Here is a 56798-nt window from a genome sequence, read left to right as displayed (position 1 = left end):
GACCGCGCCGGCCCGCATCGGGCGCGTCGCGGACACCCAGGGCCGGCCGGTCGCCGTCGGCGAGCCGGCGAACCTCGTGCTGGTCGACCCGCGCGCCACCCGGGTGGTCGACGGCGAGGCGCAGGCCACGGCCGCCGCCAACACCCCGTTCCAGGGCCGCGAGCTGCCCGGCCGGGTCGTGGCCACGTTCCTGCGCGGGCGCGCCACGGTGCTCGACGGCACGCCCGTCGAGCCCGTGCCCGCCGGCCCGGGGGTTGCGGCGTGAACCTGCCGATGCCCGTCGCCGTCGGGATCTGGGTCCTGGTCGGCGTCCTGCTGCTGCTCGTCGTGATCGGCGGCCGGCGCCGCCTCGCACGGCGCACCCGCGGCGTCGTGCCGGTGCCGCCGGCCGTGCCCGCCGACCTCGGCGCCCGCCGCCTGGAGCCGCTCGAGGCCACCTACGTCACCACCACGCTGGGCGGCGACTGGCTCGCCCGCGTCGGCGCGCACGGGCTCGGCGACCGCTCGGTCGCCGCGGTGAGCGTGCACGACGCCGGCGTGCTCGTCGAGCGCACCGGCGCCGACCCGGTCTTCGTCCCGGCCGCCACCCTGCGCGGCGTGAGCCTGGCGCCCGGCATGGCCGGCAAGTTCGTCGGCACGGACAGCATCGTCGTGGTGTCCTGGCTCGCGCCGGCCGACGCCACCGCGCCGGCCGCCGCCCTGGACACCGGCGTGCGCCCCCGCCACCCCGCCGACCGCGCCCGGCTCGTCGACGCCGTCCGCGCCCTGGCCGCCGGCGCCGGCCCTCAGACCCCCGCAGCACCGCCGAAGGAGAACCAGTGACCACCACGACCGCTGCCGCGCACGACCGGGCCCTGCTCGTCCTCGAGGACGGCACCGTGGCCCGCGGCCGCGCGTACGGCGCACGGGGCACCACGCTCGGCGAGATCGTCTTCTCCACCGGCATGACCGGCTACCAGGAGACGCTCACCGACCCGTCGTACCACCGCCAGATCGTCGTCATGACCGCGCCGCACATCGGCAACACCGGCGTCAACGACGAGGACCCCGAGTCCGGCAAGATCTGGGTGTCCGGCTGGGTCGTGCGCGACCCCGCCCGCCGCGTCTCCTCCTGGCGTGCCGCGCGCACCCTCGACGAGGAGCTCGCCGAGCAGGGCGTCGTCGGCATCAGCGACGTCGACACCCGCTTCCTCACCCGTCACCTGCGCGAGCTCGGCGTCATGCGCGCCGGCATCTTCTCCGGCGACGCCCTGGTCACCACCAGCCCCAGCGGGCGCAGCGTGGAGCGGCCGGTGGAGGACCTGGTCGCCGAGGTGCAGGCCGCGCCGCTGATGGCCGGCGCCGACCTGGCCCGCGAGGTCACCACCGCCGAGCCGTACGTCGTCGAGCCCTGCGGGGACTGGGCGGGCAAGGACCCGATCGCCACCGTCGTCGCCGTCGACCTCGGCATCAAGGCCATGACGCCGCAGCGTCTCGCCGAGCGCGGCGTGCGCGTCCACGTCGTGCCGCAGTCGGCCACGGTCGAGGACGTCGAGCGCCTGCTGCCGGCGGACGCCCCGCACGGGGTGTTCTTCTCCAACGGCCCCGGCGACCCCGCGGCCGCCACCCACGAGATCGAGCTGCTGCGCGCCGTGCTCGACCGCGGCATCCCGTTCTTCGGCATCTGCTTCGGCAACCAGCTGCTGGGCCGCGCCCTGGGCTACGGCACCTACAAGCTGGGCTACGGCCACCGCGGCATCAACCAGCCCGTCCTGGACCGCACCACCGGCAAGGTCGAGGTCACCGCGCACAACCACGGCTTCGCCGTCGACGCGCCCGTCGACGCCGTGAGCACCGCGCCGCACGACGGCGGCCGCTACGGCCGCGTCGTCGTCGCCCACGTGGGCCTCAACGACCAGGTGGTCGAGGGCCTGACCGCCCTGGACATCCCCGCCTTCTCGGTCCAGTACCACCCCGAGGCGGCGGCCGGCCCGCACGACTCCGCCTACCTGTTCGACCGCTTCGTCGAGGTCATGAAGTCCCGCACGCCCGTCACCGTCCCCGACGAGGCGCTGGCCGCCCTCGCCGGCTCGAAGGAGAACTGATGCCCCGCCGTACCGACATCTCCTCCGTCCTCGTCATCGGGTCGGGCCCGATCGTCATCGGCCAGGCGGCCGAGTTCGACTACTCGGGCACCCAGGCGTGCCGCGTGCTGAAGGAGGAGGGCCTGCGGGTCATCCTCGTGAACTCCAACCCGGCCACGATCATGACGGACCCGGAGTTCGCCGACGCCACCTACGTCGAGCCCATCACCACCGAGGTGCTCACCTCGATCATCGCCAAGGAGCGCCCGGACGCGCTGCTGCCGACGCTCGGCGGGCAGACCGCCCTCAACGCGGCCATCGCCCTGGACGAGGCCGGCGTGCTGGCCGAGCACGGCGTCGAGCTCATCGGCGCCAACATCCCCGCCATCCAGAAGGGCGAGGACCGCCAGCAGTTCAAGGACGTCGTCGACAAGTGCGGCGGGGAGTCCGCGCGCTCCGAGATCGTGCACACGGTCGACGAGGCGCTGGCCGCCGCCGGGAGGCTCGGCTACCCGATGGTCGTGCGCCCGTCGTTCACCATGGGCGGCCTCGGCTCCGGCCTCGCCTACGACGAGGCGGACCTGCGCCGCATCGTCGGCCAGGGCCTGCACTACTCGCCGACCACCGAGGTGCTCCTGGAGGAGTCGATCCTCGGCTGGAAGGAGTACGAGCTCGAGCTGATGCGCGACAAGAACGACAACGTCGTGGTCGTGTGCTCGATCGAGAACGTCGACCCGGTCGGCGTGCACACCGGCGACTCGGTCACCGTCGCGCCGGCGCTCACGCTCACCGACCGCGAGTACCAGAAGCTGCGCGACATCGGCATCGCGGTCATCCGCGAGGTGGGCGTCGACACCGGCGGCTGCAACATCCAGTTCGCGGTGGACCCGGCCACCGGCCGCATCATCGTCATCGAGATGAACCCGCGCGTGTCGCGCTCCTCGGCCCTGGCCTCCAAGGCGACCGGCTTCCCGATCGCCAAGATCGCCGCCAAGCTCGCCGTCGGCTACACCCTCGACGAGATCCCCAACGACATCACCCAGGTCACCCCGGCCAGCTTCGAGCCCACGCTCGACTACGTCGTGGTCAAGGTGCCGCGGTTCGCCTTCGAGAAGTTCCCGGCGGCCGACCCGACGCTGACCACGACCATGAAGTCCGTGGGCGAGGCGATGGCGCTGGGCCGCAGCTTCACCGAGGCGCTCGGCAAGGCGCTGCGCTCCATCGACAAGCACGGCGTGCAGTTCCACTGGCAGGGCGAGCCGGTCGCCGGCGCCGACCTCGACGCGCTGCTGGCGGAGATCCGCACGCCCACCGAGCACCGCTTGGTCGGCGTGCAGCAGGCCCTGCGGGCGGGCGCGAGCATCGAGCAGGTCTTCGAGGCCACCAAGATCGACCCCTGGTTCCTCGACCAGATCCAGCTCGTCAACGAGGTGGCGGCCGAGGTCGCCGCCGCGCCGACCCTCACCGAGGACGTGCTGCGTCGCGCCAAGCGGCACGGCCTGTCCGACGGCCAGGTGGCGCAGCTGCGCGGCATGGGCCCGGCCGGCGAGGCCAGCGTGCGCGAGATCCGCCACGCCCTCGGCGTGCGCCCGGTCTACAAGACGGTGGACACCTGCGCCGCGGAGTTCGCCGCCCGCACGCCGTACCACTACTCCGCCTACGACGCGGAGACCGAGGTGGCGCCGCGCGAGCGCGAGGCCGTGATCATCCTCGGCTCGGGCCCCAACCGCATCGGCCAGGGCATCGAGTTCGACTACTCCTGCGTGCACGCGACCCTGACGCTCGCCGAGCGGTACGAGACCGTCATGGTCAACTGCAACCCGGAGACGGTCTCGACCGACTACGACACCTCCGACCGCCTGTACTTCGAGCCGCTGACGTTCGAGGACGTGCTCGAGGTCTACCAGGCCGAGCTCGCCGCCGGCCCGGTCAAGGGCATCATCGTCCAGCTCGGCGGCCAGACGCCGCTGTCGCTGGCGCAGCGCCTGGCCGACGCCGGCCTGCCGATCCTGGGCACCAGCCCCGAGGCCATCGACGCCGCGGAGGACCGCGGGCTGTTCGGCCAGGTGCTCGTCGACGCCGGCCTGCCGGCGCCCGCCTTCGGCACCGCCCGCACGCTCGGGCAGGCCGTGGAGGTGGCCGAGGGCATCGGCTACCCGGTGCTCGTGCGCCCGTCCTACGTGCTCGGCGGCCGCGGCATGGAGATCGTCTACGACCGCGAGCAGCTGACGCACTACGTCGAGCGCGCCCTCGACGCCGCCGCGGCGGCGTCGGGCGGCAGCACGCTGGCCGCGCCGCTGCTCATCGACCGCTTCCTCGACGACGCGATCGAGATCGACGTCGACGCGCTGTACGACGGCACCGAGCTGTTCCTCGGCGGCGTCATGGAGCACATCGAGGAGGCCGGCATCCACTCCGGCGACTCGGCGTGCGTGCTGCCGCCGGTGTCGCTGAGCGAGGCCGAGATCGAGCGCATCCGCCGCTCCACCGAGGCGATCGCCCGCGGCGTCGGCGTGCGCGGCCTGCTCAACGTGCAGTACGCGCTGGTCAGCGACGTGCTGTACGTCCTGGAGGCCAACCCGCGCGCCTCGCGCACCGTGCCGTTCGTGTCCAAGGCGACCGGCACGTCGCTGGCCAAGGCCGCCGCCCGCGTCATGGTCGGCGAGACCATCGCCGAGCTGCGCGCCGAGGGCGTGCTGCCGGCCACCGGCGACGGCGGCGACCTGGACCTCGGCGCGCCGCTGGCCGTCAAGGAGGCCGTGCTGCCGTTCAAGCGGTTCCGCACCGCCGACGGCCTGGTGGTCGACACCGTGCTCGGGCCGGAGATGCGCTCCACCGGCGAGGTCATGGGCTTCGACGTCGACTTCCCGCGCGCCTTCGCCAAGTCGCAGGCCGCGGCGTTCGGCGGGCTGCCCACCACCGGCACGGTGTTCGTCTCGGTGGCCGACCGGGACAAGCGCTCCATCGTGTTCCCGGTCAAGCGGCTGGCCGACCTCGGGTTCCAGGTGCTCGCCACGGCGGGCACGGCCCAGGTGCTCACCCGCAACGGAGTCCCCGCCAGCGTGGTGCGCAAGTTCTCCGAGGGCCAGGGTGCCGCGGGGGAGCCGACGATCGTCGACCTCATCACCGCCGGCAAGGTCGACCTCGTGGTCAACTCGCCGTCCGGCCAGGGCGCGCGCGCCGACGGCTACGAGATCCGGGCCGCCACGACGGCGGCGGACAAGCCGATCGCCACGACCGTCGACCAGCTCGCCGCCGCGGTGCAGGCCATCGAGGCGATCCTGGCGGGCCCCTTCGACGTGGCGAGCCTGCAGGAGCACACGGCGCGCACGCGCGAGCGGCTCGGCCTGGAGCGGATCGCCGGCGCGGCGCCCGTCCCCACGGCCGACGGCGTCGCCCGCCCCGCGGCGGAGGCGGGGGTCGTGGCGTGACGCGGCCGTTCGGCGCGCGCCTGGCCGCGGCGATGGACGACCACGGCCCGCTGTGCGTCGGCGTCGACCCCCACGCCGCCCTGCTGGCGGCGTGGGGGCTGCCCGACGACGCCGCCGGCGTGCGCGAGTTCTCCCTGCGCGTCGTCGAGGCCGTCGGCGGCCGCGTCGCGGCGCTCAAGCCGCAGGCGGCGTTCTACGAGCGCCACGGGTCGGCCGGTGTCGCCGTGCTGGAGGAGACCATCGCGGCCGCCCGCGCGGCCGGGACGCTGGTGGTCGTGGACGCCAAGCGGGGCGACATCGGCTCGACGATGGGCGGCTACGCCGACGCGTTCCTGCGCGACGGCTCGCCCCTGGCGGGCGACGCGCTGACCGTCTCGCCGTTCCTCGGCTTCGGGTCGCTCGCCCCGGCGGCCGAGGCCGCCGCGGCGACCGGGCGCGGGCTGTTCGTGCTGTGCCTGACCTCCAACCCGGAGGGCCCCGAGGTGCAGCACGCCACGACCGGCGGCGGCGCGAGCGTCGCGGCCACGGTCGCGGCCCACGCGGCGGCGCTGAACGCGGGCGCCGACCCGCTCGGCTCGGTGGGGCTCGTGGTGGGTGCCACGGTGGGCGACGCGGTCGCCGCCACGGGCACGGACCTCGCGGCCGTGAACGGGCCGCTGCTCGCTCCCGGCGTGGGCGCCCAGGGCGCCGGCGCCGCCGAGCTCGCCGCGGTGTTCGGCCCGGCGCGCCGGCAGGTGCTCGCGTCGTCCTCGCGCGGCGTCCTGCGGGCCGGGCCGGACGCCGGCGCGCTGCGCTCGGCCGCGGACGAGGGGACTCGCGAGGCCGCCGCGGCGCTGCGCGGCTGAGGCCCGCTCCCGCCCGTCCGCTCCACCTCGCGCACGGCGCGGGGCCCGGCTCAGCCGGGCCCCGCGCCGTGCGCCGTGAGCCACCGGACGGCGAGGGCGTCGACGAGCTGCGCGCCGAGGCTGCCGGGCAGGTCCACCACGTGCGCGGCCTGCGGCACCTCGACGAGCTCGACCTCGGCGCCGGCCGCGCGGGCGTCGTCGGCGAAGGCCCGGGCGCCGGCGGGCGGCACGATCTGGTCGTGCTGCGGGATCACCACCAGGGTGGGCGGCGCCGCGGGGGTCGCGTGCGTGGCCGGCGAGATCGCGCGGTAGCGGTCGGGGTGCTCCGCCGGGCTGCCGCCGGTGTAGGCGCGAGCCATCCACCGCGTGAGGGGCCCGAGGGCCAGGTCGGGGTTGTCGTGGAACCCGACCGGGTCGGCGATGGGGGAGGTCACGACGACGGCGTCGGGCACGGGCAGCCGCCCGCCGCAGGACGGCTCCAGCGTGCCGGCCGCGGCGCGGTAGGCGACGTCGAGGGCCAGGTTCCCGCCGGCGGACGCGCCCATGAGCGCGAGGCGCTCGGTGTCGCCGCCCAGGTCGCCCGCGTGCTCGGCCAGCCACGCCAGCGCGCACGCCACCTGCGGCTCCGCCGCGTCCCACCGGTGCACGGCCGCGTCGGAGAGGCTGTAGTCGACGTTCGCCACCACCCAGCCGCGCTCGCGCAGGTGGTCCAGGTGGGCGAGGCCCACCGGCGCCTGCCGGCTGCTCGACACCCAGCCGCCGCCGTGCAGCCACACGGCCACGGGGGCGTCGCCGTCGGCGCCGGGCGGCGCCCACACCGACAGCTCGACCGGCTCCCCGTCCTGCGTCGTGTACGCCACCGTGGTGTCGGGCGCCGGCACCGGGTCCGGCCGGGGCAGCGCCTCGACCGCGACGCCGGCGGCGCGCGCGGCGTCCAGCAGCCGGTCGAGCACCACGGCGCACCCCAGGAGCCCGGCGACGGCGGCCACGACGACGGCGGCGCGCAGGGCGGTGCGCCGCGCCCACCAGCGGGCGGTCGCGCCGGCGAGCCCCAGGGCCGCCACGAGGCAGAGCCCGCCCGCGTAGCCGGCGGCGTGCGCGGCCAGCGAGACCACCGGCAGGGCGGGGACGAGCGCCCCGAGCGCGACCAGGGCCGGCACGCCCGCGGCGAGCGCGGTGGCGCCGGCGGCGGCCGCCCCGGCGAGCCGGGCGCCGCGGGACGGGCGCACGTCCCTGAGAGCCATGGCGAGCCCCCTCGTCGTGGCCGAGACCTCTCGCGGCGGGCGCCCGCGCGGCCCCGCCGAGCGCCACGGTAGGGCTGTCGCGGCGGGCCCGCCCTCCGGGCGGCGCCGTTACGGGCCGGATGCCCGGAACGCACCGGCGGATCGCCGGTCGCGGTCGCGCCACGCCGCCCACCAGCGATTGCCCGCGCCGCAGGTCGTGGTTACTTTCGTTCGAGCAGTACCACCCCGTCGGCTCGACTGAGTAGGTGACTTGAGTGGCCCTTCCCCCTCTCACCCCGGAACAGCGTGCTGCGGCACTCGAGAAGGCCGCCGAGGCGCGCCGGGTGCGCGCGGAGATCAAGAACCGCCTGAAGTACTCCCAGGGCTCGCTCAAGGAGGTGATCGAGCAGGGCCAGTCCGACGACGTCGTCGGCAAGCTGAAGGTCGTCTCGTTGCTGGAGTCGCTGCCCGGTGTCGGTAAGGTGAAGGCCCGGGCGATCATGGAGGAGATCGGGATCGCCGAGACCCGCCGCGTCCGTGGCCTCGGACCGCACCAGACCGCGGCGCTCATCGAGAGGTTTGGCTGACATTTCCGCGACACCCGCCGGCACCCCGGCCCCCCAGGACCCGCTCGACCAGGAGCCCCGCTCCGCCCGCCTCACCGTCCTGGCCGGGCCCACCGCCGTCGGGAAGGGCACGGTGTCGGCGGACGTGCGCGCGCGCTACCCGCAGGTGTGGCTCTCCGTGTCGGCGACGACGCGGCCGCCGCGGCCCGGCGAGGTGGACGGCGTGCACTACCTCTTCGTGACGCCCGAGGAGTTCGACGCCATGGTCGCCGCCGGCGAGATGCTCGAGTGGGCGGTGGTGCACGGCCGCAACCGGTACGGCACGCCGCGCCGCCCGGTCGAGGAGCATCTCGCCGCCGGCGTGCCGACCCTGCTGGAGATCGACCTGCAGGGTGCCCGCCAGGTGCGCGAGACCATGCCGGAGGCCCGGTTCGTGTTCCTGGCGCCGCCGTCGTTCGAGGAGCTGGAGCGCCGGCTCGTGGGCCGCGGCACCGAGGACGCCGAGGAGCGCGAGCGGCGCCTCGCCACCGCCCGCGTGGAGCTGGCGGCCGAGAGCGAGTTCGACGTGACGATCGTCAACGACGACGTGCGCCGCGCCACCGACGAGCTGGTCGGCGCGATGGGCATCCAGCCGACGCCCGCGGTGCCCGCCGGGCCGCTCGCCCCGGGCGGCGCCCCGGTCGTGCGCTGACGTCCGGGTAGACTGGTCCGTCGACTCCCATCCCTCCCACCACTGGAGCGTGAACCGTGGCCGGAACCGTCGCGCAGCCCATCGGCATCACCGACCCGCCGATCGACGAGCTGCTCGAGAAGACCGACTCGAAGTACGGCCTGGTGCTGTACGCCGCCAAGCGTGCCCGCCAGATCAACGCGTACTACTCGCAGCTGAACGAGGGCCTGCTCGAGAACGTGGGCCCGCTGGTCGAGGCCCGTGCGCAGGAGAAGCCCCTGTCGATCGCCATGCGCGAGATCAACGGGGGCCTGCTCACCTCGACCCCCACCGAGGACCCGGACGACGCCAAGGACTCGAAGACCTCGCTCTGAGCGCACGCTCGAGCGACCGGTCCGACCCAGCGGAGGACGACAGGCCCGCATGAGGATCCTCCTGGGCGTCAGCGGGGGCATCGCCGCGTACAAGGCGGTGCTCCTGCTGCGTCTCCTGCGCGAGGCGGGGCACGCCGTGCGTGTCGTGCCCACCGCCGCCGCGCTGCGCTTCGTCGGCGCCCCCACGTGGGAGGCGCTCTCCGGCGAGCCCGTGAGCACCGAGGTGTTCGACGACGTCGAGAACGTGCAGCACGTCGCGCTCGGCAAGGGCGCCGACCTCGTGGTCGTGGCGCCCGCCACCGCCGACCTGCTGGCGCGGGCGGCGAGCGGGCGCGCCGACGACCTGCTCACCTCCACGCTGCTCACCGCGCGCTGCCCGGTGGTCATGGCCCCGGCCATGCACACCGAGATGTGGGACCACCCCGCCACGCGGGCCAACGTCGCCACCCTGCGCGAGCGCGGCGTGCACGTCATCGAGCCCGCCTCGGGCCGCCTCACCGGCAAGGACACCGGCCCCGGCCGGCTGCCCGAGCCGGAGGACATCGCCCGCGAGGCCCTCGCGGTGGTCGGGGCGCCGGGTGCGGGGGAGGCGCCGGCGGGCGACCTCGCCGGCCGGCGTGTCGTCGTCTCGGCCGGCGGCACGCGCGAGCCGATCGACCCCGTGCGCTACATCGGCAACCGCTCCACCGGGCGCCAGGGCGTGGCCCTGGCCCTCGCGGCGCGCGAGCGCGGCGCCCACGTGACGCTCGTGGCGGCCAACATCGCCGAGCCCCCGGCCGGCGTCGCCGACGTCGTGGTACCGGTGGAGACGACGGCCGAGCTGCGCGACGCCGTGCGCGCAGCCGCCGCGGCGGCCGACGCCGTGGTGATGGCCGCAGCCGTGGCCGACTTCCGGCCCGCCGCCATCCCCGCGGCCAAGATCAAGAAGGTGCCCGGGCAGGGCCCGGTGCCGATCGCGCTCGTCGAGAACCCGGACGTGCTGGCCGAGCTCGCGGCCGAGCGGCTGCGCCCCGGCCAGGTCGTCGTCGGCTTCGCGGCCGAGACGGGCGACGCCGACGGTGACGTGCTGCACCACGGCCGCGCCAAGGCGCGGCGCAAGGGCGCGGACCTGCTCGCGGTCAACGCCGTCGGCGGGGGGCGCGGCTTCGGCACGGCGGACAACGCCGTGACGCTGCTCGACGGCGCCGGCGAGACCGTCGCCGAGGCCGCCGGCACCAAGCGCGAGGTCGCCGACGCGCTCTGGGACGCGGTCGCCAAGCTGCTTGCCTGAGCCGATCGGCCGGCCTGCGCCGCGGCCCGTCGGCGCCTGCCGCACGTCCGGTGTCGCCTGTCCGTCATGCGAGAATGTCTCGTGTTCTGAGACGCGTGTGGTCCCGGAGGGGGGCGCGCGCCCCGTCGAGCCCTTAGGGTGGTGCGCCATGACCGATGCCCTGCGTCTGTTCACGTCCGAGTCCGTCACCGAGGGGCACCCGGACAAGGTCTGCGACCAGATCTCGGACGCGATCCTGGACTCCCTGCTCGAGCAGGACCCGCGCTCGCGCGTCGCCGTGGAGACCATGGTGACCACCGGCCTGGTGCACGTCGCCGGCGAGGTGACGACCGACGCCTACGTGGAGATCCCGCAGATCGTGCGCGACGTCGTGCGCGGCATCGGCTACACCTCCTCGGCGATCGGCTTCGACGGCGACTCGTGCGGCGTGTCGGTCTCGATCGGCCAGCAGTCGCCCGACATCGCCCAGGGCGTCGACAAGTCGGCCGAGCAGCGCGACGACGCCTCCGACGTCGACCCGCTCGACGCGCAGGGCGCGGGCGACCAGGGCCTGATGTTCGGCTACGCCTGCGACGACACCCCGCAGCTCATGCCGCTGCCGATCTGGCTGTCGCACCGCCTGGCCGAGCGTCTCGCCCAGGTGCGCAAGACGGGGGAGGTGCCCGGCCTGCGCCCCGACGGCAAGACGCAGGTGACCATCGCGTACGACGGCGACCGGCCGGTGCGCGTCGACACGGTCGTCGTGTCGACCCAGCACGACGGGGACGTCGCCCAGGACAAGCTGCACCGCGCGATCGCCGAGCGGGTCGTGGCGCCGGTGCTCGCCACGGTCGACCTCGAGTCGGCCGGCGCCCACCTGTACGTCAACCCCACGGGCAAGTTCGTCGTCGGCGGCCCGCAGGGCGACGCCGGCCTGACGGGCCGCAAGATCATCGTCGACACCTACGGCGGCATGTCGCGCCACGGCGGCGGCGCGTTCTCCGGCAAGGACCCGTCGAAGGTGGACCGCTCCGCGGCCTACGCGATGCGCTGGGTGGCCAAGAACGTCGTCGCCGCCGGCCTCGCGCGCCGGTGCGAGGTGCAGGTCGCGTACGCGATCGGCCGGGCGCACCCCGTGGGCCTGTACGTCGAGACCTTCGGCACGGAGACCGTCCCGGTGGAGCGCATCATCGGCGCGATCGACACCGTGTTCGACCTGCGCCCGGCGGCGATCATCCGCGACCTCGACCTGCTGCGGCCGATCTACTCCAAGACGTCGGCCTACGGGCACTTCGGGCGCGAGCTGCCCGAGTTCACGTGGGAGCGCACGGACCGCGTCGACGCGCTGCGCGCCGCCGTCTGACCCCCGCCCTGAGCCCGCCCGTCGTCCGGCCCGTCGTGCGGACCAGGCCCGCGGGCCCGCGCCGGGGCTGTGGGCGTCGCGTGGTGAGATGGTCCCCGTGAGCGACGTCGAGACCCCGGAGCAGCCCACGCTGCTGGGGCTCGACGCCGTCCCGTCCCCGTCCCGCGGGCGCGGCGCGCGGCGCCGCGCGCCGCTCGGGGCGCAGGAGATGGCCACCGAGCGGCCGGTCGCCCGCGTGGTGCTCGACCTGCAGCCCGCCCACCTGGACCGCGAGTACGACTACCTCGTGCCGGCGTCCATGGCGCAGCACGCCGTGCCCGGCGCCCGCGTGCGCGCGCGGTTCGGGCCCCAGGAGGTCGACGGGTACGTCGTCGACCGCGCCGACGCCTCCGACCACGCGGGACGCCTCGTGCCGCTGCGTCGCGTCGTCTCCGGCGACCCGGTCCTGGCGCCGCAGGTGCTGCGGCTGGCGCGGGCCGTGGCCGACCGGTGGGCCGGCACGCTGTCCGACGTGCTGCGGCTGGCGGTGCCACCGCGTCACGCCCGCGTCGAGAAGGAGGTGCTGGCGCAGGTCGCCGGCGGTGCCCCCGGCGCCGCGGCCGGTGCGGACGACGCCGGCACCCCCGACGACGCCGGCACCCCCGACGACGCCGGCACCCCCGACGACGCCGGCGTCGGAGCCCCGGCCGAGCAGGGCGCCCCGCCGGCGCTGCCGGCGTCCCCGGGGCCGCTGCCGGCCGCGTGGACCCACCTGTGGTCCCCGTACCGCGGCGGGGAGGCCTTCCTCGGCCACGTGCAGGCCGGCGAGGCCCCCAAGGCCGTGTGGACCCCGCTGCCGGGCCTGGCCCCCGCCGCGGACGACGGCGCGCCGCCGCGCGTGCCGCACTGGGCGGCCGCGGTGGCCGCGGCCGCCCGCAGCGCCGTGGCCGCGGGCCGCGGGGCGCTCGTCGTCGTGCCCGACGCCCGGGACGCCGAGCGGGTCGGCGCCGCCCTCGACGCCGCGGGCGTGGCCGACCACGTGCGGCTGCTCGCCGACGACGGCCCCGCGCCGCGGTACCGGGCGTTCCTCGCCGCGCGGCACGGCCTGGCGCGCGTCGTCGTGGGCACGCGGGCGGCCGCGTTCGCCCCGGTGGCCGACCTCGGCCTGGTCGTGCTCTGGGACGACGGCGAGGACACCCACGCCGAGCCGCACGCGCCGTACCCGCACGCCCGGGACGTCCTGGCGCTGCGCAGCGACCTCGAGGGTGCCGCGTTCCTGCTCGGCTCGCCGGGCCGCACGGTCGAGGCGCAGGCGCTGCTCGCGCAGGGCTGGGCCCGCGAGGTCGCGGCGCCGCGCGACGTCGTGCGCGCCCGCGCCCCGCGCGTGCGGGCGCTGACGTCCGTGGAGCTCGCGAAGGAGGGCCCGGGGGCGGCGGCGCGCGTGCCCACCACCGCGTGGCGCGCGGCCCGCGACGCGCTGGCCCACGGCCCGGTGCTGGTGCAGGTGCCGCGCACGGGCTACCTGCCCGTGGTGGCATGCTCGCGCTGCCGCACGCCGGCGCGGTGCGGGGCGTGCCACGGCCCGCTGGCGCTGGGCGGCGCGTCGTCGGCGCCGCAGTGCCGCTGGTGCGGCCGCCTGGCCGGCGGGTGGCGGTGCGACGAGTGCGGCAACGCCGGCCTGCGCGCCGTGCGCGTGGGCAGCGAGCGCACCGCCGAGGAGCTCGGGCGCGCGTTCCCCGGCGTCCCGGTGCGCCTGTCCACCTCGACCGCCCCGGGCGGCGTGCTGGGCGCGGTGCCCGGCACGCCCGCGGTGGTCGTGGCCACCCCCGGGGCCGAGCCGGTCGCCGAGGGCGGGTACGCCGCGGCGCTGCTGCTCGACGCCGCGGTCGCCACGGCCGGCGTCGGCCTGGCGAGCGCGACGCGCGCGCTGCACCGCTGGCTCGCCGCCGCGCACCTCGTGCGCCCGGCGGCCGCGGGCGGTCAGGTGCTGCTCGTGGGCGACGGTGCGCCCGGCCCGACCGGTGCGCTCGTCCGGTTCGACCCCGGCGGCTTCGCCGACCGCGAGCTGGCCGAGCGCGTGGAGCTCGCGCTGCCCCCGGCGGTGCGCGTCGCCGCGGTCACCGGGGACCGCGCCGGCGTCATGGCGGTCGTCGACCGGGTGCCGCTCGCCGGGCCCGAGACCGTCCTGGGGCCGGTGGAGACCGAGCCCGACCCCCGCGACGTCGTGGGCGACGGCAGCCTCTTCGACGCCGCCCCCGTCCGCGTCGTCGTGCGCGTGCCCGCGCGCGACGGCCTCGCCCTCGCCCAGCAGCTGCGCGCCTCGCTCGCCGTCCGGTCCGCCCGGCGCGAGCCCGGCAGCGTGCGCGTGCAGCTCGACCCCCCGGAGATGCTGTGACCGGCCAGCCCGCCATGATCGACACCGTCGTCTACGACTTCGGCAACGTGCTCGTGCACTGGGACCCGCGGGGCGCGTACGCCGACCACGACCCGGCGGCCGTGGAGGCGTTCTTCGCCGACTTCGACTTCGTCACGTTCAACCACGCCCAGGATGCCGGCCGCCCGTACGCCGAGGGTCGCGCGGCGGTGGCGGCCACCGCGCCGCAGCACCTGCCGATGCTCGACGCGTACGTGGAGAACTACGCGGGGACGCTGGGCGGGCCGGTGGCGGGGTCGGCGGAGCTCGTCGCCGAGCTCAAGGAGCGCGGCCTGCGGCTGCTCGGGCTGACGAACTGGTGGGCCGAGACGTTCCACCACGCCGCGCAGGCCGCCCCGGCGATCGGGCTGATGGACGGGGTGGTCGTGTCAGGCCGGGTCCGCCTGGCCAAGCCCGACCCGGCGATCTACCACCACCTCGCCGCGACGTTCGACGTCGACCCCGCCCGGGCGGTGTTCGTCGACGACACGCCGGCCAACGTCGAGGCGGCCGCGGCCGTCGGCTTCCACGCGCTGCGCTTCACGACGACGGCGCGGCTGCGCGCGGACCTGCGCGCGCTGGGGGTGCCGGTGGACCGCGACGGGGTCCCCGGAGGCACCCCCGACGCCAGGACCCCCAGGGGAGCCGAGGACGGGGCCGGGCGCGGCCGGTAGGTGGGCGGCCGGTAGGAGGGCGCGGCCGGTAGGAGGGCGCGGTCAGTAGGAGGGCGCGGCCGGCAGGCCGAGGTACTCCTCGAGGCTGCGCGCCTCGGACGCGGTCAGGTCGGCGGCCGTGCGGGTCCCGACGTAGCGCAGGTGCCACGGCTCGGCCGTGTACCCGGTGACGGCCTCCTGACCCTCCTGGTAGCGCACCACGAAGCCGTAGGCGGGCGCGTGCTCGGCCAGCCAGGCGGCCTGCGGGGTGTCGCCGAAGCACCCGAACTCCCGGCACGTCCCGTCGCCGGCGAGCACGTCCAGCGCCAGGCCCGTCTGGTGCTCGGAGTGGCCCGGCCGCGCCGACTGCGTGTCGGCCACGTCCGGACCGAGCACGTCGGCCCAGTGGGCGTACGTGTCGACCTGCGTCTCGTACGATCGGAACCCGCTGCGCGGCAGGAGCGGCACGCCGGCGCGCGCGGCGTCCGCCAGCAGCCGCTCGGCCGCCGCCGCTGCGTCCTGGCGCAGCTCGACGTCGGTGCCGGCCACCGTCCGCAGGTGGCGCGGGGCGTAGTCGAGCGGCTCGAGAGGCCGCTGCTTGTTGACCACGACCAGGGTGCCGGCCGGCGTCACGGCCGGCTGCGGGGAGCGGGTCGGGGGAGCCTCGAGCGAGCCGGACCGCGTCGGGTCGGGGATTGCGACGGGGCCGTGCGGCACGTCGTGTGCCGTCGCCGTCAGGCCCGTGGGGGCCGCGGACGTCGCGGTCGACCTCGCGGTCGGGGACGTCGCGGTCGGGGACGTCGCGGCGGCCGGCAGCGCGGCGGCAGGCAGCAGTGCCGCGGCGAGCAGCACGACGACGGCGCGGCGGGGCGCGGTGGCGGCGGCGCGGCGGTGGCGGGCTCGGGTCGGCACGGTCGGTCCTGGGGCTCGTGGTCGGCGGGTGGTCGCTGCGGCCGGCGGGTGCGTGCCGCGGTGGCCCGTGGCCTGCGGCGACGGTCCGCGGACGGGCCGGCGTCGCGGCGTCGGCACCCACCGGGGGTGACCGTACCCGCCCGGCGCCGCGGAAGCCACAGCAGGAAGCGTCCGTAGAATCGGCGGGTGCGCCTCCTCTTCGCCGGAACCCCGCAGGCCGCCGTCCCGTCGTTGCAGGCGCTGGTCGCCTCGCGCCACGAGGTGGTCGCCGTGCTCACCCGCGCCGACGCCCCCGCGGGCCGCGGCCGCCGGCTCGTGCCGAGCCCGGTGCGCCTCGCCGCACAGGAGGCGGGCATCCCGGTCCTCACCGACCCGCCCCGCGGCGAGGAGTTCCTCGCCCGGCTGCGCGAGCTCGACGTCGACGCCGCTCCCGTCGTCGCCTACGGCCACCTGCTGCGGCCGGACGTGCTCGCGGTACCGCGCCACGGCTGGGTCAACCTCCACTTCTCCGTGCTGCCGGCCTGGCGCGGCGCCGCGCCCGTGCAGCGCGCCGTCATCGCCGGCGACGAGGTCACCGGCGCCACGACGTTCCTGCTGGACGAGGGCATGGACACCGGCCCGGTGCTCGGCACGCTCACGGAGACGGTCCGGGCGCGGGACACGGCCGGCGACCTGCTCGACCGGCTGGCCCAGGCCGGCGCCGGCCTGCTCGTGGCCAGCCTCGACGCCCTCGAGGACGGCAGCGCGCTCCCGCAGCCGCAGCCGGCCGACGGCGTCTCGGTCGCCCCGAAGCTCACCACCGCGGACGCCTTCGTCGACTTCCGTGCACCGGCGCTGGCGGTGGACCGGCTCGTGCGCGGGTGCACGCCCGCGCCGGGCGCCTGGACCACCCTGCCGGCGGACGACGGGCAGGCCCCGCGCCTCGGGCTCGGCCCGGTCACCCCGCGCCCCGACGTCACGGACCTCGCGCCGGGGGCACTGCGCGCCGGGAAGAAGGAGGTGCTCGTGGGCACCGTCACCCACGCCGTGCAGCTCGGGGACGTGCAGCCGGTCGGCAAGCGGCCCATGGCGGCAGCCGACTGGGCGCGCGGCGCCCGGCCCGCCGAGGGCACCGTGCTGGGGGCCGCCCGATGAGCGCGCGCGACGGCCGGCGGGACGGCGGCGACGAGCGGCGCGACGCCCGCGGCCGGCAGCGCGGTGCCGCGCGCGCCCGCGGCGAGCGCGGCCGCACGAGCCAGGCCCCGTCCGAGCGGCGGCGCGGCACGGACCCGGCCCGCACGGCCGCGTTCGACGTGCTGCGCGAGGTGGACGGCTCGGACGCCTACGCCAACCTGGTGCTGCCGCCGCTGCTGCGCGAGCGGCGCATCACCGGTCGTGACGCCGCCTTCGCCACCGAGCTGGCGTACGGCACCCTGCGCCTGCGCGGCCGGTACGACGCCGTGCTCGCCCGCTGCGTCGACCGCCCGCTGGAGCGGCTCGACCCGCCGCTGCTCGACGTGCTGCGCCTCGGCGCCCACCAGCTGCTCGGCATGCGCGTGCCGCAGCACGCCGCGGTCTCCGAGACCGTGGGCCTGGCGCGCGCCCGTGTCGGCGCCGGGCCGGCGCAGATGGTCAACGCCGTCCTGCGCCGGGTGGCGGCCACCGACCTGGACGGCTGGCTCGACCTGCTGCGGGCCGAGGCGCCCGACCCGGTCGCGGCCAGCGCCGCCGTCGGCTCGCACCCCGCGTGGATCGTGCGCGCCCTGCGCGAGGCGCTGGCCGGCGACGGCCGCGACGTGGGCGAGACGGACGACCTCCTCGCGGCGGACAACGCCGCGCCCCGCGTGACGCTCGTGGCCCGGCCCGGGCTCGTCGCGCCGGACGAGCTGACCGCGGACGCGTCCGGCGGCGTGCGGCTGGCAGCGGGCCGGTGGTCGCCGACGGCGTTCGTCCTGGAGTCCGGCGACCCCCTCGCGGTGCCCGCCGTGGCCGACGGCCGCGCCGGCGTCCAGGACGAGGGCTCCCAGCTCGTGGCGCTGGCGCTGGCGGCGGCGCCGCTGGACGGGCCCGACGCCCGCTGGCTGGACCTGTGCGCGGGCCCGGGCGGGAAGGCCGCGCTGCTGGCCGCCCTCGCCGCGCAGCGCGGCGCGCGTCTCGTGGCGAACGAGGTGGCACCGCACCGCGCCCGCCTGGTGCGCCAGGCGCTGCGGGCCGTGCCCGACGGCGTGGTCGAGGACGTGCGCACCGGCGACGGGCGCGACCTCGGCGCGCTCGAGCCGGGTGGGTTCGACCGCGTGATGGTGGACGCGCCGTGCACCGGCCTCGGCGCGCTGCGCCGACGCCCGGAGTCCCGGTGGCGCCGCACGCCCGCCGACCTGGCGCACCTGACCACGCTGCAGCGCGAGCTGCTCGCCTCGGCGCTCGACGCCGTCCGCGTCGGCGGGGTGGTGGCCTACGTCACGTGCTCGCCGCACCTGGCCGAGACCCGGCTGGTGGTCGACGACGTGCTGCGCCGCCGCGACGACGTCGAGCGCCTCGACGCGCGCGCCGCCGTCGGGGCGGCCACGGGCCGCGAGGTGCCGCTGGCCGACCGGACCGACGTACAGCTGTGGCCGCACGTGCACGGCACGGACGCGATGCACCTGAGCCTGCTGCGCCGGACGGCCTGAGCGGGCGGCACGCACGCCCTACCCTGGGGCCATGCCCGCTCGCATCGCCCCCAGCATCCTGTCCGCCGACTTCGTCAACCTCGAGCGCGACCTCGGCGCCATCGCCACCGCGGACTACGCGCACGTGGACGTCATGGACAACCACTTCGTGCCGAACCTCACCCTGGGGCTGCCGGTGTTCGAGCGGATCGCTCAGGTGTCGCCCGTGCCGATCGACGCGCACCTCATGATCGAGGACCCGGACCGCTGGGCACCGGGCTTCGCCGAGGCCGGTGCCGCGTCGGTCACCTTCCACGCGGAGGCCGCCACGGCGCCGGTCCGCCTGGCCCGCGAGCTGCGCGGCCGCGGCGTGCGCGCCGGCCTCGCGCTGCGCCCCGCGACGCCGATCGAGCCGTACCTCGACCTGCTGCCCGAGTTCGACATGATCCTCGTGATGACCGTCGAGCCCGGCTTCGGCGGGCAGTCGTTCATCGAGGGCACGCTGCCCAAGATCCGCCGCACGCGCGAGGCGGTCGGCGCCTCCGGCCAGGACGTGTGGATCCAGGTCGACGGCGGCATCTCGCGCGCCACGATCGAGCGGGCCGCCGACGCCGGCGCCGACGTCTTCGTGGCCGGCTCCGCCGTCTACGGCGCCGAGAACGTCCCCGACGAGATCGCCGCCCTGCGGGACCTCGCCGCCGCGCACGTCCACTGACGGACTCGGCTGGCGGTGTGCCGGCGTGCGGGGCGCCCGCCCCGCACGCCGGCACCCGTCCGAGGTGCCGGTTTGCCCTCGCCCCGGCGGGCGAGGCAGGATCTCGGGAGCACGAAGCATGCTCCGGGGGCGGTGAGATTCCGCACCGGCGGTGACAGCCCGCGACCCGCAGACCCGCAAGGGCGAGCGGTTGACCTGGTGGAACTCCAGGGCCGACGGTGAAAGTCCGGATGGGAGGAAGCATGCGCGGCGCGCGCACCCGTGCGCGCCGTGACGTCGTCGTACGCCCGCACGCGGGGCCCTCGGGCTGCCGCGCGCCCCGGGCGTCCGCCGTCGCCGTACCCCCGGAGCACCGACGCTCCGGAAGGACCCCGTGACCGGCACCCCGCCGACAGCCCCGCCGACAGCCCCGCCGACGTCGCTCGACGTCCCCGCGGCGATGGACCGCGCCCTCGAGCTGGCCCGCCGCGGCCCCGCCCACGGCCCCAACCCCCGCGTCGGCTGCGTCCTGCTCGCCGGCGCGGCGCCCGACGGTGTGCCCGGCGGTGCGCCCGACGGTGCGCCCGCCCGCGTGCTCGGGGAGGGCTACCACCGCGGCGCCGGCACGCCGCACGCGGAGGTCGCCGCCCTGGCGGACGCCGCCGCGCGCGGCCACGACGTCCGCGGCGCGACCGCCGTCGTCACCCTGGAGCCCTGCGCGCACACCGGCCGCACGGGCCCGTGCGCGCACGCCCTGGCCGAGGCGGGCGTGGCGCACGTGGTGCACGCCCTCGACGACCCGAACCCGGCCGCGGCCGGCGGCGCCGCGGTCCTGCGCGCCCGCGGCGTGCGCGTGACCGGCGGCGTGCGCGCCGCCGAGGCCGGCGAGCTGCTGCGCGTGTGGGCCACCGCGGCCGGGCGCGGCACGCCGTACGTCACGCTCAAGACCGCGACCAGCCTCGACGGGCGCGTGGCCGCGGCCGACGGCACGAGCCGGTGGATCACCGGCCCGCAGGCCCGAGCGCACGCCCACGCGGTGCGCGCGGAGGTCGACGCCGTCGCCGTGACGACCGGCACGGTGCTCGCCGACGACCCGGCGCTCACCGCCCGCCGCCCCGACGGGTCGCTCGCCGAGCACCAGCCGCTGCGGCTCGTCGTCGGGCGCCGCGACGTGCCCGGCGGCGCGCGGCTGCGCGGCCCGGGCGGCCCGCTGGTGCACGTGCGCAGCCACGCGGTCGCCGACCTGCTCGCCGCCGCCGCGGCGCACGAGGTGCGCCACCTCCTCGTCGAGGGCGGTCCCGCCTTCGCCGCCGCCCTGCTGGCCGCCGGCGCCGTGGACGAGCTGCACGCCTACCTCGCGCCCGTCGTCCTCGGCGCCGGCCCCGCGGCCGTCGGCGACCTCGGCGTGACCACCCTCGCCGCCGCGCCGCGGCTGCGCACCGCCCGCGTCGAGCGGCTCGGCGACGACGTCCTGCTCGTCGCGCGCCGCGACCCCGCCCCGCCCCCGGCCGCCGCCCCCACCGAAGGAGACAGCTGAATGTTCACCGGCATCGTCGAGGAGACCGGCCGCGTCCGGTCCCTCACCCACCCCGACGCCACGGCCGTCGACGCCGTCCTGGTCGTCGAGGCCGACGTCGCGAGCCGCGACGCGCACCCGGGCGACTCGATCGCCGTCGCCGGCGTGTGCCTCACCGTCACCGGCGTGGACGAGCACGGGGCGTTCGCGGTCGACGTCATGCCCGAGACGCTGCGGCGCACCAGCCTGGGCGCGCTGCGGCCCGGCTCCGCCGTCAACCTCGAGCGCGCCCTGCCCGCCGGCGGGCGGCTGGGCGGCCACGTCGTGCAGGGCCACGTCGACGGCACCGCCACGCTGCTGGCCCGCCGGCCGGGCCCGCGCTGGGACGAGCTGACGTTCGCCCTGCCCGCGGCGCTGGCCCCGTACGTCGCCACGAAGGGCTCGGTCACGCTCGACGGCGTCTCGCTCACCGTGGCCGCGCTCGGCCCGGTCGACGCGGCCGGCGCGGCCGGCGCGGCCGGTGGCGAGACGTTCACCGTGTGCCTCGTGCCCACCACGCTCGCGCGCACGACGCTCGGTGCCCTGCAGCCCGGCGACGCCGTGAACGTGGAGGTGGACGTGCTCGCCAAGTACGTCGAGCGGCTGCTCGCCCACGGGGCGGTGGCGGGGGCGACGGGCGCCGCCCCGGACGACGCGGCGGTGGACGCGGTGGTGGACGCGGCGGAGGTGGCCCGATGAGCGCCGTGGAGCAGGCCCTCGCCGCCCTAGGCGCCGGGCGCCCGGTGCTCGTGGCGGACGACGCGTCGCGCGAGAACGAGGTGGACGTCGTCGTCGCCGCGCAGGACGTCGACGCCGCGACGGTCGCGTGGGTGGTCCGGCACAGCTCCGGCTACCTCTGCGCGCCGATGCCCGCGGCCCGCGCCGACGCGCTCGACCTGCCGCTGATGGTCGTGAACAACGAGGACTCGTACCGCACCGCGTACACGGTGACGGTCGACGCCGCCGCGGGCGTGAGCACCGGGATCAGCGCGGCGGACCGCGCCCGCACCCTGCGGGTGCTCGCCGACCCGGCCGCCACCCCGGGCGACCTGATCCGGCCCGGGCACGTGCTGCCCCTGCGGGCCCGGCCCGGCGGCGTCCTGGAGCGCACCGGCCACACCGAGGCGGCCGTGGACCTGGTCCGGCTCGCCGGCCGGGGCGAGGTCGGCCTCATCGCCGAGCTCGTGCACGACGACGGCGACATGCTGCGCCTGGACGACGCCCGGCGGCTCGCCGCGGCGGAGGGCCTCGTGCTGATCACCGTCGCGGAGCTCGTCGCGTGGCGCCGCGAGCACGACCCGCTCGCGGCGGCGGGGGAGACGGCCGCGGCGGACGCCGGTCCGGTGGACGCCGACCGCGTCGAGCCGGTCGCCGAGGCGGCCCTGCCCACCCGGCACGGCACCTTCCGGCTGCATGCGTTCCGCGACCGTCGCACGGGCGCGGAGCACGTGGCCCTGGTGGCGGCGGCACCGCGCGGGCTCGCCGCCGCGCGGGCCGAGGCCGACGCCCACGCGCCGCTGGTGCGCGTGCACTCCGAGTGCCTCACCGGCGACGCGCTGGGCTCGCTGCGCTGCGACTGCGGGCCCCAGCTGGACGCCGCCCTCGGCCTGGTCGCCGAGCGCGGCGGCGCCGTCGTCTACCTCGGCGGCCACGAGGGCCGGGGGATCGGGCTGGCGGCCAAGGTCGCCGCCTACGCGCTGCAGGACGCGGGGCTGGACACCGTCGCGGCGAACGTCCACCTGGGCCTGCCGGTCGACGCGCGCGAGTACGGCGCGGCGGCGGCCGTCCTGCGGGCGCTCGGCCTCGGGCGCGTGACCCTGCTGACCAACAACCCGGACAAGGTGCAGGGACTGCGGCAGGCCGGCGTCGACGTCGCCGGCACCGCGCCCCTCGAGGTGGGGCTGAGCGCCCACAACCACCGGTACCTGCTGACCAAGAAGACTGCGATGGGCCACCGGCTGGCCCTCGCCGCGCCGGCCGACGGACGGCCGGCGCCGACGTTCGAGGAGGAGAGCGCATGAGCGGTGCAGGAGCGCCGACGATCACGGCGGACGGCGCGGGCCTGCGGGTCGTCGTCGTCGCGGCGAGCTGGCACGAGCGCGTCATGGACGGGCTGCTCGACGGCGCCCGGCGTGCGCTGCGGGAGGCCGGGGTGGGGGAGTGGCAGGAGCTGCGCGTCCCCGGCTCCTTCGAGCTGCCCGTGGCGGCCGCGCGCGCCGCAGCGGCCGGCGCGGACGCCGTCGTCGCCCTCGGCGTCGTGATCCGGGGCGGCACGCCGCACTTCGACTACGTCTGCTCGGCCGCCACCACGGGCCTCACCGACGTCAGCGTGCGCACCGGCGTGCCGGTCGGCTTCGGGGTCCTCACCTGCGACGACGACCAGCAGGCGCTCGACCGGGCCGGTCTGGCGGGCTCGAGCGAGGACAAGGGCCACGAGGCCGCGCAGGCCGCGGTCGCGACGGCGGTGACCCTCCGCGCCCTCGCCTGACGCTCGCCTGACGCCGGGTGTCAGTACCAGCGCACGCCCGAGCCTGCGCTGGTACTGACACGACAGAGTCCGGAAATTAATAGTGTGCCAAGCGGGAGAAGAACGCTGTGACCTCCGTCCCGACCGACGAACCGCAGCCCGGAGGGCAGGGGCGGCCCCACTAGGCTGGGGCCCGTGAAGACCTTCGACTCCCTGTTCGCCGAGCTCGCCGAGAAGTCCGTCACCCGCCCCGCCGGTTCCGGCACGGTCGCGGAGCTGGACGCCGGCGTCCATGCGATCGGGAAGAAGATCGTCGAGGAGGCGGCCGAGGTCTGGATGGCAGCCGAGCACGAGGGCGACGAGCGCACGGCGGAGGAGATCTCCCAGCTGCTCTACCACCTGCAGGTGCTCATGGTGGCCAAGGGCCTCACGCTCGAGGACGTCTACACCCACCTGTGAGCGGCGCCGACGCCGCACGCCCGCCGACCGCCTTCTCCACCCCAGCGAGGTTTCCCTGATGCTCCGCATCGCCGTGCCCAACAAGGGCTCCCTGTCCGAGCCCGCCGTCGCCATGCTCCGCGAGGCCGGCTACAAGCAGCGCCGGGACTCGCGCGAGCTGGTGCTCGCCGACCCGGACAACGACGTCGAGTTCTTCTTCCTGCGGCCCCGCGACGTGGCCGTCTACGTCGGCTCCGGCACGGTCGACGCGGGCGTGACCGGCCGCGACCTGCTGCTCGACTCCGGCGCGGACGCCGTCGAGCACCTGCCGCTCGGCTTCGCCCGCTCCACGTTCCGCTTCGCCGCACCCGCCGGGACCGTGGCCGACGTGGCCGGGATCGCCGGGCGCCGCGTCGCCTCGTCGTACACCACGCTCGTGCGCGACCACCTGGCCGCGCGCGGCGTCGAGCCGGCCGCCGTCGTCCACCTGGACGGCGCCGTGGAGAGCTCCGTGCAGCTCGGCGTGGCGGACGTGATCGCCGACGTCGTGGAGACCGGCACGACGCTGCGCGCCGCGGGCCTGGAGGTCTTCGGCGAGCCGATCCTGCGCTCCGAGGCCGTGCTCATCCGCCGCGCCGACGCGCCCGAGCCCGCCGGGCTCAGCGTGCTCACGCGCCGCCTCCAGGGTGTCATCACCGCCCGTGAGTACGTGCTGATGGACTTCGACGTGCGCAACGACCACGTCGACGCCGCCGTGGCGATCACCCCCGGCTTCGAGTCGCCGACCGTCTCGCCGCTGCACGACCGCGACTGGTCGGCGGTGCGGGTCCTCGTGCCGCGCAAGGACATGAACCGGATCATGGACGCCCTCTACGACGTCGGCGCCCGCGGCATCCTCGTGACGTCGATCCTGGCCAGCCGGCTCTGACCGGTGCTGACAGGCGCTGACGGGCGGCGCGCTGTCGAGCCCGTCGCGCGCGTGGCAGCGTGACGGCATGACGCACGACGCGCGCTACCGGACGTTCCGTCCGCGCTGGGGCCAGGTCACGGCCTGGGCCGTCGGGGTCGTCGCCGTCGGCGGCAGCGCGCTCGTGGCGTTCCTGTCCCGCGGGCCGCTCGGCACCGCCGTGGGCAGCCGGCTGTCGTTCGCGCTGTTCGCCGCCGCGGCGGCGTGGCTCCTGTGGCGCCTCGGCGGCGTGCACGCGCGCCCGAGCCCGCAGGGGCTCGTCGTGCGCAACGTGGTGCGCACCCGCCGGCTGGAGTGGGCGGAGATCCTCGCCGTGCGGTTCGGGGTCAACGACCCGTGGGTGCGGCTCGACCTGGCCGACGGCGGCACGATCGCCGTGATGGGCATCCAGCGCGCGGACGGCGAGCACGGCATGGCCGAGGCGCGCCGCCTGGTCGCCCTCGTGCAGGAGCACGGCGAGGCGTCCGAGCCCGGGGGGAGGCGTCCCTGACCGCCAGCCGCGCGCCGCGCGGCCGGCGGGCGGCTCCGAGCGTCTCCCGACAGACGGCAGCGGGCCCCGACCCTGGGGAGGGTCGGGGCCCGCTGCCGTCCGTCGGCCTCGCGCTCGCTCAGTAGTCGCGGTGCTGGCGCGGCCCGCGCTCCGTGCGCGGCGCACGGTTGTCGCGGAACCCTTCCCGGAACCCGTCACGCACGCCCTCGCGGCGCGGGGCGCGGTGCTCGGGGGCGCCACGGTCGACGGCGATGCGCAGGGACTTGCCGGCCACCCGCGCGCGGCCGAGCCGGTCGAGCTGGGCCTCGCTCAGCGGCGTGGTGATGTCGACCAGCGAGAACGACCCGAAGATGTCGATCTTGCCGACGTCGGAGCCGGTCAGGCCGCCCTCGCCGGTGAGCGCCCCGACGATCCCGCCGGGGTTGACGCCGTGGGAGTGGCCGACGGCGACGCGGTAGCGGGTGCCGGCCGCGGGGCGGCGGAGGCCGCGGGGGCGGTCGTCGTCCGAGCGGGCCGGGCCGCGCCGGTCCCGGTCGAAGCGGTCACCGCGGGCGCCGCGGCCGTCGGTGGCCTCGTGCCGACGGGTCTCCCGCGCGGTGCGGGCGGCGCGGGCCTCGCGCTGCTCGCGCTCGTACTCCTCCTGCTCGGCACGCTGGCGGGGGCCGTCGTCGCCGACCGCCAGGGCCAGGAGCGTCGCGGCGAGCTCGACGGGGTCGGCGCCGCCGTCGACGCGGGCCTGGACGAGCTCGGTGTACAGGTCCAGGCGGCCCGCGGCCTGGCGCTCCGGCGCGGCGTCGAGGAGACGACCGGCCTTGTGCGCGGAGACGTCGCGGGGGGAGGGGACCGCGACCTCCTCGAGGGAGGCCTTGATCGTCGCCTCGATGTGCTTGAGCTTGCCGCGCTCGTGCGGGGTCACGAAGGAGACGGCGTGGCCGGTGCGCCCCGCGCGGCCGGTACGGCCGATGCGGTGGACGTAGGCCTCCGGCTCGCGGGGGATGTCGAAGTTGACGACCAGGCCGATGCGGTCGACGTCGAGGCCGCGGGCGGCGACGTCGGTGGCGACCAGCACGTCGAGGGCGCCCGAGCGCAGGCGCTCGACGATCTTCTCGCGCTCCTTCTGGGCGACGTCGCCGGAGATCGTCGCGGCGGAGACGCCGCGCTCGATCAGGGCGGCGCCCACCTCCTCGGCGGCCGAGCGGGTCCGGGTGAACACGATGGCGGCGTCGGCGTCGGAGGTGGCCAGCACGCGCACGAGCGCGCCGGTCTTGTGGCGGAACGGCACGATCGCGTACGTCTGGCGCACCGAGGCGACGGTGGACGACTGGCGGGCCACGGTGATGGCGACCGGGTCGGTCAGGTGGTTCTCGGCCACGGCGCGGATGGCCGGCGGCATCGTCGCGGAGAACAGGGCGACCTGGCGGCGCGCGGGCGCCTTGCCGAAGATCTGGTCGACGTCCTCGGCGAAGCCCATGCGCAGCATCTCGTCGGCCTCGTCCAGCACGAGGTACCGCACGGCGTCGAGGCTCAGGGCCCCGCGCTCCATGTGGTCCATGACGCGGCCGGGCGTGCCGACGACGACGTGGACGCCGTCGCGCAGCGCGCGCTGCTGCGGCACGTAGGGGGCGCCGCCGTAGACGGGCAGGACGCGCACGCCGGGCAGGTGGCTGGCGAAGGACTCGATCGCCTCGGCGACCTGCATCGCCAGCTCGCGGGTCGGGGTGAGCACGAGGGCCTGGACCTGGTGGAGGTCGGGGTCGACCGCGGCCAGCAGCGGCAGACCGAAGGCGGCCGTCTTGCCGGTGCCGGTCTGGGCCACGCCGGTGATGTCGCGGCCGGACAGCAGGGCGGGGATCGCCTGGGCCTGGATGGCCGAGGGGGTGGTGAAGCCGAGGTCGGCGACGGCGGCCGCGAGCGCCGGGGGGAGCCCGAGCTGGTCGAAGCGGGGGGTCTCGGCGGCGGGGGTCGTCGCGGCCGAGGTGGTCTCGGCGTCGGCGGGCAGGGTCGTGGCAGCGCTGGGCATAGGTGGGTGCACCGTTCGGTCGGGAGTGGCGGGAGTCCTGCACGGTCGGCGGCACGGGCCGCCGGGTGCGTCGCCAGATCCCGAGACACAGACACACGAACCAGCGCGTGACCCGGGCTGCCAGGGGCAGGAGCCGGGTGCGGGGCGCACGAATGCGGGACGGAGCGACGAACTCCAAGGGGGTGAGGTCCCATCGTACGCCCCGGGCACCCGCACCGGTCGTGCCGCGCCGGTGAGGTCCGTCACCGGCGCACGCCGCGAGCGCGGGGCCCGACGGGCGCGGACGTGCTGCGTAGGATGACGATGCCGGGCGCGGTGCGCCCGCGGACGCGTGGAGACGAGGACGGTGGGCGTGCAGCGAGGGCAGGAGGTCAGCTCCTCGGTCCTGACCGTCCCCAACCTCATCAGCCTGCTGCGGCTGGCGCTGGTGCCGGTGTTCGCGGTGCTGATCGTCTCGGGCCACGACGTGTGGGCCTTGGTGGTCCTGGCGGTGTCCGGCTTCACCGACTGGCTCGACGGCGTGCTGGCGCGCCGCCTGCGCCAGGTGAGCAAGCTGGGCGAGATGCTGGACCCGGCCGCCGACCGCCTCTTCATCTTCGTCACGCTGGCGGGGCTGGCGTGGCGCGGCGTCGTGCCGCTGTGGGTGCTGGTGGTCATCGTGGCCCGCGACGCCCTGCTCGCGCTGCTCGTGGTGCTGCTGGGTCGCCGCGGCTACGGTCCACTGCCGGTGAGCTTCGTCGGCAAGGCCGGCACGTTCGCGCTCCTGTACGCCTTCCCGCTGCTGCTGCTGGCCGAGATGCCCGGAGCCGTCGGCGCGGTGGCCCACGTGGCCGGCTGGGCCTTCACCTGGTGGGGCGTGGGCCTGTACTGGCTCGCCGGCTGGCAGTACCTCCGCCAGGCGCGCCGGCTCCTCGGTGCGGGGGCGCACGACGACGGCGGCGGCACGCCGGGACGGTGGGAGCAGCGATGACGCCGCCCTCCGCGCCCCCGGCCGGGAAGCGCCGCCGCCCGGACGAGTCGATGACGCTCCTCATCGAGGTGATGGAGCGCCCCCTGGACCCGGGGTACGCGGAGGCGGCGCAGCGCCGCCGGGAGGCCGCCGCCGTGGGCGGCACGGCGCGCCGCCCGGTCACCCGGGTGGTGCTCGTGGTCCTCGCCGTCCTGCTGGGCCTGACGACGGCGGTGGCCGCCCGCCAGCTGCGAGCGCCGCAGCCCGCGGTGTCCGAGGCGCGTGCCGTGCTCGAGCAGCAGATCACCGAGCGCAACGCCGAGGTGGCCGGGCTGCAGGACGACTCCGAGCGGCTGTCGGCCGAGATCGCGGACCTGCAACGCACCGCGCTCGCCACCCAGGACCCGCAGATCCTGGAGAGCATCCGCCTCGACGAGGCGGTCAACGGCACCGCGCCCGTCGCGGGGCCCGGCCTCGTCGTCTCGCTCACCGACGGCGGCGGGGGGCTGTCGGGCGACGGCGAGGGGGACGCCCGCGTGCGGGACACCGACCTGCAGGCCGTCGTCCACGCGCTGTGGGCCGCGGGGGCCGAGGCGGTCAGCGTCGACGACCAGCGACTGACCATGACGTCCGCGGTGCGCAACGCCGGCGACGCCGTGCTGGTCGACCTGGTCCCGCTCAGCGGCCCGACCTACGTGGTGCGGGCCGTCGGCGACCCGGACGCCATGCAGACCGCCTGGGCCCGCTCCGAGGTGCCCACGTACCTGCAGGTGCTCGGCTCGCAGTACGGCATCTCCTCCAGCGTGGTGGCCCAGTCCGGGCTGGAGCTGCCGGGCGCGGGCGCGCAGACGCTGCGGTACGCCCAGCCGGTAGGCTCCGAGGCCGGGAGCGCGAGCCCGTGAGCCCCACGGCCCGTCCCCTGGCCACCGGTCGCCCTGTGGCCACGGACCGTGCGGAGAGTCAGGAGTTGATCGTCGGATGATCGCCGTCGTCGGCCTCGTCATCGGGGTGGTCGCGGGGCTGCTGCTGGAGCCCACGGTGCCCGTCGCGCTCCAGCCCTACCTGCCCATCGCCGTGGTCGCCGCGCTGGACGCCCTGTTCGGCGCGTTCCGGGCCATGCTCGACGGGCTGTTCGACGACAAGGTCTTCGTGGTCTCGTTCCTGTCGAACGTGCTGGTGGCCGCGTTCATCGTGTTCCTCGGCGACCAGCTCGGCGTCGGCTCCCAGCTGTCCACCGCCGTCGTCGTGGTGCTCGGCATCCGCATCTTCTCCAACGCCGCGGCCATCCGGCGTCACCTCTTCAAGGCCTGACCATGGTGCGCGAGGACGAGCCCACCCCCGTCGGGCCCGAGGAGACCCCGGCCGGCGCGCCGGAGCCTGCCCCCGCGCATCCGGCGGTCGAGAAGGGCGCGCAGGCCGACGCGGACGAGGTGCCGGCGAAGGCGCCGGACAAGACGCCGGCAGCGGCGCCGGCAGCGGCGTCGGCAGCGGCGTCGGCAGCGGCGTCGGCAGCGGCGTCGGCGGAGACGGACGCCGCCGCGCCACGGCCCGACGCGTCCCAGGCCGCGGACGACGCCCCCGCACCGCCCGCCACGGCTGCCACGGCTGCCCCTGCGGCGTCGCCCGCGGGCGCCGACGGGCCGTGGCAGCGGCTGTCCGCGGCGATGCGCGCCCGGGGCTCCCGCTCCCACGTGCTCATCGGCCTGCTGTGCGCCGCCCTCGGCTTCGCGCTCGTGGTGCAGGTGCGCCAGTCCGGGCAGGACGAGCTCGCGTCGCTGCGGCAGGACGACCTGGTGCGCCTGCTGGACGAGGTGACCCAGCGCGCGGAGCAGCTCGACGACGAGGTGGCGCGCCTGCAGCAGAGCCGCGACGAGCTGGCCTCCGGCACGGGCCGCGCCCAGGCGGCGCAGGAGCTCGCGGAGCAGCGCGCCGCGGCCGAGGGCATCCTCTCCGGGCGGCTGGCGGCGCGGGGCCCGGGCGTGGAGGTCCAGATCGTCGACTCCGGCGACCGGCTCGACGCGTCGCACCTGTTCAACGTGCTCGAGGAGCTGCGCAACGCCGGCGCCGAGGCCGTGCAGGTGAACGGCGTGCGGCTCGTGACGTCCTCGGCGTTCGTGGACGGCGCGGAGGGCATCGAGGTCGACGGGCAGCGCATCGACTCGCCGTACCAGTGGGTGGCGATCGGTGACCCCGCCACGATGGACCGCGCCCTGGAGATCCCCGGCGGTGCGCTGGCGACGGTGCGCACGCAGGGCGGGACGGCGACCACGGAGCGGTACGACCAGCTCGCGGTGGACGCCACCCGTGAGCTGGCCGAGCCGCGGTACGCGATCCCGCAGGACGACGAGGACTGACCGCGCCGGGTTCCCGGCGGTGCGGCGTCCCGAGCCGCTCCCCGAGCCCGACCGCGCGCCCGATCGGGCGCCTCACCTGCCCCGACGTCCGGGCGAGGTTCGCCCGACGGGTGTTCACGAGAGGGCCGATCACGCGATAGGTTGGCGAGAGGACGGCGGACCGCCGGCGAGATCGTCGACACCGCCGTCACACCGGCCCTTCCGTGGAGGACTGATGACCGACCCGCGTTCCCTGTCCCGGCAGCCCGCCTCCGACGTCACCGCGACGCTGCGGCGCATCGGCGTGCCCGCGGTGGAGGAGCAGACCCACCGCGTACCGCTGACGGCCGAGGACGCCGCGGCGGTCTCCGCGCTGCCGCGTCACTCCGCGCTGCTCGTCGTGCAGCACGGCGGGACGGGGGAGCGGTTCCTGCTCGACAGCGACCGCGCCGTGGCCGGCCGCAGCGAGCAGGCGGACATCTTCCTCGACGACGTCACGGTGTCGCGCAAGCACGCCGAGTTCGTCCGCGAGGGCGACCGGTTCGTGGTCCGCGACGTCGGCTCCCTCAACGGCACGTACGTCAACCGCCAGCGGATCGACGTCGCCACGCTGTCGACCGGCGACGAGGTGCAGATCGGCAAGTTCCGCATGTCGTTCCACGCCAGCCCGCAGGCGCCGCGGGAGCCCTCGGCGCCCGCCTCGTGACCGCTGCGCGCACCTGGTCGGCCGGGCCCGAGCCCGGCGAGGAGCACACCCCCGAGCCGTGGCCGCGCGGCATCTCCCGGCAGCCCACGATGCGCATCTCGGACGTGCTGGCGGCGCTGGGCACGGAGTTCGGGCACGTCAGCCACTCCAAGCTGCGCTTCCTCGAGGAGCAGGGGCTCATCCACCCGGTGCGCACGCCGTCCGGCTACCGCCAGTACAGCCCCGCGGACGTCGAGCGGCTGCGCTTCGTGCTCGCCGAGCAGCGCGACTCCTACCTGCCCCTCAAGGTGATCAAGGAGCGCCTGGCCGCGATGGACGCCGGCGAGGAGCCGGCGCCGGTGCCGGTGCCCCGGCTCGCCGGCACCGGCGCCGACCGGGCGGCCGAGCCGTCCCGACGACGCTGGACCGTGGCGTCCGTCGCGCAGGCGACCGACGTGGACGCGGCGTTCGTGCGCTCCCTCGTGACGTCCGGGCTGCTACACGAGTCCGCGGGCGGCCAGCTCGACGCCGCCGCGCCCGACGTCGTGCGCACCGCGGCCCGCCTGGCGGAGCACGGCATCGAGCCGCGGCACCTGCGCCCCCTGCGCACCGCGGCGGACCGCAACGTCGACCTGGTCGACCAGGTCGTGGCCCCGTACCGCCGGCAGCAGACCGGCCCCGGCCGGGGGCAGGCGGCGTCGCTGGCGGAGGAGCTCGGCGAGCTCCTCGCGCGCCTGCACACCGTCTGGGTGCGGCACGGCGTCGACGAGCTCGGTTGAGCGGCCCGCGCGGCGACCGACGGCGCGGCGCCGACCTCGGCCCCGACCTCGGCCCGAACCTCACCCGGGCCCCGCGTCACGGTCTGCGTCAGGGGCGCGACGGGGCAGGTTCCGCGGCGTAGCGTGGTTCCTTATGGACGACCGTTCGCCGTTCGGCGACCAGGGCCCGGCGGACGACGTGCCCATGGTCCCGGTCGAGGTGCTCGGCGTGCGCCAGCAGCGCGGTGACCAGGAGATCGTCGTCCTCCTCCTCGACGGCGCCGCCTCCCTCGTCGTCCCCATCGTCATCGGGCCCCGCGAGGCGAGCGCCATCGCCATGGCGCAGGCCGGCCTGGTGACCCCGCGGCCCCTGACGCACGACCTGCTGCGCGACCTGCTCGACGCCACGGGCGTCGCCCTCGAGCGCGCCGAGATCGTCGCGCTGGACGGCGGCATCTTCTTCGCGGAGCTCGTCCTGTCCAACGGGGTGCGGGTCGACTCCCGGGCGTCGGACGCCATCGCGCTGGCCGTGCGCACCGGCTCGCCCGTCCTGTGCTCGGCCGAGGTCGTCGCGACGGCGGGCATCGAGACCGTCGACGCCTCCCACCAGCGCGAGATGGACCGGTTCCGCGACTTCCTGGCCAACGTCGAGCCCGACGACTTCGCCGGGCCGCCGGGCGGGCAGCCCGGCGGCACCGCGCGGGAGTGACGCGACCGCGGCACGACGTCCCGGCACGACGGCGCACCCGGCACGACGGCGCACCCGGCACGACGGCGCACCCGGCGCCGGTGTGCTCACCCTCACGTCGAGGTCGAGACCCGGACAGACCGGGCCGAACCTGCAGAAGCCGACCCTCGACCTGAGGTGGAGGGTGCGACACGCGGCGCGCCGGGAGCCCTTTGCGTTGAATCGCCACGGTGGTCGGCCTAGCGTGGACGCAGACATCCGAGGGAGGCACGAGTGAACACCAGCAGCGGGAAGGCGGGCGCCGTCTCCGGCGCGTCGACCGAGACTGCGGTGCCCCACGGCGCGCAGGGTCTCCTCTTCGGCGAGGACCTCACGGAGCAGGACTCGGCGACCGGCTACCGCGGCCCCACCGCGTGCCGCGTCGCCGGCATCACCTACCGCCAGCTCGACTACTGGGCGCGCACCGGGCTCGTGGAGCCGTCGATCCGCCCGGCCACCGGCTCGGGCACCCACCGGCTCTACAGCTTCCGCGACATCCTCGTGCTCAAGGTGGTCAAGCGGCTGCTCGACACCGGCGTCTCCCTCCAGCAGATCCGCACCGCGGTGACCCACCTGCGCGAGCGGGGCGTGGACGACCTGGCGCAGATCACGCTCATGAGCGACGGCGCGTCGGTGTACGAGTGCACCTCCGCCGACGAGGTCGTCGACCTCGTCCAGGGCGGCCAGGGCGTGTTCGGCATCGCCGTGGGCCGCGTGTGGCGCGAGATCGAGGGCACGCTCTCGACGATGCCCACCGAGACGCTCGCCGACGCCGAGCGCCCGGCCGACCTCGCGGGCGACGAGCTCGCCGCCCGCCGCGCCAAGCGCCAGGCCGGCTGATCCCCTCGGCCGGCCGGCGCGCCGGTCGCGGGGCGGGGCCGCGGGGTTAGCCTGCGACCATGCGACTGACCTTCCACGGCCACGCGTGCGTGCGCCTCGACGGCGACGGCACCCGGCTCGCCCTCGACCCCGGCACCTTCGCCGATGCCCAGGCGGCCCTCGACGGGGCGACCGCCGTCCTGATCACGCACGAGCACCCCGACCACGTCGACGCGTCCGCCGTCGTCGCCGCGCTGGCGGCCGACGCCGGCCTCGAGGCGTGGGGCACCGCGGGAGCGGTCGAGGCGCTGACCGCGGCCGGCGCGCCGGCGGAGCGCGTGCACGCCGTGCGGCCGGGCGACGTGCTGGAGCTCGGGCAGGCGCGCGTCACGGTGGGCGGCGGCGAGCACGCCCTCATCCACGCGGCGATCCCGCGGGCGACCAACGTGACCTTCCTCGTCGAGCTCGACGGGGCGACGGCCTACCACCCGGGCGACTCGTTCGACCCGCCGGCCGGCGACGTCGACGTGCTGCTCACGCCGGTCTCCGGGCCGTGGCTGAAGCTGGGCGAGGTCATCGACCTCGTCCGGGCCGCGAGCGCCCGGCACCTGGTCCCGGTGCACGACGCGCTGCTCACGGAGGTGGGCCACCGGATGGTCGGCGGCCGGCTGTCCGACCGCGCCCTGGTGGGCGAGCGCGCCTACCGCCGGCTCGGGCCGGGGGAGTCGCTCACCGTCTGACGGGTGGGTGCGGCGGTCAGAGCAGGGGGCCGAGCGGCGCGACCAGCCGCTCGCCGACCTTCTGGAAGGCCGGCCGCCGCTCCCAGTCGGCCAGCGTCAGCTCGCGGGAGTTGCCGAGGTCCATGGCGAAGACGTCCTCAAGGGTGCGCGCCACGCCGCGGTCGACGATCTCGAGGTTGATCTCGTAGTTGCCCGTCAGCGAGAGCCGGTCGATGTTCGCGGTGCCCACGGTGGACCAGCGCCCGTCGATCGTCGCCGTCTTCGCGTGGATCATCGCCCCCTGGTACCGGAAGATCCGCACCCCGCCGCGCAGCAGCGTGGAGTAGTGGCCGCGGGCGAGCCAGTCGGCGACGACGTGGTTCGAGCGCTCCGGGACCAGCACGCGCACGTCCACGCCGCGGCGGGCCGCGGCCAGCAGGGCGGCGAGGATCTCCCGGTCCGGGATGAAGTAGGCCTGGGTGATGTGCACGTGGCTGGTCGCCCGGTCGATGGCGTCCAGGTAGATGCCGCGGATGGGGAAGACCAGGTCGCTGGGAGCGTTGCGCGCGGCGCGCAGCTGCGGCAGCCACGCCGTCGAGCCGACGTCCTGCAGCACGGGCAGGCGCGGGCGCCGCCACCGGTTCCAGAAGTCGACGAACGAGTTGCGCAGCTCCCACACGGCCGGCCCCTCGAGCCGCAGGTGGGTGTCGCGCCAGTGCGCGGCGTACAGGCTGCCGAGGTTGTACCCCCCGACGAAGCCCACCTCGTCGTCGACTACGAGCAGCTTGCGGTGGTCGCGCCCCGAGTAGCGGATCCCGCCCCACAGGATGCCCGGGCGCAGCACGGGGAAGCGCAGCACGTTGACCTCGGGCGGGAACCGGAAGAACGACGGCGGCACGACGAGGTTGGCGAACCCGTCGTAGACGACGTAGACCGCCACGCCGCGCGCGGCGGCGTCGACGAGCGCTTCCTTGAACGCCTGGCCCACCTCGTCGTCCTTCCAGATGAACGTCTCGAGGAAGACGTGGCGCCGGGCGCCGCGGATCGCCGCGAGCATGGCGTCGTAGAGGTCGTGGCCCGAGGTGTACACCGTGGTGGTGGTGCGGCCCACCTTCGCGTCCGTGGGCGGCGCGGTGGGGAACGGGGCGTCCAGCGGGTGACGGTGGCGGCGCAGGCGCTCGCCCGCCATGATCGCCAGGCCCGTGGCGACCGGGACGGTCACCGCCCCGAGCGCGGCCCGCAGCGCGACGCGGCGCACGCCCGCCCAGGAGGCGCCGGTGGGCAGCGTGACGGCGAGGCGCGGCAGGCGGTCGGAGTGCGTGGACGAGGCGGAGCGGGGCACGACCGCCAACCTAGCCGGGCGGCGGCGTCGGTGCAGCCAGCGGCGCTGCCCGGCGCGTCACGCCCCCAGCGCACCCGACAGGGGGTGGGAGCGGATCGCCGCGGCCAGCTCGCCGTCGATGCGGTCGAGGTAGACGCCGGTGGTGGCGATGGACGCGTGGCCCAGCAGCTCGGCCACGACCTTGACGTCCCACCCCTCGGCCACCAGCAGCGTCGCCGTGGTGTGCCGCAGCGCGTGCGGGGTGGCGGGCCGGCGGTACTCGGCCGGCATGCGCCCGACGGCGCGGGCGAGCAGGCCGCGGATCGTCTGCGCGTCGGCGCGCCGGCCGCGCCAGCTGAGCAGCAGGGAACGTTGGGCGTCGGGGTCGTCCGGCCGGCGCGCGGCCAGGCGCGGGCGCAGCGTGGTGAGGTACTCCTCGAGAGCGGCGGCGAGCGGCGGGCTGAGCGCCAGGGTGCGGGTGGTGCCGCCCTTGCCGACCACGCGCCAGCGGGTCTGGCCCGGCTCGCGCGTGAAGTCCTCGACGTCGGCCCGCGCCAGCTCGGACACGCGCGGGCCGAGCACGAGCAGGAGCGCGACGACGAGGCGGTCGCGCAGCGCGAGGTCCTGGTCGGTGCGCGCCGGGCCTCCGGGGCCGGGTGCGCCGGTGGCCGTGGCGAGCAGCGCCTGGGCCGCGGACGCGGACAGCGCCGTGCGGGCCACCCGCAGGCCGCCGCGCACCTTGGCGGGGGGAGCGGCCCACTGCATCGGGTCCGCCTGGACCCAGCACTCCCTGGCGGCGTGCGAGAAGAACCGCGTCGCCGACTGCCGGAAGCGGTTGACCGTGGCGGTCGACCGGCCCGGGCCGGCCTTGCGCGCCGGGTCGGCGTAGCGGCCGTCGGGGCTGGCCTGGTAGGTCACGAGCGCGTCGTCGACGTCGTCGCCGGTCACGTCGTCGAGGATCCGCTCGGGCCCCAGGAGGCGGGCGAGCTCGCGCACGTCGCGCTCGTAGCTGCGGGCGGTCGTGGGGGAGAGGACGCCGCGGACGGACTCCACGCGCACGGAGGCGAGGTAGCGGTCGACAGCCTCGGCCACGGTGATGCGGGTGAGCCGGGGTGGGGCGACCACGAGACCTCCTCCAGGTCACGACGACGGACGTGCGGGCCGCTGGCCTGCGGCTTCGGCGTCGCCCAGGGTAGGAGGGGCCACCGACACGGACGCGAGCCGCCGTGCTAGGAGGCGGCGAGGCAGACGTTATGTCAGCGACAGCACTGTGTTGAGACATACACAATGGTTTGGGGCGTATGTCCGTTTCAGTGTAGCGGTGGCAGGCCGCCCGGACCAGGGCGTCGCCGCGACGATCTCTGTGGCGACTTCCGGTGGCGACGTCGGGCGGCATTGCCGAGGTCTGTGCGCTCGGGGCGGCCGCGGCGGCGCCCAGGCGGCGTGCGACGACGCCGCCGTCCGCGGGGGATGCCTGGTGCACCGGTGGCGCCCTCGGGCCGGCGGGCGCCCAGGACGCGGCTTGTGGCCAGGCGATTGTGCTGCAGGTCGCCGGGTCGTGGCCGTCCGTCGGGCGGCGCGCGGCTGCGCAGCTGTCCTGCGCCGATCCTGCGCCGATCCTGCGGTGGTCGGCGTGCAGCGGACGCTGCGGCGGCACGCAGCAGCCGGACGCCGGAACACCGACATCGAGACTGACACCGAGCATGCCGAGGCGGCCGCAACGCCGGCGATCAGGCAGCGTTCGTCAGGAAGCCGCGGTCGTCGTCGCCCGTGGTGCGCCGCCCGGCGCGACGGCGTCCGTCGCCAAGCGTCGCCGGTGCGCGCGGCCGCAGATTTCCGCATCGCCGCGCGGTGGTCGTCGTGCGCAGCGTGCGGCGTCGCCGTCGACGCCGGCCGGGTCGCGAGGGGAGCCGCTCCCGGAGCCGTTCTCCGCGCGTAATGACATAATGTGCATTATCGGCGTACTGCCCGGTCCGCCCTACGGCGCCGAGAGGGGCTCCCGCCGACGCCCCGACGAGGCGCACGCCGGTGCACCGTCACGCCGTCCGCGTCCGCCAGGACCGCCGCTGCACGATGCGCGCCGCGCGGCGCAGGTCCGAGCGCACGGCCCACGGCGCGAGCGCCCGCAGCACCACGACGACCGGCAGCCACGGCCACGCGCCGTCCACGGACAGCTCCACGCCCAGCGCCGTGCCCGCCGCGTCCGGTGCGAACGTCAGCCGCAGCCGCGCCCGCAGCCCGCGCCACGTCCCGACCTCGCTCCAGGCGCCCGGCTCGCCGCCGGCCCCCGGCGGGACCATCTCGGTGATCCGCATCCGCGGGCCGGCGCCCACGGCGGTCCGGTCCACCCAGCGCGTGCCCTCCCGCGGCGGCCCGGCGTCCTCCAGGTCGACCGACCGCAGGCTGGACTGCCACTCGGCCCGGTGCCGCGGGTCGGCCAGGTAGTCGAACACGTCGTGCGGTGGCGCGGCCACCGGCACCGTGAACCGCGCCATCAGCGGGCCTGCGCCGCCTGGGCCGTCACCCAGCGCTCGACCTCGCGGCGGCTGCGCAGCCGCACCACCACGAGGTGCGGCGCCTCCCGTGCCAGGCGCTCGGGCAGGTCGGCGAGCTTGCGCCGGGTCTGCCACGCCCACCGCAGGATGTGGTCGTCGTCGGTCAGGAGCGTCCACAGCGGCGGCTCGACGTTGCCGTTCCACAGCTCGAGGCGGCGCAGGCTGCGGCGCACCGTGCGGCGCACCACCTGGTGCATGACCACCGGCACCGGCAGGTCGAGCCACACCAGCAGCTGGGCGCGCTCCGCGAGCAGCGGGCGCGCCACCGTGTACTGGTACTCGCTCACCCAGCGGTCGGACGCCACGAGCGCCCGCACCTCGTCGAGGAACTGCGGCCGCGGCGTCCACCCGGGCCCGTGGTAGAGCCCGTCGAGCTCGGTGTACCGCAGGTCCCACAGGGCGGCCAAGCGCCCGGCCAGCGTCGTCTTGCCCGCGCCGGACGTGCCCGCCACGAGGACGCGGTGCGGCCGCTCCCCCAGCGCCGCGACGACGTCGTCGTCCGGCCCCAGCACGGGACCCAGCACGGTGGTGCGCGCCGGGCCGGTGCCGCCGTGGGTCTCCCCCGCCACGTCCGCCGTGGCCGGCTCAGGCGCCGACATAGGCCGCGAGGTGCTCGCCGGTGAGCGTGGAGCGCGCCGCGACGAGGTCGGCGGGCGTGCCCTCGAACACCACCCGGCCGCCGTCGTGGCCGGCGCCGGGCCCGAGGTCGATGATCCAGTCGGCGTGCGCCATGACGGCCTGGTGGTGCTCGATGACCACGACCGACTTGCCGGAGTCGACCAGCCGGTCGAGCAGGCCGAGCAGCTGCTCGACGTCCGCGAGGTGCAGGCCGGTGGTGGGCTCGTCGAGCACGTAGACGCCGCCCTTCTCCCCCATGTGCGTCGCCAGCTTGAGCCGCTGCCGCTCGCCGCCGGACAGGGTCGTCAGCGGCTGGCCGAGGCTGATGTACCCGAGGCCGACGTCGGCGAGGTGCCCGAGGACGGTCCACGCCGCCGGCGTGCGGGCCTCCCCCGCGCCGAAGAACTCCAGGGCCTCGGTCACCGGCATCGCCAGGACCTCGCTGATGTCCTTGCCGCCGAGCTTGTACTCGAGCACCTCGGCCTGGAACCGCCGGCCCTCGCACTGCTCGCACGGGGCCGCGACGCCGGCCATCATCGCCAGGTCGGTGTAGACCACCCCGGCGCCGTTGCAGGTGGGGCAGGCGCCCTCGGAGTTGGGGCTGAACAGCGCGGGCTTGACGCCGTTGGCCTTGGCGAACGCCTTGCGGACCGGCTCGAGCAGGCCCGTGTACGTGGCGGGGTTGCTGCGCCGCGAACCGCGGATGGCGCCCTGGTCGATCGAGACGACGTCGGCGCCGCGCGGCAGCGACCCGTGCACGAGCGAGCTCTTGCCCGAGCCGGCCACGCCGGTGACGACGACGAGCACCCCGAGCGGGATGTCGACGTCGACGTCCCGGAGGTTGTTCGCGCGGGCGCCGCGCACCGCGAGCGCCCCGGTGGGCGTGCGCACGGACGGCTTGAGGGTGGCCCGGTCGTCGAGGTGGCGGCCGGTGAGCGTGCCGCTGGCGCGCAGGCCCTCGAGCGTCCCCTGGTAGACGACCTGGCCGCCCGCGCTGCCGGCGCCCGGGCCGAGGTCGACGACGTGGTCGGCGATGGCGATCGCCTCGGGCTTGTGCTCGACGACGAGCACCGTGTTGCCCTTGTCGCGCAGGCGCAGCAGCAGCTCGTTCATCCGCTGGATGTCGTGCGGGTGCAGCCCGATGGTCGGCTCGTCGAACACGTAGGTGACGTCGGTGAGCGAGGAGCCGAGGTGGCGGATCATCTTGGTGCGCTGGGCCTCGCCGCCCGACAGCGTGCCCGACGGCCGCTCGAGCGACAGGTAGCCGAGGCCGATCTCGACGAAGGAGTCGAGCAGGTGGCGCAGGTTGGCCAGCAGCGGCGCCACGGACGGCTCGTCCAGCTCGCCGACCCACCGGGCGAGGTCGCTGATCTGCATCCGGCAGGCGTCGGCGATGCTGATGCCGCGGATCTTGGACGAGCGGGCCCCCTCGTTGAGGCGGGTGCCGTCGCACTCGGGGCAGGTGGTGAACGTGATCGCCCGCTCCACGAACGCCCGCACGTGCGGCTGCATGGCCTCGCGGTCCTTGGTGAGGATCGACTTCTGCAGCTTGGGGATCAGACCCTCGTACGTGAGGTTGATGCCCTCGACCTTGATCTTGGTCGGCTCCCGGTAGAGCAGGTCCTGCAGCTCCTGCTCCGAGTAGTCGCGGATGGGCTTGTCGGGGTCGAAGAAGCCCGAGCCGGCGAAGATGCGGCCGTACCAGCCGTCGGAGCTGTACCCGGGGATCCTGAAGGGTCCCTCGCGCAGCGACTTCGCGTCGTCGTACATCTCGGTCAGGTCGAAGTCGGTCACCTGCCCCATGCCCTCGCAACGGGGGCACATGCCGCCGGTGATGCTGAAGCTGCGCCGCTCCTTGGTGGTCTTGCCGCCGCGCTCGAGCGTGACGGCGCCGGCGCCGCTGATGGACGCCACGTTGAAGGAGAACGCCTGGGCGGACCCCACGTGGGGCTGCCCGAGCCGGCTGAACAGGATGCGCAGCAGCGCGTTGGCGTCCGTGACGGTGCCGACGGTCGAGCGGGGGTTCGCGCCGATGCGCTCCTGGTCGATGATGATCGCCGTGGTGAGCCCGTCGAGCAGGTCGACGTCGGGGCGCGCGAGCGTGGGCATGAAGCCCTGCACGAAGGTGCTGTAGGTCTCGTTGATCATCCGCTGCGACTCGGCGGCGATGGTGGCGAAGACGAGCGAGCTCTTGCCGGAGCCGGAGACGCCGGTGAACGCGGTGAGCCGGCGCTTGGGCAGCTCGACGCTGACGTCCTTGAGGTTGTTCTCCCGTGCTCCCTGCACCCGGATGAGGTCGTGGGCGTCGGCCGGGTGCGCGGCGTCGGTGGTCGGGGCAGGGCTCGTGGCGGTGCTCATCGTGTCTCCACCTGTGTCGAGAGGGGTCGGGGCCGGCGGGTGCGGGGCGGGCCGAGCTGCCCGCGGAGTCACGCTAGGGCAGGCGTCCCGGGGCGGGCTTCTCGATTTCTGACGGGTCGCGCGGCGCGGGCGCCCGTCAGCGGGAGCTCGCCGGCCACTGCCCGATCGTGCCACGCGCCGGCCGGGCGCGGCCAGGGTCCGCGGGCCGGCGGCGTGCCAGGATCGGGCCTCGTGAGCAGCGCACAGCCCCTGTCCCTGCGGCTCGCCCCGGTGGGCGCCGGCGACGTCGCCGCCCCTGACGCGGCCGGCCCGCGAGCGCCGCGGGTCAGCGCCAGCCGAGCTGCGGGGCGACGTGGGTGAGGACCGCCTCGAGGACGTGGGCGTTGTAGTCGACGCCCAGCTGGTTCGGCACGGTGAGCAGCAGGGTGTCCGCGGCGGCGATCGCCTCGTCCTGGGCGAGCTGCTCGACCAGGACGTCGGGCTCGGCGGCGTAGGAGCGCCCGAAGATGGACCGGGTGCCGGGCTCGATCGTGCCGACCTGGTCGGACTCCTCTCCCCCGCCGCCGAAGTACGCGCGGTCCTCGTCCGAGACGAGGGCGAAGATCGAGCGGCTCACCGACACGCGCGGCTCGTGGGCGTGCCCGGCCTCCTTCCAGGCGTCGCGGAACACCTGGATCTGCTCGGCCTGCTGGACGTGGAACGGCTTGCCGCTCTCGTCGTCCTTGAGGGTCGAGCTCATGAGGTGCATCCCGCGCTCGGCCGCCCAGCGCGCCGTCGCGTTCGACCCGGCGCCCCACCAGACCCGCTCGCGCAGCCCCGGCGAGTGCGGCTCCACGCGCAGCAGGCCCGGCGGGTTGGGGAACATCGGGCGCGGGTTGGGCTGGGCGAACCCGCGCCCCTCGACCACCTGGAGGAACACCTCCGCGTGCGAGCGGGCCATGTCGGCCTCGGTGCGCCCCTCGCCCGGCTCGTACCCGAAGTAGCGCCACCCGTCGACCACCTGCTCCGGTGACCCGCGGGAGATGCCGAGCTGCAGGCGGCCGCCGGCGATGAGGTCGGCCGCGCCGGCGTCCTCCGCCATGTACATCGGGTTCTCGTAGCGCATGTCGATGACGCCGGTGCCGATCTCGATGCGGCGGGTGCGCGCCCCGACCGCTGCGAGCAGCGGGAAGGGCGAGGCGAGCTGGCGGGCGAAGTGGTGCACCCGGAACCAGGCGCCGTCGGCGCCGAGCTCCTCCGCCGCGACCGCCAGGTCGATCGACTGCAGCAGCGCGTCCGACGCCGACTGCGTGCGCGATGTGGGGTGCGGCGTCCAGTGGCCGAAGGACAGGAACCCGATGTTCTTCACGTCGGGTGCAACCCCCTGGGCCGGCGGGCATTCCCGCCGCCTGGACACCCGGGCCCAGCCCCCGCGCCCGGACACCTGCGCGTAACGCCCGCGTGCCACGATGCGGCCGTGACCGCCCCCGCCGACCTCGTCGTCGCCCTCGAGTCCCCCGACCGCCCGGACGTCGTCGCCCTGCTCACCGAGCACCTGGCCGACATGTACGCCACGAGCCCGCCGGAGTTCGTGCACGCCCTGGACCTGGCCGCGCTGCTGGACCCGGCGGTCACGTTCCTGACCGCCCGCGACGCGGACGGCACCGTGCTGGGCTGCGGCGCGCTCAAGCAGCTCGACGCGACCCACGGCGAGCTGAAGTCGATGCGCACCACGGCCGCGGCGCGCGGGCGGGGGGTGGCCACCGCGGTGCTGCGCCGGCTGCTGGCGGTCGCCGCCGAGCGCGGGTACGCCCGCGTCAGCCTGGAGACCGGCACCCAGGAGTTCTTCGCGCCCGCCCGCCGGCTGTACGCCCGCCACGGGTTCGCCGAGTGCCCGCCGTTCGGCGGCTACGGCCCGGACCCGCACAGCACGTTCATGACGCTCGCCCTGCCGGTGACCGCGCCGGCCTGAGCGCTGCGCCTGACCGCGCCGGGCACCCCGGCACCCCGGCGCCCGGGCGCCCCGCGGCTCAGCCGCGCCGGCGCGGCGGCAGCGGGACCCGGTCGAGGTCGGCCGCCACCGTGAGGGCGCCGTCGAAGACCTCGCGGGCCTCGCGCTCGAAGGCCGCCGGCAGCTCGTCCGGCTCGGTGTAGCGCTGGGAGAAGTGCGTGAGCACCAGGTGGCGCACCCCGGCCTCCGCGGCCACCTGGGCGGCCTGCCGGCAGGTGAGGTGGCCCCAGCGCTTGGCCAGGTCGGCGTCGCGGTCCAGGAACGTCGACTCCACCACCAGCAGGTCGACGCCGTCGGCCAGCCGCCCGACCGCGTCGCACAGCCGGGTGTCCATGACGAACGCCACGGACTGCCCCGGGCGCGGCACGCTCACCGTGTCCCGGTGCAGCGTGCGCCCGTCCGCGAGCGCCAGGGAGCCTTCGCGCTGCAGGCGGCCGACCGCGGGCCCGGTGACGCCCAGCCGGGCGAGGGCGGCCGCGTCCAGGGAGACGCCGTCGGGCTCCTGCAGCCGGTAGCCCACCGCGTCGGTCGTGTGGTCCAGCCGGGCCGAGGCGAGGGCCGCCGTCGTGCCGCCCTTCTCCCCCGCCACCCGCGGCACGGGGCCGTCGGCCTCCAGCGGCTGGAGCACCACGCGCTCGTGGTGGGCGAACGCGCTCGCCTCGAGCAGGTGGCTGACCCAGGACAGCCCCGAGGCGGGGAACGAGATCGGCACGGTGTGCGGCACCTGGTCGCCGGACAGGCGCTGCACGACGCCGGCCAGCCCGAGCGAGTGGTCGCCGTGCAGGTGGGTGAGCGCGATGCGGGTGAGGTCGGTGGCGGACACCCCGGCGAGGGTCATCTGCCGCTGGGTGCCCTCGCCCGGGTCGAACAGGATGCCGGTGTCGTCGAAGAACAGCACGTAGCCGTTGTGGTTGCGGGTCCGGGTCGGGACCATGCTGGCCGTCCCGAGCACCACGAGCTCTCGACGTGACACGCGCGCTCCCTCCGCGGCGGGCGGGCGGGGCGCCCGTGCCGCCCTCGCCAGCCTGTCAGAACACGTACGCGCGGGCGTGCTGGAAGATCAGGTTGGTCTCGGTGAGCGCCACGTCGGGGTTGGCGGACAGGTGCTCGACGACGAAGTCGTTGAGCCCGTCGGTGTCCGGGGCGGCCACGTGCACGAAGAAGTCGTGCGCCCCGCCGAGCAGGAACACGTCGAGCACCCCGGGCAGCGCCGCGAGCTCGTGCAGGAACGAGGTCAGGCGCGAGCGGGCGTGCCCCTGCATGCGCACGGCGATGATGGCCTGCAGCGGGCGGCCCACCCGGGCCGGGTCGACGTCGGCGTGGAAGCCGCGCAGCACGCCCCGCTCGCGCAGCGCCCGCACCCGCGCCAGGCAGGTGGAGGGCGCGACCCCGGCCTGCGCGGCGAGCGCGTTGTTCGGCAGGCGCGCGTCCTGCGCGAGCGCACGCAGGATCCGGTGGTCGACGGCGTCGAGCACCACCGGGGACCCTGCGCGCGGCTCGAGGCCCGACGGCGCCGCCGGGCGTCGAAGATCGTTCGGCCCGGTGGGGCGCGGCGTCGGCGCCGTCGAAGATCGGTCGACCATGGCGGCACGCTACAGAATCTTCGGCGGACCTCGCCCGGTCGACCGAACATCGGCCGGTCCTTCCGGGAGAATGGTGACGCGGGTCACGGTGCACGCACCGCGGCCCCGCAGGGCACGCCCACGAGGCGCCCTCCCGGCCGGTCCCACGAGGAGAAGGTGAGCGACGATGCGCATCGGCGTCCCCACGGAGGTCAAGAACCACGAGTACCGGGTGGCGATCACCCCGGCCGGCGTGCACGAGCTGGTGCGCCACGGGCACACGGTGCACCTGCAGGCCGGTGCCGGCGTCGGCTCGGCGATCCCCGACGCGGAGTACGTGGCGGCCGGCGCCACGATCGAGCCGGACGCCGACGCCGTGTGGGCCGCCGGCGAGCTCGTGCTCAAGGTCAAGGAGCCCGTCGCCGAGGAGTACCACCGCATCCGGCCGGGGCAGGTGCTGTTCACCTACCTGCACCTGGCCGCCGACAAGGCGCTGACCGAGGAGCTGCTGGCCCGGCGCGTCACGGCCGTGGCCTACGAGACCGTGCAGACGGCGACCGGCGCGCTGCCGCTGCTGGCCCCCATGTCGGAGGTCGCCGGCCGGCTCGCGCCGCAGGTGGGCGCCGCCACGCTGCTCAAGGCCGCCGGCGGGCGCGGCACGCTCCTGGGCGGGGTGCCCGGCGTGGCACCCGGCCACGTCGTCGTCATCGGCGCCGGCACGGCCGGGATGAACGCCGCCCGCATCGCCGTGGGCATGGGCGCGCGGGTGACGCTCCTGGACAAGAACGTCGACGTGCTGCGCGCGGCCGACCACGAGCTCTTCGGCCGCGTGCGCACGCTCGCCTCGAACGCCTACACCGTCGAGCAGGCCCTGCTGGAGGCCGACCTGGTGATCGGCGCGGTCCTGGTGCCCGGCGCCAAGGCGCCCGTGCTGGTCACCGACGAGCTGGTGAGCCGGATGCGGCCGGGCAGCGTGCTGGTCGACGTCGCGGTCGACCAGGGCGGCTGCTTCGAGGGCACCCGGCCCACCACCCACGCCGAGCCGACCTACCGCGTGCACGACAGCGTCTTCTACGCCGTGGCCAACATGCCCGGCGCGGTGCCGCACACCTCCACCTACGCCCTGACGAACGTCACCCTGCCGTACGCCGCCGCGCTCGCGGACCTCGGGTGGCGCGACGCGCTGCGCGCCGACCCGGCGCTCGCGGCCGGCCTCAACGTGCACGACGGCGCGGTGGCCCACCCGGGCGTGGCCGAGGCGCACGGCCTGGCGGCCGCGGACCTGGCCGACGTGCTCTGAGCCCGGTCACGCGGGGCTCAGGACTCCACGCCGCCCTGGGCCAGCAGGTCGGCGAAGCTCGGCGCGGAGGCGAACGGGTCGGCCGGCCCGGCGTTCTCCCGGGCGTGCACCCGCTCGGCCAGCTCGCGCCCGGCGCGCTCGATCCGCCGCGGCAGCGGGTTCTCCTCGTCGCCCTGGCCGGCCCAGTCGTCGGTCGCGGCGAACACCGTGGTGGCCAGGACGTCGGTGCGCAGGTAGCTGAACAGCGGGCGCACCGAGTAGTCCAGCGCCAGGGAGTGGCGCGGCGTCCCGCCGGTGGCGCCCAGCAGCACGGGCATGTCGCGCAGGGAGTCCTTGTCGACGATGTCGACGAACGACTTGAACAGCCCCGAGTAGGTGGTGGTGAACAGCGGGGTCACCGCGATGACGCCGTCGGCGGCCACGAGCTGCTCGAGGGCCTCGGCCAGCTCGCCGGTGGGGAACCCGGTGAGCATGGCGTCGACGATCGCGTGCGCGTGGTCGCGCAGCTCGAGGTTGACGACGGTGACGTCGTCGCCGAGCCGTTCGAGCTCGCGCACGGTCGCGTCCGTCAGCCGGTCCGCCAGCAGGCGGGTGGACGACGGGTTCGACAGGCCGGCGGAGACGACGACGAGGGTGCGGGCGGTGCTCACGGGGGTTCCTTCGTTCTACGAGGGGCTGGGGGCGGGTGCGGGCCGGGCGGTGCGGGGCGTCAGAGGCCGAAGGACCGGCCCGCGTGCGTGGCGGGCTGGGCGTCCTCGGCGACCGTGCCGGTGTACGGGTCGACGGAGTCGCCCACGTGCGTGGCGGCGGCCTCGCCGGCCGTGCGGGCGGCGGCGACGCGCTCGGCGTGCGTCGGCGGGTTCAGCGGCACGTCGTCGGCGGGGCGCTTGGCCTCGACGATCCGGCGCAGCTCGGGCACCACGTCCTCGGCGAGGAGGTCGATCTGCTCGAGCACGGTCTTGAGCGGCAGGCCGGCGTGGTCGATGAGGAACATCTGGCGCTGGTAGTAGCCGACCTCCTCGACGAAGGCCCCGTACCGGTCGATGACCTGCTGCGGGGAGCCGACGGTCAGCGGCGTCTCGCGGGTGAAGTCCTCCATCGACGGGCCGTGGCCGTACACCGGCGCCACGTCGAAGTACGGGCGGAACTCGTTCCAGGCGTCCTGGCTGTTCCTGCGGACGAACACCTGCCCGCCCAGGCCCACGATCGCCTGGTCGGCGCGGCCGTGGCCGTAGTGCTCGTAGCGCTCGCGGTAGAACTGCACCATCTGCTTGGTGTGGGTCATGGGCCAGAAGATGTTGTTGTGCAGGAACCCGTCGCCGTAGTACGCGGCCTGCTCGGCGATCTCGGGGCTGCGGATCGAGCCGTGCCACACGAACGGCGGCACGCCGTCCAGCGGGCGGGGCGTGGAGGTGAAGCCCTGCAGCGGGGTGCGGAACCGGCCCTTCCAGTCGACGACGTCCTCGGTCCAGAGCTTGCGCAGCAGCGCGTAGTTCTCGATGGCCAGCGGGATGCCGTTGCGGATGTCCTGGCCGAACCAGGGGTACACCGGGCCGGTGTTGCCGCGGCCCATCATGAGGTCCATCCGGCCGCCGGAGATCACCTGGAGCATCGCGTACTCCTCGGCCAGGCGGACCGGGTCGTTCGTCGTGATGAGCGTCGTCGCGGTCGACAGGGTGATGTTCTTGGTGACGCCCGCGAGGTAGCCGAGCATCGTCGTCGGGCTCGAGGCGACGAACGGCGGGTTGTGGTGCTCGCCGGTGGCGAAGACGTCGAGGCCGGCCTCGTCCGCGTGCTGCGCGATGGTCAGCATCGCGCGCACCCGCTCGGTGTCGTCCGGGGTGTGGCCCGTGGTCGGGTCCGTGGTCACGTCGCTGACGGAGAAGATTCCGAACTGCACGGTGCTCAGCTCCCTGCTCGGTCCCCCCGCGGCCGGGCCGCCGGGGCTGCCGGCGTGGAGCCGGCAACGGTATTTCCATGCTCTTGCATGGACTATCGCTCCAACCACCGGGTGCGGCCGATCATTCCCGGCCCGGCTCGCCGCCCGGCGGGCTGCGACGGTGGCGCGTTCTCTGCCAGTCTGGTCCCGTCCGGCGCTCGCGGCGCGCGGCGCACCGGGCGGGGCTCGAATTGCGCGAAACGCCTCGACACGGAACCCTTGACACAGAAAAAGACGTGTGCTGTGGCGTGCGTCTCACCGCCCGGCGGAACAATCGGCCCGCGGGCGGGCGTTGACCCCCTTGGCCCTCCGTGAGCCGGAGGCCTCACCATCCCACCTCGAGGAGGACGACATGCCTGACCGGTCCCTGCGCGGCATGAGCATCGGCGCGAAGAGCATGGAGTCGGACGAGGGTGTGGACTTCGCCCCGCGGTTCCAGGCGTACTACGACTGCCCGAACGGGCACACCATCATCCTGCCCTTCTCCACCGACGCCGAGGTCCCGCCGGTGTGGGAGTGCCGCTGCGGCGCCGAGGCGCTCCTGCGCGACGCCGAGAAGCCCGAGCCCAAGGCCACCAAGCCGCAGCGCACCCACTGGGACATGCTCCTGGAGCGCCGCACGGTCTCCGAGCTCGAGGAGCTGCTGGAGGAGCGCCTGGAGCTGCTGCGCGCAGGCAAGCTGCGCCGCGGCGCCTGAGCCGTCCGCGAGTCCGCTCTCGCGACCGACACCACGAAGGCCGGCCCCGATCGGGGCCGGCCTTCGTCGCGCCCCCGACCCGGGGCACCGGCGACCCGGGCCCGAGCGCCGAGGCGCCCCGGCTCAGCGGCGCGCGCCGACCCCTCGCCCGCCGCGCAGCCGCGCGGCCAGCCCGCGCAGCTGGCGCCCGCGGTGCGCCAGGCCCCACGCCGTCGTCTTGGTCAGCGCCTCGGCCACGATGGCGCGGCTCATCTTCGAGGTGCCCGCGACGCGCTCGACGAACGTGATCGGCACCTCGGCCACGCGCCCGCCCGCGCGCACCACCCGCCAGGTCATGTCCACCTGGAAGCAGTAGCCGTGCGACTCCACCGACGCCAGGTCGATGCGCCGCAGGGTCTCGGCCGGGTAGGCGCGGAAGCCGGCGGTGGCGTCCCTGACCTGCATGCCGAGCACGAGGCGCACGTAGGTGTTGCCGCCGCGCGAGAGCAGCTCGCGGTACCAGGGCCAGTTGACGACGCTGCCGCCGCGCACCCACCGCGAGCCGACGACGAGGTCCGGGCGGTCCGGCGCGGCGGCGCGCGCCAGCAGGCGGGGCAGGTCGACGGCGCGGTGGGAGCCGTCGGCGTCCATCTCCACGAGCACCGCGTAGCCGCGCTCGAGCCCCCAGCCGAAGCCGGCGACGTAGGCGGCGCCGAGCCCGCCCTTGCCCCGCCGGTGCAGCACGTGCACGGCCGGGTCGGCCGCCGCGATCGCGTCCGCGAGCTCGCCGGTGCCGTCCGGGGAGGCGTCGTCGACCACCAGCACGTCGACGTCGGGCACGTGCTCGCGCAGCGCGGCGAGCGTGCCGGGCAGCGACTCGCGCTCGTCGTAGGTGGGCACGACGACGAGCGTGCGGGCGGCGCTCACGCGGCCGCGCCCGTCCGGCGGCGGCGCGCGTCGCGCACGCCCACCACCAGGCCCGCGGCGGCCAGCACGACGCCCGCTGCGCTCACGACCCAGCCGGGCCAGTAGCCGGCGACGACGGCCGGCGTGAGCGCGGTGCGCAGCGGCAGCCGCGCGGCGACCTGGTCGGCGGTGAACAGCCCGGTGCGGGCCACCAGGGTGCCGTCGGGCGCGACGACGCCGGAGACGCCCACGGTGGAGACCTGCACGGCGGCGCGGCCCGTGCTGATGGCCTGCAGGCGGGTCATCGCGAGCTGCTGGGTGGACTCGGCGGTGAGGCCGAAGGACGCGTTGTTGGTCGGCACCACGAGCGCCTCGGCGCCGCGCAGGACGGCGTCGCGCAGGATCTCGTCGTAGGCGACCTCGAAGCAGATGGCGGTGCCGAGGCGCACCGTGCGGCCCAGCCGCTCGGACGGCACGTCGACCACGGGCGGGTTCTGGGCGGCGATCATGTCGGTGGAGACGCGGTCGACCTGGTCGCTGAACGTGCGCACGAACGACCGCAGCGGGATGTACTCGCCGAACGGCGCGGGGTGCTGCTTGGCGTACCGGTCGAGCACCCTGGCGCCGTCCTGCCACAGCAGCAGCACGTTGTACCGCCCGCCGGACTCGGGGAACTCCTGGGCGCCCACGAGGATCGGCGCGCCGACGTCGGCCGACGCGTCGTCGAGCGCGCGCGCGACGTCGCGCGCCTCCTGCGGGTCGAGGTCCGAGCCGTTCTCCGGCCACAGGACCGCGTCGAGGCGCCGGTCGGCGGGGGCGTCGGCGCCGAACGTCCGCGCCAGCACGGCCGTGCCGGCCAGGTGGTTGTTGAGCACCTCGGCCCGGTTGGCGAACGACCCGAGCCCGGGCGAGCCCACGTCGCCCTGCACGGCGCCCACCTGCAGCACGCCCGTCTGGGCCGTGGCGGTGCCGGCGTCGACGAAGTCGGTGCGGTCGGGGACCTCCACGGCGGCGGTGACGGGCGGGGAGGGCACCGGGCGGGTGGCGTCGTCGTGCGGCAGCGGCAGCCCCTGCGGGCCGAGCAGCAGCACGGCGCCCGCGGCGGCCGCCCCGGCGGCGCCCAGGGCCGCGCGGCGGCGCTCGGGGCCGTCGGACGCGTGACCGGACGCCTGACCGGACGCGTGACCGGACGCCCGGACGGCCGCGACCGCGCGGCGCGCCAGGACGGCGAGCAGCGCGCCCGTGGCGGCCAGCAGGAACGTCACCAGGACCGTGCCGCCGAGCCAGGCGGCCCGGCCCGTGGGGGCCGCGGCGACCGACCAGGCCAGCCGCCCCCAGGGGAAGCCGCCGAACGGCCACTCCGAGCGCCACTGCTCGACGGCGGTCCAGACGGCGGCGAACGCGGCCGCGTGGGCGGCGACGCCCGCGGCGCCGCGCGCCCGGCCGACCACCGGCAGGCGGCGCGCCCACGTCCACAGCACGCCGAACAGGCCCACGAACAGGGCCTCGACGACGCTCAGGGCGACCCACGGGACCGTGTCGGTCGCCTCGTTGGCCCACCACAGGTGCGACAGGAAGAACACCGCGCCGGCCACGGACCCGACCAGCAGGTTCCACCGCGCCCCGTCGCGGCGCAGCGCGGCGTGCAGCAGCGCCATGCCCACGACCGCCAGCGGCCAGGCGCCGACGTCCGGGAACGCCGCCCACAGCGACACCCCGGCCGCGACCGCGAGCAGGAGGGTCACCGGGCGGGCAGCCCAGAACGACGCGTCGTCCAGGGGGCCGTCGGTGCGGGGGGCGCGCCGGTCGCGGGTGTCGGGTCGCAGCACCCCGGCAGCGTACGCGACCTGGCTGGACACCGGCTCGGAGCGGTCGTGCGGCGCCGTGCCGGGGGCCACGCCCCGAGCGCCGGCGGGGTCACGCGAAGGTGTCGAACAGCGGGACGCCGTCGCGGGCGGTGTGCAGGCACTCCGGCTCGGGCGCGCCCGGCGCCAGGTCGGGCAGGACCGGCTGGCCGGCCCGGGCCTCCTCGCTCCACGAGGACAGGCCCCGCCCGGAGCTCTGCACCACGTAGGCGTCGGAGCGCCAGACCGCGAGGTGGGCCGGGGCGCCGACGCGCAGCTCGCCGGCGTGGTCGACGCCGGCCAGGCGCCACCCGCCGCGGGTGTGCGCGCGGAACGCCGCGCGGGCCGACAGCCGCTGCGTCTCGTCCTGGTGGGTCAGCGCGGCGCGCACCGCCTGCCACGGGTCCAGCGGCGTGGCGGGCGAGTCCGAGCCGAACGCCAGCGGGATGCCGGCCGACTGCAGGTCGGCGAAGGGCGCCATGATGTCCGCGCGGGGTGCGCCCAGCCGGGCGGCGTACAGCCCGTCGGGCCCGCCCCAGGCGGCGGCGTGCGCGGGCTGCACCGACAGCGACACCCCGTGCAGCAGCAGCGAGGCCAGGGCCGCGGCGTCGACGAACGGCGCGTGCTCCACGCGGGGGCGGGCGGCGCGCAGCGGCCCGCCGCCCAGACGCCCGGCCGCGGCCTCCAGGCCGGCCACGAGCTCGTCCATGGCGCGGTCGCCCGCCACGTGGAAGCCGGCCTGCACGCCCACGGCGCAGACGGCGGCCAGGTGCGCCGCGACCTGCTCGGCGGACAGCGTCAGCGTCCCGCGGGGGTCGGGGCCGGCCGCGCTGGCCACGATGTCGGCGTACGGCTGGCGCATGGCGGCCGTGTGCGCCGCGATCGACCCGTCCACCGCGATGTCCCCGGCGATGCCGCGCAGGAACGGCAGCTCCGCCAGCAGGGCGCGGGCGTCGTCCTCCGACGCGCACAGCTCGCCCCGGTAGGCCACGACGAGCGGCAGGCCGCCGGCCGGGTCGGCGCCCAGCGCGACGAGCTCGGCCAGGCCGGCGCGGGTGTCGGTGCGCGGGGTGCTCATCTCGTGCACCGCGGCGACGCCGAGGCGCGCCGCCCGCTCCAGCGCCCGCCGGTAGGCCCGCGGGCGCCGCTGCGGGGGCAGGTCCTGCGCGACGGCGCGGGCGGCGGCCAGGGCCTCCCCCGCCACGAGCCCAGCGGGGTCCCAGCCGGGGACGCGGTCGGCGCCGGCCGCGGCGGCCAGCGACGTCGACACCACGGCCGCGTGCAGGCCGGCGTGCGCCGCGTAGACCGGCCGGCCGCCGCACGCCGCGTCGAGGTCCTCGCGGGTGAGCGGAGCCGCCTCGGGCCAGGCCCGCTCGTCCCAGCCGGACGCCAGCAGCACCTCGCCGCCACCCGGGTCGGAGGCCGCCAGGGCCCGCGCGCCGGCGGCCAGGGCGTCCAGCGCCGCGGCCCGCGTGGGCGCCGCCGCCGGGCTCAGGTCCACGGACTCCAGCGCCAGGCCCGTCTCGAGCACGTGCACGTGGGCGTCCACGAACGCCGGCGTCACCAGCGCGCCGTCGAGGTCGATCACCCGGTCCGCGCGCGCCGCCAGCCCCGCGGCGGTGTCCTCGGCCCCGACCCACACGACCACCCCGTCGTCGACGAGCAGGGCCTCGGCGAACGGGTCGGCGGACGAGTGGACGGCACCGTTGCGGTACAGGGTCGAGGTCACGCGCCGACTCTAGGCCACCCCCGGCCGCCGCCCCGTCCCCACGTAGCCGCCGCACGGGGCCGGCCGGCGGCCGAGCCGCGCCTCACACGCTGGAGTACGCCACCACGCCGCGCAGCACCGCGTCCTGCGCCTTGCGGGCCGCCGAGCGCAGCGCCGGGCGCGGGGCCGCCTGGGCCAGCTGGTCGAGCACGTCCACCACCTGCTTGCACCAGCGCACGAAGTCGCCGGCGGCGATGTCCGTGCCGCGCAGCACCGCGTCCAGGCCCCGGCCCGACGCCCACCGGTGCACCGGCGCGACCAGCCCGAGGTCGATCTCCCCGGTGGCGTCCAGCCCGTGCGTCTCCTCCAGGTCCGTCACCTGCGACCACACCCGCACGGTGGCGTCGAGCGCCTGCGCCAGCCGGCCCTGCGGCCCGCCGGGCACGTACGGGTCCGTCGCCTCCTCCCGGCGCCCGGAGTACACGACCGTGGAGACCGCCGCGGCCAGCCCGGCCGGGTCCAGCCCGTCCCACACCCCGCGGCGCAGGCACTCGGCCAGCAGCAGGTCGCTCTCGGCGTACAGCCGCCGCAGCCACCGCCCGTCCGTGGTCACCCGCATCCCCGCGGAGCGCTCCGCCGAGCCCTCGACCCGCTCCAGGTAGCCGAGGGTCAGCAGCACCTCGCAGGTGCGGTCGAACGTGCGCGCCACCGACCCGGTCCGGTTCGCGATCCGCGACACCAGCCGGTCGTGCTCCGCCTTGAGCCGGTCCCACCGCTCGGCCCACCGGGCGTGGTCGTCGCGGTCGGGGCAGGCGTGGCACGGGTGCGCCCGCAGCGCGGCGCGCAGGCTCTGCAGCTGCCGGTCGCTCGCGGCGTCGCCGCGCCTGCCGGGCCCCTCACCGGGCCGCGGCGCTCGCGGCCCGTGGCCGGTGCCGGCGTCGTCCCGGAACGCGCCGAGGGCCGTGCGCATGCTGGAGGCCAGGTCGCGCCGGGCGTCGGGGCGCCGGGCGTTGAACGCCTTGGGGATCCTGACCTTCGTCACCACGGTGACGCCGCCGGGGGCGTCGGCGAGGGTGAGCTTCTTGACCTGCCGCTCCTGGGTGAGCACGGTGGGCCGCGGCCCGTCGAACCCGCGCTCGTCCTGGCCCGGGTCGAGCACGACGACGTACCCGCGCCGCCGCCCGCCGGGCACCTCGACGACGTCGCCGCGGCGCAGCCGCTCGAACGAGGCGACGGCCTCGGCCCGGCGCTTGCCGGACGCGGCGCGGGACAGCTCCTTCTCCCGCTCGCCGATCTGCCGGCGCAGGTCCATGTACTGCGCGAAGTCGCCCTGGTCGCACGTCATGGCCTTGGCGTAGCCGTCGAGCGCCTCGGCGTGCGCCTGCGCCTGCTTGGCCAGGCCGACGACGCCGCGGTCGGCCTGGAACTGGGCGAACGACGTCTCGAGCACCTCGCGAGCGCGGTCGCGCCCGACCTGGGCGACGAGGTTGACGGCCATGTTGTACGTGGGCCGGAAGCTCGAGCGCAGGGGGTACAGGCGGCGCGAGGCGAGGCCGGCCAGGGCGACCGGGTCGAGGCCGGAGTGGTCGACGACGACGGCGTGCCCCTCGACGTCGATGCCGCGGCGCCCGGCGCGGCCGGTGAGCTGGGTGTACTCGCCGGGCGTGACCGGCTGGTGGGCGGTGCCGTCCCACTTGACGAGCTTCTCCAGCACCACCGAGCGCGCCGGCATGTTGATGCCGAGCGCGAGCGTCTCGGTGGCGAACACGACCTTGACCAGGCCGCGGGCGAACAGCTCCTCGACGGTCTCCTTGAACACCGGCAGCAGGCCGGCGTGGTGGGCGGCGATGCCGCGGGCCAGCGCCTGCTGCCAGGTCCAGTAGCCCAGCACGTCGAGGTCCTCGGCGGGGATGGTGGCCGTGCGCTCCTCGACGATGCGGCGGATCTCGGCCTCCTCCTGCGGGGAGGTCAGCCGCAGCCCGGCCTGCAGGCACTGCTGCACGGCGCCCTCGCACCCGGCGCGGGAGAAGATGAAGTAGATCGCCGGCAGCAGCGCGTCGGCGTCGAGCGCGTCGACGACGGCGAAGCGCGGCGGCGTGCGCCGCTGCGGCGCCAGGCCGGCGGCCCCGGCGCCCCGCTTGGCGCGCGGCGCGACGCCGCGGCCGCGGTAGCCCCGGTCCCCGCGTCCCGAGCCGGCCCGGTCGTCGCCGCGGCGCCCGGCCACCCGGAAGTACTCGGCGAGCTCGGGGTTGATCGGCGGGTTGGGTCCCGGGTCGGTGGGGTCGACGTGCCCGGCGTACAGGTCCATCAGGCGCGGCACGCCGCGCGGGCCGCCCTCACGGGAGGAGACGATCACGTGCTGCCACAGCGGCACGGGGCGGCGCTCGGAGACGACGACGGCCGTGTCGCCGCGGACCATCTCGAGCCAGTCGCCGAACTCCTCGGCGTTCGACACGGTGGCCGACAGCGACACGAGCTGCACGTGGTCGGGCAGGTGGATGATCACCTCTTCCCAGACCGGGCCGCGGAACCGGTCGGCGAGGTAGTGCACCTCGTCCATCACGACGTAGGCGAGCCCGTCGAGGGTGGACGAGCCGGCGTAGAGCATGTTGCGCAGCACCTCGGTGGTCATCACGACCACGGGCGCCTCACCGTTGATCGTGGTGTCCCCCGTGAGCAGCCCGACCTGGTCGGCGCCGTGGCGGCGGGCGAGGTCGGCGTACTTCTGGTTGCTCAGCGCCTTGATCGGCGTGGTGTAGAACGCCTTGCCGCCGCGGGTGAGGGCCAGGTGCACCGCGAACTCGCCGACGACGGTCTTGCCGGCGCCCGTGGGGGCCGCCACGAGCACGCCGCGGCCGTCCTCGAGGGACTGGCACGCCTCGACCTGGAAGTCGTCGAGCTCGAAGCCCAGCTCGCTGCGGAAGCGCTCGAGCTGGGTGCCGGAGCCGGCGCGGGAACGGGCGGAGCGGGCCCGCGCCGCGGCGTACCGCTCGGCGGGGCTGGCCTGGTCGGAGCGGGCGTCGGCGGTCATGTCCGCCAGCCTACGGGCGACGGCTGCACCCGCAGGTCACGGGTACCGCGCGGCGGGTGCCGCCGTCGTCCGTCAGGCCGGCCCGGTGCTCAGGGCCCGGTGGTGAGGGCCTCGGCGACCCGCTTGCGGTCCACGCGCCGGTCGTGCAGCACGGCCAGGCCGAGCGCGGCGAAGTACAGCACGCAGATGGGCAGCGCCACGAAGATCATCGTCAGCGCGTCCGGGGTCGGCGTCATCACCGCGGCGAACACGAACGCGATCAGCACCGCCCAGCGCCAGCCCTTGCCGAGGGTCTCGTGGCGCAGCAGGCCGGCCATGTTGAGGCCGGTCAGCACCACCGGGGACACGAACGCCAGGCCGAACGCGAGCACCAGCCGCATCACGAAGCTCAGGTAGCCCTGGGCGTCGGTGAAGTTGGTCGCGCCCTGGGGCACGAAGCCGGCGAGGATGTCGACGGCGTGCGGCAGGACCCACCAGGCGAGCGCGGCGCCGCCGAGGAACAGCGGCACCGCGGCGCCGAGGAAGCCGTAGGCGTACCCGCGCTCGCGCCGGGTCAGGCCCGGCGTGATGAACGCCCACAGCTGGAAGAGCCACCAGGGGCACGACACGATGACGCCCAGGAACAGCGCGACCTTGACCTTCATGTCGAGCGCGGACGCCATGCCCGTGAAGTTCAGGGCGATGGTCTTGTCCTGCTCCTGCGCCGCGACCCGCAGCGGCTCCTGGAGCGCCTCGAGCAGCGGCTCGTAGAGGACCCAGCCGGCCACGCCTCCGACGACGAGGCCGCACGCGACCAGGAAGAGCCGCTTGCGCAGCTCGAGCAGGTGCTCGCGCAGGGGCATCCGCCCCTCGGGGTCCCGGGACTTGCCGGGCACCGCCTACGCCCTGGGCTTGTTCGGGTCGACCAGACCCGGGACCTGCGACGAGCCGCCGGCGCCGGCCGCGGGCGGCGGCGTGGTGGCGGGGGGCGTGCTCGACACCGTGCCGCCCGGCACGTGGGT

Annotated in this window: 53 protein-coding genes and 1 riboswitch (2 of these 54 cut by a window edge); of the genes, 34 read left to right on the top strand and 19 right to left on the bottom strand. The window is 76.2% G+C overall.

The window, feature by feature from the left end:
• The 5 genes in view from U5M74_RS01050 to pyrF are tightly spaced (each overlapping or abutting the next) and all read left to right on the top strand, a layout consistent with a single transcriptional unit that may run on beyond the window.
• Positions 1-265, top strand: the 3' end of a protein-coding gene (locus U5M74_RS01050; RefSeq protein WP_410905316.1) for a dihydroorotase. It extends 1076 nt beyond the left edge of the window; the window shows 265 of its 1341 coding nt (coding positions 1077-1341); its start codon lies off the left edge, out of view; the stop codon is at positions 263-265.
• On the top strand, positions 262-822 hold the full coding sequence (locus U5M74_RS01045) for a hypothetical protein (RefSeq protein ID WP_410905315.1): 561 nt from the start codon (positions 262-264) through the stop codon (positions 820-822). Before U5M74_RS01050 ends, U5M74_RS01045 begins: the two co-directional genes overlap by 4 nt.
• Positions 819-2084: a glutamine-hydrolyzing carbamoyl-phosphate synthase small subunit gene (gene carA / locus U5M74_RS01040; protein WP_410905313.1), complete on the top strand. Its 1266-nt coding sequence runs from the start codon at positions 819-821 to the stop codon at positions 2082-2084. Before U5M74_RS01045 ends, carA begins: the two co-directional genes overlap by 4 nt.
• The gene (gene carB / locus U5M74_RS01035; protein WP_410905311.1) at positions 2084-5494 is read left to right on the top strand and encodes a carbamoyl-phosphate synthase large subunit; all 3411 of its coding nucleotides are present in this window, start codon (positions 2084-2086) and stop codon (positions 5492-5494) included. Before carA ends, carB begins: the two co-directional genes overlap by 1 nt.
• The gene (gene pyrF / locus U5M74_RS01030; RefSeq protein WP_410905309.1) at positions 5491-6339 is read left to right on the top strand and encodes an orotidine-5'-phosphate decarboxylase; all 849 of its coding nucleotides are present in this window, start codon (positions 5491-5493) and stop codon (positions 6337-6339) included. The genes carB and pyrF overlap by 4 nt, the downstream gene beginning before the upstream one ends.
• A gap of 50 nt (positions 6340-6389) precedes the next feature.
• Here the strand turns inward: pyrF and U5M74_RS01025 are convergent, their stop codons facing one another.
• Positions 6390-7583, bottom strand: a complete 1194-nt coding sequence (locus tag U5M74_RS01025) for an alpha/beta hydrolase fold domain-containing protein (protein ID WP_410905307.1) — start codon at positions 7581-7583, stop codon at positions 6390-6392.
• Positions 7584-7837: 254 nt separating this feature from the next.
• Here U5M74_RS01025 and mihF point away from each other — a divergent pair, with 254 nt between their 5' ends.
• The 7 genes from mihF to U5M74_RS00990 all read left to right on the top strand — a co-directional run bounded on the left by mihF (position 7838) and on the right by U5M74_RS00990 (position 14850).
• Positions 7838-8149 carry an integration host factor, actinobacterial type gene (gene mihF, locus U5M74_RS01020; RefSeq protein ID WP_410905306.1) on the top strand — a complete coding sequence of 104 codons (312 nt, stop codon included), beginning with the start codon at positions 7838-7840 and terminating at the stop codon, positions 8147-8149.
• Positions 8142-8819 (top strand): guanylate kinase, encoded by a 678-nt coding sequence (gene gmk / locus U5M74_RS01015; RefSeq protein ID WP_410905304.1) that lies wholly within the window; start codon positions 8142-8144, stop codon positions 8817-8819. Before mihF ends, gmk begins: the two co-directional genes overlap by 8 nt.
• A gap of 56 nt (positions 8820-8875) precedes the next feature.
• Positions 8876-9172: a DNA-directed RNA polymerase subunit omega gene (gene rpoZ / locus U5M74_RS01010; RefSeq protein ID WP_410905302.1), complete on the top strand. Its 297-nt coding sequence runs from the start codon at positions 8876-8878 to the stop codon at positions 9170-9172.
• A 49-nt stretch (positions 9173-9221) separates the two neighbouring features.
• Positions 9222-10442, top strand: coding sequence for a bifunctional phosphopantothenoylcysteine decarboxylase/phosphopantothenate--cysteine ligase CoaBC (coaBC, locus tag U5M74_RS01005; protein WP_410905300.1), 1221 nt, complete (start codon positions 9222-9224; stop codon positions 10440-10442).
• 148 nt (positions 10443-10590) lie between these two features.
• Positions 10591-11784: a methionine adenosyltransferase gene (metK, locus tag U5M74_RS01000; RefSeq protein ID WP_410905299.1), complete on the top strand. Its 1194-nt coding sequence runs from the start codon at positions 10591-10593 to the stop codon at positions 11782-11784.
• An 88-nt stretch (positions 11785-11872) separates the two neighbouring features.
• On the top strand, positions 11873-14158 hold the full coding sequence (locus tag U5M74_RS00995; RefSeq protein ID WP_410905297.1) for a primosomal protein N': 2286 nt from the start codon (positions 11873-11875) through the stop codon (positions 14156-14158).
• Complete coding sequence (locus tag U5M74_RS00990; RefSeq protein WP_410905295.1) at positions 14155-14850, top strand: HAD family hydrolase; 696 nt, start codon at positions 14155-14157, stop codon at positions 14848-14850. Before U5M74_RS00995 ends, U5M74_RS00990 begins: the two co-directional genes overlap by 4 nt.
• A gap of 42 nt (positions 14851-14892) precedes the next feature.
• Here U5M74_RS00990 and U5M74_RS00985 read toward each other — a convergent pair whose 3' ends face one another.
• Complete coding sequence (locus tag U5M74_RS00985; RefSeq protein ID WP_410905293.1) at positions 14893-15741, bottom strand: D-alanyl-D-alanine carboxypeptidase family protein; 849 nt, start codon at positions 15739-15741, stop codon at positions 14893-14895.
• A 186-nt stretch (positions 15742-15927) separates the two neighbouring features.
• Between U5M74_RS00985 and fmt the strand changes: the two genes are divergently transcribed.
• From fmt to U5M74_RS00935, 10 genes are all read left to right on the top strand, one after another.
• Entirely contained in the window at positions 15928-16875 is a 948-nt protein-coding gene (fmt, locus tag U5M74_RS00980; RefSeq protein ID WP_410905291.1) for a methionyl-tRNA formyltransferase, read from the top strand.
• Positions 16872-18389, top strand: coding sequence for an RsmB/NOP family class I SAM-dependent RNA methyltransferase (locus U5M74_RS00975; RefSeq protein WP_410905289.1), 1518 nt, complete (start codon positions 16872-16874; stop codon positions 18387-18389). The genes fmt and U5M74_RS00975 overlap by 4 nt, the downstream gene beginning before the upstream one ends.
• Positions 18390-18420: 31 nt before the next feature.
• Positions 18421-19083: a ribulose-phosphate 3-epimerase gene (gene rpe, locus U5M74_RS00970; protein WP_410905287.1), complete on the top strand. Its 663-nt coding sequence runs from the start codon at positions 18421-18423 to the stop codon at positions 19081-19083.
• A gap of 114 nt (positions 19084-19197) precedes the next feature.
• A riboswitch (FMN riboswitch) is annotated at positions 19198-19331 on the top strand.
• A gap of 191 nt (positions 19332-19522) precedes the next feature.
• The gene (ribD, locus tag U5M74_RS00965; protein WP_410905768.1) at positions 19523-20599 is read left to right on the top strand and encodes a bifunctional diaminohydroxyphosphoribosylaminopyrimidine deaminase/5-amino-6-(5-phosphoribosylamino)uracil reductase RibD; all 1077 of its coding nucleotides are present in this window, start codon (positions 19523-19525) and stop codon (positions 20597-20599) included.
• The gene (locus U5M74_RS00960) at positions 20600-21316 is read left to right on the top strand and encodes a riboflavin synthase (RefSeq protein ID WP_410905285.1); all 717 of its coding nucleotides are present in this window, start codon (positions 20600-20602) and stop codon (positions 21314-21316) included.
• Positions 21313-22638, top strand: a complete 1326-nt coding sequence (ribB, locus tag U5M74_RS00955; RefSeq protein ID WP_410905283.1) for a 3,4-dihydroxy-2-butanone-4-phosphate synthase — start codon at positions 21313-21315, stop codon at positions 22636-22638. The genes U5M74_RS00960 and ribB overlap by 4 nt, the downstream gene beginning before the upstream one ends.
• Positions 22635-23105 (top strand): 6,7-dimethyl-8-ribityllumazine synthase, encoded by a 471-nt coding sequence (gene ribH, locus U5M74_RS00950; protein ID WP_410905281.1) that lies wholly within the window; start codon positions 22635-22637, stop codon positions 23103-23105. Before ribB ends, ribH begins: the two co-directional genes overlap by 4 nt.
• A gap of 174 nt (positions 23106-23279) precedes the next feature.
• Positions 23280-23543, top strand: a complete 264-nt coding sequence (locus U5M74_RS00945; protein ID WP_069982556.1) for a phosphoribosyl-ATP diphosphatase — start codon at positions 23280-23282, stop codon at positions 23541-23543.
• Positions 23544-23601: 58 nt separating this feature from the next.
• Entirely contained in the window at positions 23602-24450 is an 849-nt protein-coding gene (hisG, locus tag U5M74_RS00940) for an ATP phosphoribosyltransferase (protein WP_410905279.1), read from the top strand.
• A gap of 67 nt (positions 24451-24517) precedes the next feature.
• Positions 24518-24979, top strand: a complete 462-nt coding sequence (locus tag U5M74_RS00935) for a PH domain-containing protein (RefSeq protein ID WP_410905277.1) — start codon at positions 24518-24520, stop codon at positions 24977-24979.
• A gap of 118 nt (positions 24980-25097) precedes the next feature.
• Here U5M74_RS00935 and U5M74_RS00930 read toward each other — a convergent pair whose 3' ends face one another.
• Positions 25098-26999 carry a DEAD/DEAH box helicase gene (locus U5M74_RS00930; protein WP_410905275.1) on the bottom strand — a complete coding sequence of 634 codons (1902 nt, stop codon included), beginning with the start codon at positions 26997-26999 and terminating at the stop codon, positions 25098-25100.
• Positions 27000-27351: 352 nt separating this feature from the next.
• Here U5M74_RS00930 and U5M74_RS00925 point away from each other — a divergent pair, with 352 nt between their 5' ends.
• The 9 genes from U5M74_RS00925 (at position 27352) to U5M74_RS00885 (ending at position 34010) form a co-directional block, all read left to right on the top strand.
• On the top strand, positions 27352-27969 hold the full coding sequence (locus tag U5M74_RS00925) for a CDP-alcohol phosphatidyltransferase family protein (RefSeq protein WP_410905273.1): 618 nt from the start codon (positions 27352-27354) through the stop codon (positions 27967-27969).
• A complete protein-coding gene (locus U5M74_RS00920; RefSeq protein WP_410905272.1) occupies positions 27966-28850 on the top strand; it encodes a DUF881 domain-containing protein in 885 nt (294 codons plus the stop codon). The genes U5M74_RS00925 and U5M74_RS00920 overlap by 4 nt, the downstream gene beginning before the upstream one ends.
• Positions 28851-28926: 76 nt before the next feature.
• Positions 28927-29259 carry a small basic family protein gene (locus U5M74_RS00915; RefSeq protein WP_069982551.1) on the top strand — a complete coding sequence of 111 codons (333 nt, stop codon included), beginning with the start codon at positions 28927-28929 and terminating at the stop codon, positions 29257-29259.
• 2 nt (positions 29260-29261) lie between these two features.
• The gene (locus tag U5M74_RS00910; RefSeq protein WP_410905270.1) at positions 29262-30302 is read left to right on the top strand and encodes a DUF881 domain-containing protein; all 1041 of its coding nucleotides are present in this window, start codon (positions 29262-29264) and stop codon (positions 30300-30302) included.
• A gap of 214 nt (positions 30303-30516) precedes the next feature.
• A complete protein-coding gene (locus U5M74_RS00905) occupies positions 30517-30987 on the top strand; it encodes an FHA domain-containing protein (RefSeq protein ID WP_410905268.1) in 471 nt (156 codons plus the stop codon).
• A complete protein-coding gene (locus U5M74_RS00900; protein WP_410905266.1) occupies positions 30984-31745 on the top strand; it encodes a MerR family transcriptional regulator in 762 nt (253 codons plus the stop codon). Before U5M74_RS00905 ends, U5M74_RS00900 begins: the two co-directional genes overlap by 4 nt.
• A 133-nt stretch (positions 31746-31878) precedes the next feature.
• Positions 31879-32433 (top strand): bifunctional nuclease family protein, encoded by a 555-nt coding sequence (locus U5M74_RS00895; protein ID WP_410905264.1) that lies wholly within the window; start codon positions 31879-31881, stop codon positions 32431-32433.
• Between the two features lie 252 nt (positions 32434-32685).
• Positions 32686-33291 carry a MerR family transcriptional regulator gene (locus tag U5M74_RS00890; protein ID WP_410905262.1) on the top strand — a complete coding sequence of 202 codons (606 nt, stop codon included), beginning with the start codon at positions 32686-32688 and terminating at the stop codon, positions 33289-33291.
• Between the two features lie 59 nt (positions 33292-33350).
• A complete protein-coding gene (locus U5M74_RS00885; protein WP_410905260.1) occupies positions 33351-34010 on the top strand; it encodes an MBL fold metallo-hydrolase in 660 nt (219 codons plus the stop codon).
• 16 nt (positions 34011-34026) lie between these two features.
• Here U5M74_RS00885 and U5M74_RS00880 read toward each other — a convergent pair whose 3' ends face one another.
• From U5M74_RS00880 to U5M74_RS00855, 6 genes are all read right to left on the bottom strand, one after another.
• The gene (locus U5M74_RS00880; protein ID WP_410905258.1) at positions 34027-35331 is read right to left on the bottom strand and encodes a phospholipase D-like domain-containing protein; all 1305 of its coding nucleotides are present in this window, start codon (positions 35329-35331) and stop codon (positions 34027-34029) included.
• Between the two features lie 57 nt (positions 35332-35388).
• Positions 35389-36435, bottom strand: a complete 1047-nt coding sequence (locus tag U5M74_RS00875; RefSeq protein WP_410905256.1) for a tyrosine-type recombinase/integrase — start codon at positions 36433-36435, stop codon at positions 35389-35391.
• Between the two features lie 911 nt (positions 36436-37346).
• On the bottom strand, positions 37347-37805 hold the full coding sequence (locus U5M74_RS00870; protein WP_410905254.1) for an SRPBCC family protein: 459 nt from the start codon (positions 37803-37805) through the stop codon (positions 37347-37349).
• Positions 37805-38464: an AAA family ATPase gene (locus tag U5M74_RS00865; RefSeq protein WP_410905252.1), complete on the bottom strand. Its 660-nt coding sequence runs from the start codon at positions 38462-38464 to the stop codon at positions 37805-37807. The genes U5M74_RS00870 and U5M74_RS00865 overlap by 1 nt, the downstream gene beginning before the upstream one ends.
• A complete protein-coding gene (locus tag U5M74_RS00860) occupies positions 38451-40841 on the bottom strand; it encodes an ATP-binding cassette domain-containing protein (protein WP_410905250.1) in 2391 nt (796 codons plus the stop codon). Before U5M74_RS00860 ends, U5M74_RS00865 begins: the two co-directional genes overlap by 14 nt.
• Before the next feature lie 325 nt (positions 40842-41166).
• Positions 41167-42189, bottom strand: coding sequence for an LLM class flavin-dependent oxidoreductase (locus U5M74_RS00855; protein ID WP_410905248.1), 1023 nt, complete (start codon positions 42187-42189; stop codon positions 41167-41169).
• Positions 42190-42297: 108 nt separating this feature from the next.
• On the opposite strand from U5M74_RS00855, the gene U5M74_RS00850 reads away from it, so the two are divergent.
• On the top strand, positions 42298-42792 hold the full coding sequence (locus tag U5M74_RS00850) for a GNAT family N-acetyltransferase (RefSeq protein WP_410905246.1): 495 nt from the start codon (positions 42298-42300) through the stop codon (positions 42790-42792).
• A gap of 58 nt (positions 42793-42850) precedes the next feature.
• Here the strand turns inward: U5M74_RS00850 and U5M74_RS00845 are convergent, their stop codons facing one another.
• Both U5M74_RS00845 and U5M74_RS00840 read right to left on the bottom strand, forming a co-directional pair.
• Positions 42851-43804, bottom strand: a complete 954-nt coding sequence (locus tag U5M74_RS00845; protein WP_410905244.1) for a ribonuclease Z — start codon at positions 43802-43804, stop codon at positions 42851-42853.
• A gap of 55 nt (positions 43805-43859) precedes the next feature.
• The gene (locus tag U5M74_RS00840) at positions 43860-44414 is read right to left on the bottom strand and encodes an Lrp/AsnC family transcriptional regulator (RefSeq protein ID WP_410905242.1); all 555 of its coding nucleotides are present in this window, start codon (positions 44412-44414) and stop codon (positions 43860-43862) included.
• A gap of 166 nt (positions 44415-44580) precedes the next feature.
• Between U5M74_RS00840 and ald the strand changes: the two genes are divergently transcribed.
• Positions 44581-45693 (top strand): alanine dehydrogenase, encoded by a 1113-nt coding sequence (gene ald / locus U5M74_RS00835; RefSeq protein WP_410905240.1) that lies wholly within the window; start codon positions 44581-44583, stop codon positions 45691-45693.
• Positions 45694-45710: 17 nt separating this feature from the next.
• Here the strand turns inward: ald and U5M74_RS00830 are convergent, their stop codons facing one another.
• Positions 45711-46343: an FMN reductase gene (locus tag U5M74_RS00830; protein ID WP_069982541.1), complete on the bottom strand. Its 633-nt coding sequence runs from the start codon at positions 46341-46343 to the stop codon at positions 45711-45713.
• Positions 46344-46402: 59 nt separating this feature from the next.
• A complete protein-coding gene (locus U5M74_RS00825) occupies positions 46403-47593 on the bottom strand; it encodes an LLM class flavin-dependent oxidoreductase (RefSeq protein WP_410905238.1) in 1191 nt (396 codons plus the stop codon).
• Between the two features lie 391 nt (positions 47594-47984).
• Here U5M74_RS00825 and U5M74_RS00820 point away from each other — a divergent pair, with 391 nt between their 5' ends.
• Positions 47985-48329: an RNA polymerase-binding protein RbpA gene (locus tag U5M74_RS00820; protein ID WP_069982539.1), complete on the top strand. Its 345-nt coding sequence runs from the start codon at positions 47985-47987 to the stop codon at positions 48327-48329.
• Between the two features lie 123 nt (positions 48330-48452).
• On the opposite strand, the gene U5M74_RS00815 is transcribed toward U5M74_RS00820, so the two are convergent.
• The 6 genes from U5M74_RS00815 to tatA form a co-directional block, all read right to left on the bottom strand.
• Positions 48453-49235 carry a polyprenol monophosphomannose synthase gene (locus U5M74_RS00815; protein ID WP_410905236.1) on the bottom strand — a complete coding sequence of 261 codons (783 nt, stop codon included), beginning with the start codon at positions 49233-49235 and terminating at the stop codon, positions 48453-48455.
• Complete coding sequence (gene lnt / locus U5M74_RS00810) at positions 49232-51043, bottom strand: apolipoprotein N-acyltransferase (RefSeq protein ID WP_410905234.1); 1812 nt, start codon at positions 51041-51043, stop codon at positions 49232-49234. Before lnt ends, U5M74_RS00815 begins: the two co-directional genes overlap by 4 nt.
• Positions 51044-51131: 88 nt before the next feature.
• A complete protein-coding gene (locus tag U5M74_RS00805; protein ID WP_410905232.1) occupies positions 51132-52787 on the bottom strand; it encodes an amidohydrolase in 1656 nt (551 codons plus the stop codon).
• Positions 52788-52869: 82 nt separating this feature from the next.
• Entirely contained in the window at positions 52870-55797 is a 2928-nt protein-coding gene (locus tag U5M74_RS00800; protein ID WP_410905230.1) for a DEAD/DEAH box helicase, read from the bottom strand.
• An 89-nt stretch (positions 55798-55886) separates the two neighbouring features.
• Entirely contained in the window at positions 55887-56639 is a 753-nt protein-coding gene (tatC, locus tag U5M74_RS00795; RefSeq protein ID WP_069984602.1) for a twin-arginine translocase subunit TatC, read from the bottom strand.
• Positions 56640-56675: 36 nt separating this feature from the next.
• Positions 56676-56798: the end of a Sec-independent protein translocase subunit TatA gene (gene tatA, locus U5M74_RS00790; RefSeq protein WP_410905228.1), read on the bottom strand. 195 nt of this gene lie beyond the right edge of the window; the window shows 123 of its 318 coding nt (coding positions 196-318); the start codon falls outside the window, past its right edge — the gene reads right to left on this strand; it ends in the stop codon at positions 56676-56678.

The organism is Puerhibacterium sp. TATVAM-FAB25 (genome assembly GCF_046535855.1).
GTDB classification, from domain to species: Bacteria; Actinomycetota; Actinomycetes; order Actinomycetales; family Cellulomonadaceae; genus Puerhibacterium; species Puerhibacterium variabilis_A.
Note: the sequence above shows the minus strand (reverse complement) of the source record. Positions and strands in the feature narration are given on the sequence as shown.

Coding starts and splice junctions, on each gene's coding strand:
- carB (WP_410905311.1), top strand. CDS start 2,084: ATGCCCCGCCGTACCGACATCTCCTCCGTCCTCGTCATCGGGTCGGGC.
- U5M74_RS01025 (WP_410905307.1), bottom strand. CDS start 7,583: ATGGCTCTCAGGGACGTGCGCCCGTCCCGCGGCGCCCGGCTCGCCGGG.
- coaBC (WP_410905300.1), top strand. CDS start 9,222: ATGAGGATCCTCCTGGGCGTCAGCGGGGGCATCGCCGCGTACAAGGCG.
- metK (WP_410905299.1), top strand. CDS start 10,591: ATGACCGATGCCCTGCGTCTGTTCACGTCCGAGTCCGTCACCGAGGGG.
- U5M74_RS00995 (WP_410905297.1), top strand. CDS start 11,873: ATGGTCCCCGTGAGCGACGTCGAGACCCCGGAGCAGCCCACGCTGCTG.
- U5M74_RS00975 (WP_410905289.1), top strand. CDS start 16,872: ATGAGCGCGCGCGACGGCCGGCGGGACGGCGGCGACGAGCGGCGCGAC.
- rpe (WP_410905287.1), top strand. CDS start 18,421: ATGCCCGCTCGCATCGCCCCCAGCATCCTGTCCGCCGACTTCGTCAAC.
- ribD (WP_410905768.1), top strand. CDS start 19,523: ATGGACCGCGCCCTCGAGCTGGCCCGCCGCGGCCCCGCCCACGGCCCC.
- U5M74_RS00960 (WP_410905285.1), top strand. CDS start 20,600: ATGTTCACCGGCATCGTCGAGGAGACCGGCCGCGTCCGGTCCCTCACC.
- ribB (WP_410905283.1), top strand. CDS start 21,313: ATGAGCGCCGTGGAGCAGGCCCTCGCCGCCCTAGGCGCCGGGCGCCCG.
- ribH (WP_410905281.1), top strand. CDS start 22,635: ATGAGCGGTGCAGGAGCGCCGACGATCACGGCGGACGGCGCGGGCCTG.
- hisG (WP_410905279.1), top strand. CDS start 23,602: ATGCTCCGCATCGCCGTGCCCAACAAGGGCTCCCTGTCCGAGCCCGCC.
- U5M74_RS00935 (WP_410905277.1), top strand. CDS start 24,518: ATGACGCACGACGCGCGCTACCGGACGTTCCGTCCGCGCTGGGGCCAG.
- U5M74_RS00930 (WP_410905275.1), bottom strand. CDS start 26,999: ATGCCCAGCGCTGCCACGACCCTGCCCGCCGACGCCGAGACCACCTCG.
- U5M74_RS00920 (WP_410905272.1), top strand. CDS start 27,966: ATGACGCCGCCCTCCGCGCCCCCGGCCGGGAAGCGCCGCCGCCCGGAC.
- U5M74_RS00915 (WP_069982551.1), top strand. CDS start 28,927: ATGATCGCCGTCGTCGGCCTCGTCATCGGGGTGGTCGCGGGGCTGCTG.
- U5M74_RS00910 (WP_410905270.1), top strand. CDS start 29,262: ATGGTGCGCGAGGACGAGCCCACCCCCGTCGGGCCCGAGGAGACCCCG.
- U5M74_RS00905 (WP_410905268.1), top strand. CDS start 30,517: ATGACCGACCCGCGTTCCCTGTCCCGGCAGCCCGCCTCCGACGTCACC.
- U5M74_RS00895 (WP_410905264.1), top strand. CDS start 31,879: ATGGACGACCGTTCGCCGTTCGGCGACCAGGGCCCGGCGGACGACGTG.
- U5M74_RS00885 (WP_410905260.1), top strand. CDS start 33,351: ATGCGACTGACCTTCCACGGCCACGCGTGCGTGCGCCTCGACGGCGAC.
- U5M74_RS00870 (WP_410905254.1), bottom strand. CDS start 37,805: ATGGCGCGGTTCACGGTGCCGGTGGCCGCGCCACCGCACGACGTGTTC.
- U5M74_RS00865 (WP_410905252.1), bottom strand. CDS start 38,464: ATGTCGGCGCCTGAGCCGGCCACGGCGGACGTGGCGGGGGAGACCCAC.
- U5M74_RS00860 (WP_410905250.1), bottom strand. CDS start 40,841: ATGAGCACCGCCACGAGCCCTGCCCCGACCACCGACGCCGCGCACCCG.
- U5M74_RS00840 (WP_410905242.1), bottom strand. CDS start 44,414: ATGGTCGACCGATCTTCGACGGCGCCGACGCCGCGCCCCACCGGGCCG.
- ald (WP_410905240.1), top strand. CDS start 44,581: ATGCGCATCGGCGTCCCCACGGAGGTCAAGAACCACGAGTACCGGGTG.
- U5M74_RS00820 (WP_069982539.1), top strand. CDS start 47,985: ATGCCTGACCGGTCCCTGCGCGGCATGAGCATCGGCGCGAAGAGCATG.
- U5M74_RS00800 (WP_410905230.1), bottom strand. CDS start 55,797: ATGACCGCCGACGCCCGCTCCGACCAGGCCAGCCCCGCCGAGCGGTAC.
- tatC (WP_069984602.1), bottom strand. CDS start 56,639: ATGCCCCTGCGCGAGCACCTGCTCGAGCTGCGCAAGCGGCTCTTCCTG.